Source organism: Cellulomonas fengjieae, assembly GCF_018388465.1.
Lineage (GTDB): Bacteria > Actinomycetota > Actinomycetes > Actinomycetales > Cellulomonadaceae > Cellulomonas > Cellulomonas fengjieae.
The window spans coordinates 3,601,607-3,656,101 of the sequence record NZ_CP074404.1; the positions used below are offsets into that span (position 1 = coordinate 3,601,607).

A 54,495-nucleotide genomic window follows, 5' to 3' on the forward strand; every position below is an offset into this window, starting at 1 on the left:
ATCCGCAAGCTGTTCGCCAAGGCCAACGGCGTCAAGCCCGCCCTGTTCAGCGCCAACTCCGAGGGCGCCTGCCCGGAGTGCGGCGGTCTCGGCATCATCTACACCGACCTGGGCAACTTCGAGCCGATGAAGTCGACGTGCGAGCTGTGCGGCGGGCGTCGGTACACCGAGGAGGTGCTCGGGTACACGCTGCGCGGGCAGTCGATCGCGGACGTGCTGGAGATGTCGGTGGTCGAGGCGAAGGCGTTCTTCACGGACCGGTCGGAGAAGGCCCTGGCAGGGACGCTCGCCGCGATGGACGACGTCGGCATCGGCTACCTGACGCTCGGGCAGCCGCTGTCCACCCTGTCCGGTGGCGAACGCCAGCGGCTCAAGCTGGCCATCGAGCTGGCCTCCCCCGCCGACGTCTACGTCCTCGACGAGCCGACCACCGGGCTGCACATGTCCGACGTCGACCGGCTCATCGGCCTCATCGACCGGTTCGTCGACGCCGGGTCCACCGTGATCGTCATCGAGCACAACCTCGACGTGATCTCCCGCGCCGACCACGTGCTCGACCTCGGCCCCGGGGCCGGCGCGCAGGGCGGCCGGGTGGTGTTCGCCGGCCCGCCGGCCGAGCTGGTACACGTCGGCGAGTCACTCACCGGCGAGCACCTGGCCCGCCGGCACGCGCTGCCCCGGCCGGCTGGCTGAGCCCGCCGAGCCCGCCGAGCCCGCCGAGCCCGCCGAGCCCGGCGGGCCTACCGGGTCGCGGCGAACCGTTCGACGAGCCGCCACCGCGACGCCTCACGCTCCGTCAGCGTCAGCCCGGCCCGGTCCAGCAGCAGCACGGGGCGCCGGCGGTGGTGCTCCCCCGCGCTCTGCGGCGTCACCGCGTCGAGCACGCGCTGCACCCCGCGGCCCAGCCGCGCCGACGACTCCACGTGGTCGGCCACGAGCAACTGGCCGCCCGGTCGCAGCACCCGCGCGAGCTCGCGCAGCACCGCCAGCTCGTCGTCCACGCAGCACATCGCGAACGTGCAGACCACGGTGTCGAACGACCCCGACGGCAGGTCGAGGTGGGCCGCGTCGCCCGGCACCATCCGGACGGGCAGGCCGAGCGCCGCCGCCCGCGCGCCCGCCGCGCGCAGCATCGCCGGGCTGACGTCGCTCAGCGTCACGTCCGTGGCGCGGTCGGCGTAGTACGGCAGGTTCGCCCCGGTGCCGACCCCGACCTCGAGCGTGCTGCCCGAGACGCGGTCGGCGACCCACCGCCGGGCGGGCGCCAACAGCCTCGGCTCGAGGAACGCGGTGGTGCGGTCGTAGCCGGCGGCCTGCCCGTCCCAGAACTCCGCGCGCGACACGCTCATGCACACCAGGCTGCCACCGCAGGACGACCGCGCCCATCCCCGATCAGCGCGTGGGCCAGTTCCACGCCGGGCCGTCGAGCACCCCGGCACCGGCCACGGACGTCACACCGTCGTCCTTGACCAGGTCGATCGTCGTGGCGTCCGCGGAGCGCAACGCCCTGACCAGGTCCCCCGCGTGCGTGACGACGAGCACCTGCGAGCGCTCCGCTGCCGACGCGACCAGCGCGGCGACCGCGGGCATCAGCGCCGGGTGCAGGCTGGACTCCGGCTCGTTGAGGACCAGGAGGTCCGGCGGGCGGGTGGCGTGCGCGGCGGCGGCCAGCAGCAGGAACGTGAGGGTGCCGTCGGAGAGCTCGGCCGCCGACAGCGCCCGCCGCAGGCCCGGCTGCGTCATCGCGACCCGGCAGACCCCGTCGTCCTCCTCGACCAGCACCCGCGAGCCGGGGAACGCCACGTCCACCGATGCCTGCAACGCGTCGACGTCGCCCGTGAGCTGGATCGTCAGGAGGGCCGCGGCGAGGTCGTCGCCGGTCGGCGACAGGACCGGCGTGTAGGTCGCGACGCCCGGCCGGCGCGCGGGGCTGTCGGTGTCGGTGCGCAGGTGGTCGTAGAAGCGCCAGCGCCTGGCCTGCTCGCGCAGCGCGAACAGGTCCGGGGTGGCGGCCGGGTCCGCGAGCAGCGCCATCACCGACTCGTGCGGGTGCACCGTGAGCGGCACGGTGGTCCAGGCGCCGTCGTCGTCGCGCGTGCGCACCCGTGACCCGGTGCGCTCGGTCAGCACCGTCGACGGTCGCAGCACCGGACCGGCCCAGACGACCTCGGACTTGATCTCCGGGTCCAGCTTGAACGGGCCGACCTGCGGCAGGCCCAGGTCGATGGCGTACGACAGGTCCTCCGTGGCGACCCCGAGCCGCACCGCGACCGGACCGGCCGTGCGCCGGCCCGCGTGCACCGCGGAGCGCATCCCGCCCTCGCGCGCGAGCGAGGACACGGCACCGTCCCGGGCCACCTCGGCGAGCAGGCGCAGCGCGCGGTAGACGCTCGTCTTGCCGCTGCCGTTCGCGCCGGTGACCACCGTGAGGTTGCCGAGCCCCACCGTCAGCGCGCGCAGGCTGCGATACCCCTCAACGGCCAGCGTCTGGATCATGGCGCGACCCTAACCGTGGGTGCGGACGCTCAGACCGGCTCCAGCAGGACCACGGGGATCACCCGGGACGTGCGCTCCTGGTACCGGGCGTAGTTGGGCAGGGCTGCGACGATCCGGGGCCAGAGCTCCTCGCGCTCCTCCGGCGTCGCCACCCGCGCGAGCATGTCGACGGCGCGCGCCCCGCCCACCGAGACCCGCACGTGCGGGTCGTCGCGCAGGTTGAGGAACCACGCGGGGTGCTGGTCGTTCCCGCCGGCGGACGCGACGATCACGAGGGTGTCGCCCAGCGTGAGCGGCGCCGTGAGCATCGACGTGCGCAGCCTGCCCGACCTGCGCCCGACCGTGATGAGCTCGAGCGAGGGGAGGCCGACGAGCGTGCCGCCGACCCGCCCGCGGCTGAGGGTGACCGCGGCGCGATGGAACCAGCTCAGCGTCCTCATCAGGGCGGTGCTCGTCATGCGCTGATGAGAGCACGCCTTCGATCCCCACGCTCAGCGAGGTGTCGGACCCCGGTGCGACGATGCCGGGATGACCCGATTCGTCGTCGACGCCGGCGCCGCGCTCCGGCTCGCAAGGACCGACACACGCGTGCCTGCCGCGCACGAGCTCCTGGCACCGACGCTCCTGCGCTCGCAGGCGCTGTCCGCGATGCACGAGGCGGCCCACCGGGGCGAGCTCTCTCCTGCCGTCGCGCGGGATCAGCTGGCCCGGCTGAACCGGCTCAAGATCCGCCTGCTCGGCGACGCGGTGCTGCGGCAGGTGGCGTGGCGGATCGCCGACGACCTCGGCTGGGAGTCGACCTACGCCGCCGAGTACGTCGCGCTCACCCGGCTGCAGGCCGACTACCTGGTGACGCTGGACGAGGACCTCGCGCGGGCGGTCGAGGGTGTGGTGCCGACGGCGCCGTTCGAGGCCCTCCTGGATCCGACCGCGTGACGTTCTCGGCGACTCGTGCCACCCTCCCTCCCGTGAAGGTCTCCTTGTCCCCCTGGTCGACCGCCGACTCCGCCGCCCTGGCTGCCGCCGTGCAGGAGAGCCCCGAGCTCGCTGTCCAGCTCGGCGACGTCCTGGAGACGTCCGGGGCCGCCCGCGGCTACATCGAGCACTACCTCACGGACGACGACGACGAGACGGTCGCGTTCGCCATCCGTGTCGACGGCCTCGCCGTCGGCCACGTGGCACTGAGCCACGTCGACCGGCGGCACGACTCGGCGTGGGCGTCGTACTGGGTCACGGCCAGCCTGCGCCGCCGCGGCCTGGCCACCCGGGCACTGGCCACCGTCGCCGCGCACGGGTTCGAGACCCTCGGCCTGTTCCGGCTCGAGCTCGGGCACCGGGTGAACAACCCGGCGTCCTGCCGGGTCGCCACCGGCGCCGGCTTCTCCGCCGAGGGGATCGAGCGGTCGAAGCTCCGCTACGGCAGTGACCGGTACGACGTCGAGACGCATGCCCGGCTGACCACCGACCCCGCGCCGCGGGTCGCCCTCCTGCCCGTGCTCAGATCGGCCCCGCCCGCGCGCTGACGCAGCCCGGCACGGCCGAACAAGCCGTGAGCGACGTTCTGCGCACAGATGACGTCACTCATGGCTTGCTCGACGAGGCCGACTGGATCACGGGCCAGAGCATCGCGTCGGACGGCCGCTTCTCCTCGCGCTGACCGGCGGCGCGGCCCACGAGAACAACATGGGACGCGTTCCGGGTGGTCAGAACGCGTCCCACGTTGTTCTCGCGGGGCGGCCGAAAGCGATGGTCAGCACGCCGACCGCGTGGCACGGTGTCCCCGCCCACGATCCCCGGAGGTCTGCCATGCCCGCACTCGAGGGACGCGTCGTCCTGGTCACCGGCGCCAGCCGACGGATCGCGATCGGCGCGGGAGTCGCCCGTCGCCTGGTGGCCGACGGCGCCACCGTCCTGTTGCACTCCTGGTCCCAGCACGACGCCGACCAGCCGTGGGGTGCCGACGAGGGCGGACCCGAGGCTCTCGTCGAGGAGCTGCGCGCGGCGGGCGGAACGGTCGAGCACGTCTCGATGGACCTGGCCGACCCGGCTGCGCCGCACGCGCTCGTCGACGCGGCGCACTCCGCGTTCGGGCGCCTGGACGCTGTCGTCGCCAACCACGCCCGCAGTTCTGGGCAGGCGCTCGAGCAGCTCACCGCCGAGGAGCTCGACCTGTCGTACGCGGTGAACACCCGGGCCACCCTGCTGCTCGTCCAGGCGTTCGCGGCCCGGCACGACGACGCCCCCGGCGGGCGGGTCCTGCTGTTCACCTCCGGGCAGTACCGCGGTGCGATGCCCGACGAGCTGCCCTACATCGCGTCAAAGGCCGCGCTGCACGAGCTCACTGCGAGCCTGGCGGTGCACCTGATGCCCCGCGGGATCACGGTCAACTGCATCAACCCCGGCCCGAACGACACGGGCTACGCCGACGACGCGACCCGGGCCGCCGTGATCGCCCACAGCCCCGCCGGCCGCTGGAGCACTCCGGGTGACACAGCCCGACTGGTCGCGTGGCTCCTGAGCGACGAGGCCGACTGGATCACCGGCCAGACCATCGCGTCGGACGGCGGCTTCTCCTCGCGCTGACCCCTACGCGGCCCACGAGAACAAGCTGGGACGCGTTCTGGGTGGTCAGAACGCGTCCCATGTTGTTCTCGCCGGCGAGCACCGGCCGGCGCGCCCCCTACGCTGCGCGCATGAGTGAGTTGGCCCAGATCCCCGCCGACCATCCGTGGTTGACCGTCGGCGTCATCGTCACGGTCCTCGTCCTGGGACGGCTGCTCCGGCGGCGCACGCCGCGGCCGCGCCGGACAGCACCGCGCGCGACGGTGCCGCAGCCGGGCGAGGTCTGGTTCGCGGAGGTGCCGTTCCAGGACGGCACGGGCAGCAAGGACCGACCGGTGCTGGTGCTGTCCGTCGGCGTGCGCGGGTGTGAGGTCGCGCGGTTCACCTCCCAGGACAAGGGCGCCCGCCACGACCATGTCCGGGCGCCGCAGGGCGTGCCCGGCCTGCCGAAGGCCAGCTGGCTGGACCTGCGGCCGACGACCCTGCCCCGCGCGGCATTCCGGCGGCGGACCGGCGAGCCCGGCGACGCGTTCGTCGTCTGGTACCGCCGTGCAGCGGCCGATCGGGTGTGACCCCGCCCGCACGACGCAGTACCGTCTCGACCCCGTGAGCCGGATCGTCGACACCGTCGTCCCGCGCAGGCTGGGCACCGGGTTCAGGTGGCTGCTGGCCTCGTCGTGGAGCTCGAACCTCGGCGACGGCATCGTGCTGGCCGCAGGGCCGCTGCTCGTGGCGTCGCGGACCGAGGACGCGTTCCTCGTCGCCCTGGCGGCGCTGCTGCAGTGGCTGCCGCCACTGCTGTTCGGGCTGTGGGCCGGTGCGCTGACGGACCGGCTGGACCGCAAGCGGCTGGTGATCGTCGTCGACTCCGTGCGGGCGCTCGTCCTGCTCCTGCTGGCCGTCGCGGTGGCCATGGACGTCGCGTCGATCGCCCTGGTGCTGCTGGCCATGTTCCTGCTCGGCACCGCCGAGACGTTCGCCGACAACGCGTCGAGCACGCTGGTGCCGATGCTGGTGCAGCGCGACGACCTGGCGCTGGCGAACAGCCGCATCCAGGCCGGGTTCGTCACGGTCAACCAGCTGGTGGGTCCGCCGCTGGGGGCGTTCCTGTTCGCCGCGGGGCAGGCGTGGCCGTTCGCGGCGGACGCCGTGCTGGTCGCCGCCGGTGCCGCGCTGGTCTCGCGCATCGCGCTCCCGCCGCACCGGAGCGAGGTGCGGCACACGCACATCCGGCACGAGATCGCCGAGGGTGTGCGCTGGGTCCGGCACCACGCGGCGGTGCGGACGCTGGTGCTGACCATCTTCATCTTCAACGTGACGTTCGGGGCCGCGTGGTCGGTCCTGGTCCTGTACACCCACGAGCGGCTGGGGCTCGGGCCGGTCGGCTTCGGCCTCATCACCACCGTGATGGCGGCCGGCGGGCTCCTCGGCACCGTGTCCTACGGGTGGATCACGCGCCGCGTGAGCCTGGCCAACCTCATGCGGGTCGGGCTCGTCGTGGAGACCCTCACGCACCTGGCGCTCGCGCTGACGACCACTGCCTGGGTCGCGGTGCCGGTGTTCTTCGTGTTCGGCGCGCACGCGTTCGTGTGGGGGACGACATCGGTGACCATCCGGCAGCGGGCGGTCCCGACCGCGCTGCAGGGGCGGGTCGGCAGCGTGAACCTGGTCGGGGTGTTCGGTGGGCTGGTGATCGGGGCGGGCATCGGCGGGCTGCTCGCGCAGAGCTACGGGGTCACGGCGCCGTTCTGGTTCGCGTTCGTCGGCTCGGCGATCTTCGTCGTGCTCGTCTGGCACCAGCTGCGGCACGTCGCGCACGCCGACGAGCAGGACGCCCCGGCGGCTTGACGTCTACATCGACATTCTTCAATATAGAGCCATGTCGAACCAGGCCGATCTGCTCGTGATGGGCCCCCCGGCACCCGCCCCCACCCCACGACTGTCGACCCTCGACCGGTGGCTGCCGGCCTGGATCGGTCTCGCGATGGTGGCCGGGCTGCTGCTCGGCCGGTTCGTTCCGGTGGTCGGGGACGCCCTGCAGGCCGTGCAGGTCGGCGGGATCTCGGTGCCCATCGCGCTCGGGCTGCTGGTGATGATGTACCCGGTGCTGGCCAAGGTCCGCTACGACCGCGTCGGCACCGTCACGGGCGACACGCGCCTGCTGGTCAGCTCGCTGGTGCTCAACTGGGTCGTCGGCCCGGTGCTGATGTTCGCGCTCGCCTGGCTCCTGCTGCCGGACCTGGCCGAGTACCGCACCGGCCTGATCATCGTCGGGCTCGCCCGATGCATCGCCATGGTGGTCATCTGGAACGACCTGGCCTGCGGCGACCGCGACGCCGCCGCGGTGCTCGTCGCCCTGAACTCGGTGTTCCAGGTGGTCGCCTTCTCGGTGCTCGGCTACTTCTACCTGACGGTCCTGCCCGGTTGGCTCGGCCTGGACACCCAGGGGCTGGACGTCTCGATGGGCCAGATCGCGCTCAACGTCCTCGTCTTCCTCGGGATCCCGCTGGCGGCCGGGTTCGCGTCCCGCTGGATCGGTGAGCGCCGCCGCGGACGCGACTGGTACGAGTCGGTCTTCGTGCCGCGGGTCGGGCCGTGGGCGCTGTACGGGCTGCTGTTCACGATCGTCCTGCTGTTCGCGCTGCAGGGTGACGCGATCGCGCGCAACCCGCTCGACGTCGTGCGCATCGCCGTCCCGCTGCTCGCCTACTTCGCGCTCATGTGGAGCGTCGGCATGGTGGTGGGCCGGGTGCTCGACCTCGGGTACGCCCGGTCGACGACGCTCGCCTTCACCGCCGCCGGCAACAACTTCGAGCTCGCGATCGCGGTGGCCATCGGCACGTTCGGCGCCGCGTCCGGCCAGGCCCTCGCGGGCGTCGTCGGCCCGCTGATCGAGGTGCCCGTCCTGGTCGGACTCGTGTACGTCTCGCTCTGGCTCGCCCGCCGTTGGCCCACCCCGAGGAGTCGGTCGTGACCGTCGACGCCACCTGCAGCCCCATCGGGTCGGTCACCGACCGCGCCATGAGCGCACCCGCCGCCGACCACGTGGCGCGCGCGCTCAAGGCCCTGGCCGACCCGCTGCGCCTGCGGGCGCTGTCCCTGATCGCGTCGTCGCCCACGCGCGAGGCGTGCGTCTGTGACATCAGCGAGCTGACCGACGTGTCCCAGCCGACCGTGTCCCACCACCTCAAGGTCCTCAAGGACGTCGGCCTGGTCACCGCCGAGCGGCGCGGCACCTGGGTGTACTACCGGATCAGCCCCGAGTACTCCGGGGCGGTCCGGTCGCTCCTGGAGTCGTTCGCCCCGGCGACCGTGCCGCTGGGTGCAGTCCCCACAGAGGGCATCGCCGACCTCGACCACATGCTCGACCGCCTCGCCGCCGACCTCGGCCCACGCTTCCCGGAGATCTCCACCAAACGGGTCCGGGACGTCGTGCGGGACTCGGCGACCGCGCTGGCCCGGACCGCCGGCCTCACCACGCACCTCGTCGTCCTCACCGAGCGGTTCGCCCGGCAGAGGCTGGAGGACCTCGCGCGCATCGACGGCCGGTCCGCGGTGCCCCACGTGCTGTTCGTCTGCGTCGCCAACGCGGGCAGGTCCCAGCTGGCCGCCGCCCTGCTGGAGCACTACGCGGGGGAGTCGGTCGTCGTGCGCTCCGCGGGCTCCGCGCCCGCCGCCACGGTGCATCCCCCGGTGCAGGCCTCGCTGGACGAGCTCGGCGCCGACGCGTTCCCCAAGCCGCTCACCGACGATGCCGTCCGCGCCGCTGACGTCGTGATCACGATGGGCTGCGGCGACGTCTGCCCCACCTACCCCGGGATCCGCTACGAGGACTGGGCCGTCGGCGACCCCGCGCTGGCCAGCCCGGAGGGCGTCGCCGCCATCCGCGCCGACATCGACACCCGCGTCCGCACCCTGCTCGCGTCCCTGCACTCACCTGGAGAGTCATGACCAAGCCCAGCGTCCTGTTCGTCTGCGTCCACAACGCCGGCCGGTCCCAGATGGCCGCCGGGTTCCTCACCGCCCTCTCGGGCGGCGCCGTCGAGGTCCGGTCCGCCGGGTCGATGCCGGCGGACAGGGTCAATGCCGTGGCCGTCGACGCCATGGCGGAGGTCGGCATCGACATCCGTGCCGAGCAGCCCAAGGTGCTCACCACCGACGCGGTGCAGGCCTCGGACGTGGTGGTGACCATGGGCTGCGGTGACGTGTGCCCGTTCTTCCCCGGCAAGCGCTACGAGGACTGGGTGCTCGAGGACCCCGCGGGTCAGGGCATCGAGTCGGTCCGGCCGATCCGCGACGAGATCCGTGGGCGGGTCCTCACGCTGCTCGGCGAGCTCGGCGTGGAGCCCGTCAGCATCTGACGGTCAGCTCCCGCCGAGGTTCCCCGCGAGGCGGGCGTGGCGCTGGGCGCTGTCGTCGTCGAGCCCGACGATCGTGACGTTCTTGCCCTTCGACCGGTACTTCGTCGTGATCGCGTCGAGCGTCGCCACGGTCGACGCGTCCCAGACGTGCGCGGCGCTCAGGTCGATGACGACGTCCTTCGGGTCACCGGCGTAGTCGAACTGGTAGACGAGGTCGTTCGACGAGGCGAAGAACAGCTCGCCGGTGACCGCGTACACCCGGCGGTCGTCGGCCGAGGGCAGCCGCGTGACGCTCGTGACGTGGGCGACCCGGCGGGCGAACAGGACCACCGCGACGAGGACGCCCACCAGGACCCCGTACGCGAGGTTGTGGGTGGCCACGGTGACGGCCACCGTGGCGAGCATGACCGCGGTCTCGCTCTTCGGCATGCGGCGCAGGGTGGACGGGGTGATCGAGTGCCAGTCGAACGTCGCGACCGAGACCATGACCATGACCGCGACCAGCGCGGCCATCGGGATGAGCGCGACGACGTCGCCGAGGCCCACCACCAGGATCAGCAGGAACACCCCGGCCAGGAACGTGGAGATCCGGGTGCGGGCGCCGGAGGCCTTCACGTTGATCATCGTCTGGCCGATCATCGCGCAGCCGCCCATGCCCCCGAGGAAGCCGGTGATGATGTTCGCGGCGCCCTGACCCCACGCCTCGCGCGTCTTGTTCGAGTGGGTGTCGGTGACGTCGTCGACGAGCTTGGCGGTCATCAGGGACTCGAGGATGCCGACCATCGCCATCGCCAGGGCCACCGGCCCGATGATCCGCAGCGTCTCCACGGTCAGCGGGACGTCGGGGACGAACAGCGACGGCAGGCTGTCCGGCAGCTCGCCCTCGTCCCCCACGGTGGGGACGTTCAGCGCGGTCAGCACCGTCACCGCGGTGAGCAGCACGATCGCGACCAGGGGTGCGGGCACGACCGTGGTGTACCGGGGCAGCAGCACCAGGATCGCGATGCCGGCGGCGACCATCGGGTAGACGAGCCACGGCACCCCGAGCAGGTGCGGGACCTGCGCCAGGAAGATGAGGATCGCGAGCGCGTTGACGAACCCGACCATCACCGAGCGCGGGATGTACCGCATGAGCTTGGCGACGCCGAGCAGGCCCAGCGCGATCTGCAGGACGCCCGCGAGGATCACCGTCGCGATGAAGTACTCGATGCCGTGCTCGCGCATCACCGGGGCGATGACCAGCGCGACCGCCCCGGTCGCTGCGGAGATCATCGCGGGGCGGCCGCCCAGGAACGCGATCGACACCGCCATCGTGAACGACGCGAACAGCCCGAGCCGGGGGTCGACGCCCGCGATGATCGAGAAGCTGATGGCTTCCGGGATCAGCGCGAGCGCGACCACCAGGCCGGCGAGCACCTCGGTGCGCAGCTTGCGGGGCGAGCGCAGGGCCCCCAGGACGGAGTCGGCCTCGTCGGCCTCGGGAACAGCGAGGGTCACTGCCTGAACTCTACGGGCGCTCCGTGACCGGCTTGCGCGCGCGGACCACGGCGCCGTGCATGCCGTCCGCCACCTCGTGGGTGAACGTGACCTCGGCGTCGGCGAACCCGGCCCGGGACAGGCCGTCGAGGTACTCGGCCCGGGACAGGGCGCCGGCGATGCAGCCGACGTAGGAGCCGCGCTCGGCCCGCTGCTCGGGGCTCAGGTGGTCCTCGGCGACGACGTCGGAGATGCCCACCCGGCCGCCCGGGACGAGCACCCGGTAGACCTCCGACAGGACGGCCGGCTTGTCCGTGGAGAGGTTGACCACGCAGTTGGAGATCACGACGTCGACCGACGCGTCGGGCAGCGGCAGGTCCTCGATGGTGCCCTTGCGGAACTCCACGTTCGTCGCCCCGGCCTTCGCCGCGTTCGCGCGGGCCAGGTCGAGCATCTCGTCGGTCATGTCCACGCCGTAGGCGAACCCCTCGGGCCCGACCCGGCGGGCGGACAGCAGCACGTCGATCCCGCCGCCGGAGCCCAGGTCGAGCACCCGCTCGCCCGGGGCGAGGTCCGCGACCGCCAGCGGGTTGCCGCAGCCGAGCGAGGCCGCCAGCGCCTCGGCCGGGATGCTGACCGCGTCGGCAGCGTCGTAGAGGCCGGCACCGAACTTGTCGTCGACGACGATCGCGTCGGGCGCGCACGATCCGCCGCCGCAACATCCCTCGTCGCCGCCCTGCACCGCCGCCAGCGCGTACCGCTGCCGTACCTGCTCGCGCACCTCGTCCATCTCGTCCTCCTTGGACATCGACCATCGTCGATGAACCATGGACCCAGGCATCGACACTTGTCAATGTCTCGGGCAGACTGTGCGCATGGCTCTGGACCTCCTGCCCGCCGCCTGCTGCACGCCGGCCACCCGCGCCGCGCTGACGGAGCAGGCCGCAGCCGACCTCTCCCAGTCGCTCAAGGCCCTGGCCGACCCGACCCGCCTGCGCCTGCTGTCCCTCATCGCGGCGCACGACGGCGCCGAGGCGTGCGTCTGCGACCTGACCGAGCCGGTGGGGCTCAGCCAGCCGACGGTCTCGCACCACCTGAAGGTGCTGGTCGACGCCGGGCTGGTCACGCGGGACAAGCGCGGGGTGTGGGCCTACTACTCGCTGACACCGGGGGCGCTCGACGCGGTCACGCACCAGCTCGGCACGCACCTGACCGCCGGCACGACCGCATGAGCACCACCGTCCTGCCGCTGACCGCGGAGCACTGGCCGGAGGTCGAGCGGATCTATGCCGCCGGCATCGCGACGGGCCACGCCACCTTCGAGTCGGCCACCCCCACCTGGGAGGCGTTCGACGCGGGCAGGCTGCCCGACCACCGGCTCGTCGCGGTCGACGAGGCCGGGACGGTCGTCGGCTGGGCCGCGGCCTCGCGGGTGTCCGACCGGTGCGCGTACGCCGGGGTCGTCGAGCACTCCCTCTACGTCGACCCCGCCGTGCACGGCCGCGGCGTCGGTCGCACGCTGCTGACGGCGCTGCTCGAGCACGCGCGCGCCGCGGGGGTATGGACCGTGCAGTCCGGGATCTTCCCCGAGAACACCGCGAGCCTCGCGCTCCACGCGGCGGTCGGGTTCCGGGTCGTCGGCACCCGCGAGCGCCTCGGCCGGATGACCTACGGGCCGCTGGCGGACCGGTGGCGGGACGTCGTGCTCGTCGAGAAGCGGCTCTGAGCCGGCTCCTCGTCCCCGCAGAGGGAACACGCCCGCCGGCGCGCGGGTTGGGTTGCCCATGACCACCATCGGATTCATCGGCGCAGGCCACATCGGCGGCACGCTCGCCCAGCTCGCCATCACCCACGGCTACGACGTCGTCGTCAGCAACTCCCGTGGCCCGGAGACCCTCACCGACCTCGTGCACCAGCTCGGTGACAGCGCCCGCGCGGCCACGGCGGCGGAGGCCGCGCAGGCCGGGGACGTCGTCGTGGTGAGCATCCCCACCAAGAACATCGCCGAGGTCCCGGTCGAGCCCCTGGCCGGCAAGGTCGTCATCGACACCAACAACTACTACCCCCAGCGCGACGGCCAGATCGCCGCGCTCGACGACGAGTCGACGACGGTGTCGGAGCTCCTCCAGGCCCACCTGCCCGAGTCGCACGTGGTCAAGGCGTTCAACCACATCATGTTCAGCGACCTCGCCTCGGAGGGCGTGCCCGCCGGCACCCCGGACCGCCGCCGCGCCCTGGCGGTGGCGGGCGACTCGCAGGACGCCCGCACCGCGGTGGCACAGCTGGTCGACGAGCTGGGCTTCGAGCCGGTCGACGTCGGACCGCTGTCCGAGGGCTGGCGCTACCAGCGCGACACCGAGGCGTACGTCCGGCGCTACGACGCGGACGGCCTGCGCGCCGCGTTGTCCAAGGCCGTGCGCTACCGCGACATGTGACGCTCCTGCGCGACGTGGGCGACGATCCGCTTGATCGTCTCCGCGTCGCGCAGGATGCGCCGGTGCCCGAGCCCCTCGCTCATCACCAGCTCCGCTCCGGGCCAGGCGCGCGCGATCCGGGCGCCGTCGGCGTGGTCGGCCTCCTTGTCGTCGCGGTCGCTCAGCACGAGCGTCGGTGGCAGCGGCACGTCCGCGTTGGCGGCCCGCACGGGGACGTCGAGCTCGGCGAGCCGGCGGCCGGCGAGCGCCTCCATCCGCGCGACGAACCGGTGCCGGGTCCGCTCGCCGAACCCGAGCGTGCGGGCGAAACCGACGGTGTAGGTGGACGGGTCGGCCAGGGGCGTGACCAGCACCAGGCGCTGCACCGGCGTGCCGTCCAGGACCGCGAGCGCGCTCGCCGCCGCCCCCATCGAGTGGCCGACGACCGCCCGTACGGGGCCCTGGTCGGCGACGACCCGGTCGAGCGCCGACATCATCTCCGGCAGGGTGGTACGCCGACGCCCGAGGTCCCCCGGGCCGGAGTCACCGTGGCTGGGTGCGTCGTAGGCGACCACCCGCAGGCCGGCAGCCACCAGGGGACCCACCAACGACGCGAGCTGCCCGCGGTGGCCGCCCCAGCCGTGCACCAGCACCACGGTCGGCCCGTCGCCCCACACCTGACCGACCATCTGCCCGATCCGCAACGGGGTCCCGCCGGGGATCACCGCCCGGTGCGCCGGGCGCGCGGGGCGGCACCAGAGCCGCAGCGCGCCGCGGGCGACCAGCTCGGGTGCCATGCGGTCCAGCGCACCGACGGCCGCGCGAATCGCGGGGGGAATGGGCGGGAAGTAGGTACGAACGGTCGTGCTTTTTTCGGGCGACAGCGAGGCCACGGCGGGCTCCTTCGGGTGTCAGTCGGTGCGCAGGAGCGACTGCATCAGCCGCTCGAAGGTGAACCGCGTGCGGGTGTCGGCGGCCGGGTCACGCAACAGCCGGAACGCGTGGAAGTGCGCGAGCATCAGCCCGTGCAGGTCGTGGGCGAACTGCTCGGGGGCGAGGTCGTCACGGAACGCCCCGTCCTTGGCCCCCGATCGGTACATCTGCGCCAGGGACTCGAACAGGTCCCAGTGGTCGCGGACCAGCTGGTCGCGCACGGGTCCCGGCTGGTCGTCGAACTCCGTGGCGGCGGACACGAAGAGGCACCCGGCGGCGCCGGACGACGACGTCTCCAGCCACCGCTCGAACAGCGTCCGGATCCGGGCCTCGCCACGAGGCGCAGCGAGCGCCGGCCGGATCACCTGGTCGACGAAGTGCTCGCGCGCACCGGCCAGGACGGCGAGCTGGAGCGCCTCCTTGGAGCGGAAGTGCGCGTACAGGCCCGACTTCGACATCCCGCTCGCGCTCGCCAGCGTGCCGATGGTCAGACCCGAGACGCCCAGGCGCCCGGCGATCTCGACCGCCTGGTCGAGCACCGCCTGCCGCGTCTCGTCGCCCTTGCTCACCGTCCATGAATAGCACGATCGTGCGGCAGACACCACGGTTCTCGCTCATATCCGCTCGCCGGGGCGTGCCCCCCGTCGTAGCGTCCGGCTCATGGACGCACTGCGGCACCACACGATCCGCGAGCAGAGCCACCGGATCCTCGATCCCTTCACGGACGAGCAGCTGGCGACGCTCGGTCGGGCCCTGCGGCTCCCACCCGGCGCGACCCTGTTGGACCTCGCGTGCGGCAAGGGCGAGCTGCTGTGCACGTGGGCGCGGGACCACGGCACGGTCGGGACAGGCGTGGACCTGAACCCCGCGTTCGTCGCGGCGGCACGCGAGCGGGCGGCGGAGCTGGGCGTCGACGTGACGTTCGTCGAGGGTGACGCCGGCGGCTACGTGGTGACGCCGCCCGTCGACGTCGCCGCGTGCGTCGGTGCCACGTGGATCGGCGGCGGCCTCCTCGGGACCCTCGACCTGCTGGCGAGATCGCTCACCCCCGGCGGGATCGCGCTCGTCGGTGAGCCGTTCTGGCGCTGCGACCCACCCGAGGCAGCCCGGGCGATCGGCGACTTCCGCACCCTGCCCGGGCTCGTGGCCGCCGTGCAGGACGCCGGGTGGGACGTCGTCGAGATGGTGCTGGCCGACGAGGACAGCTGGGACCGGTACGTGGCCGCGCAGTGGCTGAACCTGCGCCGGTTCCTCGACGAGCACCCCGACGACGAGCTCGCGCCCGCGTTCCGCGAGGAGCTGTCCACCGCACCCCTGGACTACGTGACGAACCAGCGGCCGTACCTCGGCTGGGGCGTGCTCGCCCTGATGCGGCGCCCCTGATGGACCCCTCGGCGGTGCGCGCCTACTACGCGGCCCGCAGCGAGCACGAGCGCGACCGGCTGCTCACCGCCGAGGGCCTCCTGGAGCGGGTGCTGACCACGCGCCTGCTCGAAGCGCACCTCGGAACGCCGGGGCGCGCGCTCGACCTGGGCGGTGGCACCGGCCCGTACTCCGTGTGGCTCGCCGAGCTCGGCTGGGACGTGTCCCTGGCCGACCTGTCCCCCGAGCTGCTGGCGATCGCCGAGTCGTCCCTGCCCGCCGGCACCGTCCAGGAGGTCGTGGAGATCGACGCGCGCGACCTGTCGCGCTGGGCCGACGACACGTTCGACGCCGTCCTGTCCCTCGGCCCGATGTACCACCTGACCGAGGCGTCCGACCGGGTCCGGGCAGCACACGAGCTGGCGCGCGTCACCCGCCCCGGCGGGCTCGTCGCGGTCGCGCTCATGCCCCGCTACGTCTCCGTCCGCCGCCTGCTCTCGCGGCCCGACGAGCGCTGGCAGCTGGCCGATCCGGCCTTCCTCGACCGGCTGCTCGACGACGGTGTCTTCGACAACGCGGTGCCCGGGCGGTTCACGCACGCGTTCGGCGTGCGGCCGGCGGAGGTGGCGCCCTTCTTCGAGTCGCACGGCTTCTCGACCGTGACCCTGGCCTCGACGCACGGCTTCCTCACCGGTGTCGAGGCCGGGTTCGAGGCGCTGCGGACCGAGCACCCCGGCGCGTACGGCCGGCTGCTGGACCGGCTCGTCGTGACCGCGGCGGACCCCGGCCTCCTCGGCACCGCCGGTCACCTGCTGTGGGTCGGGCGGCGTCAGGCTCCGGGGTGGACCGCGTCGTGACGTCCTGGACCGTGCGCCGCGCGTCCGCGAGATCGTGGGTTCGGCACCAGATCGTGCGTGCGCACCCACGAGTGTGCGCCGAACCCACGATCTCGCGCCCGGCGGCTGCCTACTGTGGGGCCGTGGAGCCCATCCGGCGCGTCGCGCCTCCCCTGCCCGGGCGTGCGGTGCTGGCGCAGGACTGGGTGCGGGTCACCTTCCTGCACTGGCGGGTGCCGGCCCACGTCGTCGCACCGCTGCTGCCCCCGAACACCCGACCCGACGAGTTCGACGGCACGTCCTGGGTGGGCCTGGTCGCGTTCCAGGTCCCCCGGACCAGCCTCGTCCCCGGGCCGGTGCTGCCGTACGTCGGCGAGTACCCCGAGATCAACGTCCGGCTGTACACGGTCGACGACGAGGGCCGGCGGGCAGTCCTGTTCCTGTCCCTGGAGGCCTCACGCGTGCTGACGGTGCTGACCGCGCGGGCGACCGTGCACGTGCCGTACCAGTGGGCGCGGATGTCGATCCGTCGCGACGGTGACGCCCTCGCCTACCGCTCGGCGCGCCTGACGGGCGACCGGTCCTCGTCGCACCTCGTCGTCCGGCCCTCGTCGGAGCCCGTCGCCGACGACCCGCTGGCCGACTTCCTCACCGCGCGGTGGGCGCTGCACACGCCGCTGTGGGGCCGCACGCGGTACGTGCGCATGGAGCACGAGCCGTGGCCGCTGCGTCGCGCGTCACTGGTGTCGCTGGACGACGAGCTCGTCGCGGCGGCCGGCCTGGCCGGTGTCGCGACGAGGCCGCCGGACTCGGTGCTCTACTCGCCGGGCGTGCACGCGCGGTTCGCCGGGACGGTCAGGCCAGCAGCTCGCGCAGGATCCTGACGGCCTTCGGGCCGACGCCGTGCAGGCGGAGCACGGCGTCGAGGTCCGCCGCCCGGACGGCGTCGAGCGTGGTGAGGCCCGCCGCGTGCAGCGCACCGGTCGCGGCTCTGCCGATCGCCTTCGGCAGCGCGCCGCCGGGCGGGGCGCCGACGTAGGGGTGCGCATCCGCGACCGCGGCCGGGGCTCGGAACCGCCACGCCTCGGCCACGAGCTGCTCCGTCAGTCGCGGGTCCGCGACCGCCAGGTCGACCTCGGTGGAGCCCTTCGTCAGCGGTCGCAGGCCCGCCTCCGACCGGTCGCGTGACGGGTCGACGTCGAGCAAAGCGACCCCGCGGCGCTCATCGACCCGGGCGAAGCCGACGTCGGCGACGCGGAACCCGACGAGGCGGGCGTGCGGCTTCTCGGTCGCCTCCGGGAGCGCCAGGGCCCACCGCCGGAGGTCGTCGACGGCGATCATGCGTCGGAGGCTCCCACATGACGAAGCACCCCGCAGAGGGATCTGCGGGGTGCTACGTGGGACGCACCGATCGGGCGGCGTCGTCACGCCCGGCCGGTGCGAGCTCGGTGTGGGTCGCTCAGAGCTGGGCGGCTGCACCGTCCTGCTCGGGCGTCGCCGGGACGTCACCGTCCGAGTCCTGGTCCGGGCGCTGCGTCGAGTCCTGGTCGGGGCGCTCGCGGTCCATCCGCTGCTCGGAGTCCTCGCCGCCGCGGCCCTGCTGGGAGTCCTCGCCGCCGGGGCCCTGCTGGGAGCCGCCACCGAAGCCGAAGCCGCCGCGTCCGTGGTCGCCCCGGTGACCGCCGTCGTCGAAGCGGGCGATGCTGTCGCGCGGCCCGTCGTCGCCGACGGCGTGGCCGATCGCGTAGCCACCCACACCCGCGACGCAGAAGGCGACGAGCGCGGCGACGCCGGCCGTGACGAACGGCCGGGACGAGGCGCGCTCGCGGACGGAGCGCTTGCCGGGGACGTCAGCCGCAGTCACCGGGTGCTGCTCGCCGGCGGGCTCTGCCTGGGGCTTGGGGGTCTCTGCCATCTGTGTCTCCTGAGGTCATGTGCACTCTCGTGCTGTCGTGACTCCAGGTAACCGGACGGTCCTGAGACGACGCCGTCAGCAGGCTGTGAGCGGGTTGTGAGTGCGACGAGGCACCCCGCGACGGTGCCGCGGGGTGCCTGGTCGGGTCAGTCCCCGGGCGTCGGCGTGGGATCTCCGGCGAGGATCAGGTAGAGGTCGCGGCGCGCACGGTCGATGACCTCGAGCGCCTTCGTCGCCTGCTCGTCCGTGCCGGTGCGGGCGACCTGGTGAGCCGCCGCGCCGAGGGCCTCCACGGCTCCGCGCAGGGCGCGTCCCGGCGAGGTCGGCCGGCTCGCGGCGTCCTCCCACGGGCTGCCCAGCTGCTCGGCGTGCTCGGTGACGTAGGTGCCACCGGCCTCGGTCAGCGTGGCCATCTTGCGGCCGGACTCGGCGGTGATGGTCACCAGGCCCTCGTCCTCGAGCAGGTTGAGCGCGGGGTAGATGGCCCCGGGGCTCGGCCGCCACGTGCCGCCCGACCGCTCGCTGATCTGCTGGATCAGCTGGTAGCCGTGCATCGGCTCCTCGGCAAGCAGCAGGAGGATCGCCGCACGGATGTCACCGCGACCGGCGCGGCGGCCGGGACCGCGACCGCGGCCACCCGGACCGAAGCCCGGACCGAAACCCGGTCCCCCGAAGCCACGCGGACCGCCAGGGCCGAAGCCGCGGTGCCCGCCGTGCCCGTGGTGCTCGCCGTGCTCGTGGGGCTCGTGCGGGAAGACGCCGCGGGGGCCGCCGCGTCGGGGGTCGAAGCCCTCCTCGTAGGGGGCTTCGGGGAAGTCGCCGCGTCGGCGACGGTTGCGGCCGCGGGCGGCCGGGTCGGTGCTGTCGGATGCAAACGGGTGTCGCATGGGGTGTCTCCTTCACGTCATGGCCGCGGGGCGGGGTCGCTCTGCGCGGGTCCGGGAGGTCGCGTGATCTCGACCAGACAACGTAACGATATATCGTCGATAGATCGTTGACAACCCCTAGCGATAGACCTAGGCGCCGACCGTCTGCGCGATCTGGATCAGGTTGCCGCACGTGTCGTCGAGGGTCGCGACGACCACCGGCCCCAGGTCCACCGGCTCCTGCACGAACCGCACGCCCAGCGCGGTCAGCCGTTCGAACTCGGCCCGGACGTCGTCGACGCCGAACGAGGTGGCCGGGATCCCGTCCTCGACGAGCGCCGCCTTGAACGGGCCGACCGCTGGGTGGCTGCTGGGCTCCAGCAGGAGCTCGACGCCGTCGGGGGCAGCCGGGGAGACGACGGTCAGCCAGCGGTCCTCGCCGCCCAGCGGGACGTCGTTCTTCACGACGAACCCCAGCACGCCCGTGTAGAAGTCGAGCGCCTTGCTCTGGTCGTCGACGAACACGCTGGTCACGGTGATCCGGATCATGAGCTCTCTCCTTCGTCGGGAACCGGCCAGCGCTCGGCGATCTGCCGCAGCGGCGCGGTGTCGAGGTGGTGGAACTTGTAGCGGCCCTCACGGCGGACAGTGACGAGCCCGGCGTCTTCGAGGACCTCGAGGTGCTGCGAGACGGCCTGCCGGGTGGAGCCCAGCCCGTGCCGCATGGTCAACCGGGTGCACAGCTCGAACAGCGACTGCCCGTCGCGCTCCTGCAGCTCGTCGAGGATCGCCCGCCGAGTGGCGTCGGCGAGGGCCTTGAAGACGTCGGCGGGCACCTCGTCTTTATAGGCAAGTCATTACTTGCCTGTCAAGGGGTGTCGATTTCTGGGCGCCTCGCGCGTCATGATCTCGACAGCACACCGAAGACACGGGAGGACGTCATGGCGGACAAGTGGATGGTTCTGCTCTGGGGCGACGAGGGGTTCTGGGAGAACGCGACCCCCGAGGTCCGCGACCGCATCATGGACGAGCACCGGGCGTACTCGCAGGCCTGCGAGGAGAAGGGCTACAAGATCGTCGGCGGGGACGAGCTGGGCTTCTCCAAGAACGCCGTCACGGTCCGGGCCGACGGCGGGACGCTGACCGTCACGGACGGACCGTACGTCGAGCTGGCCGAGCACCTGGGCGGCTACTACGTCATCGAGACCGACGACGTGCAGGGCCTGGCCCGGCTGACCGGCGAGCTGCTGCTCACCGACGGCGGCGGTGCGGAGCTGCGTCCGGTGATCGTGTACGAGGCATGAGCGTGCAGACCTACCTCGTGCTGATCTACGCCGACGAGGGCGACTGGGACGCGGCCGACGAGGCGACGAAGGCCGAGTACTACCGCCAGCACGGCGACTACGACGACCAGGCCGCCGACTACGGCGTGACGTTCCTGGCCGGCGAGGCCCTGCAGCCGGTGGCCACCGCCGTCACCCTGCGGCGCTCCGGGCAGGACGCGACGATCACCGACGGCCCCTTCGCCGAGACCGCCGAACAGCTGGGCGGCTTCTACCTGGTCACCGCGCCGAGCCGGGAGGCCGTCCTGAAGCACGCCATGCTGCTGCCCGAGTACACGATCGAGGTCCGCGAGATCCTGCCCATGTGATCTGTCGATCCGCCTGCTCGCCGCGCGTCATCGGGGCAGCAGGGCGCAGCCGGCGCCCGCCGATCCTCCAGGAGCTGACATGTCCGAGTTCACTGTCGTTCTCTACCGCGACGACGCGCGCGACGCCGCCCTGACGCAGGAGGAGCGCGAACGGGCGTGGGCCGCGCACAGCGGGTTCCAGCAGCGCTGCGCCGACGAGGGGTGGGAGATCGTCACGACCAGGGCCCTCGGGGCGGCCGCGCGAGCACGGTCGCTGCGGTCCGACGGGCGCGCCGGGATCATCGTCTCCGACGGTCCCTACGCCGAGACCGCCGAGCAGGTGGCCGGGTTCTACCTGGTCGCCCGCACGAAGCTCGACGCATTGACCGAGGCGGTCAGCGTCCTGGTGCTCAACGGCGAGTCCGTCGAGATCAGGCCCACCGTGCGGTTCGTCGACGGCGTCCCGGTGGACGGCGACGACGCCCTGACGGCGTCGTGAAGTTCGTCGTCCTCGCGTTCGGGTCGGCCACGGTGCCCGCCGGTGGCCTCACACTGGGGTCCGTGGACACAGCGACGTCGGTCCTGGACCGCGGCCTGCGGGACGGCACGTTCGACGGGCCGGCCTCGGCGCTGACCGGCGTCCTCGTGCTCGAGGCGTCCGACCTCGACGCGGTCCTGGACACCCTGCCCCCGACCGGCACCTACGAGGTGCGACCCGCTTGGTGACCACCGAGGACGCCCTCGACGACGCCTGGCGGAGCCACTGGTCCCGCCTGATCGGGCTGCTCATCGGCCAGTTCGGGCGGCCGGACCTGGCGGAGGACGCCGTCTCCGACGCCTTCGAGTCGGCCGCCCGGCACTGGCCCGACGACGGCGTGCCGACGAACACCGGCGCCTGGCTGCTCACGGCCGCACGCCGCCGCATCCTCGACCGGCTCCGCTCGGAGGCGGTCGCCCGCCGTAAGGAGCCGTTGATGGTGGTGGACGACGAGATGCGCGCCGCCGCCGCGGCTGCCGAGGACCCGGGTGCCCACGTCGCCGACGACCAGCTGCGGCTGATCTTCGCCTGCTGCCACCCCGCGATCGCCCCCGACGACCGCGTCGCCCTCACGCTGCGGTTCGTCGTCGGCCTGACGACCACCGAGATCGGTCGGCTCCTGCTCGTCCAGGAGTCGACGATGGCCGCGCGGCTGACTCGCGCGAAGAAGCGGCTGGCGTCGTCGGGCATCCCGTTCGCGACACCCGCGGCTTCCCGGTTGGACGAGCGCCTGGACGTCGTCGCGACCGTCGTCTACCTCGCGTTCACGTCCGGCTACCACCCCGGGGACGGGGCCGTGCCGCTGCGCGTGGACCTCGGCGACGAGGCGATCCGGCTCCTGCGGGTCCTCGACTCCCTGCTGCCCGGACGCGCCGTCGTCCGCTCCCTGCTCGCCCTCCTCCTGCTGCAGCACTCGCGTCGCGACAGCCGCCTCGACGCCGCCGGCGAGCTGATCCTGCTGCCCGACCAGGACCGCTCCCGGTGGCGCCGCGACGAGATCGCCGAGGGCGTGGCGCTGCTGTCCTCGCTGCCGTCGGCCCCCGGTCCGCACGGGCGGTTGGCTGCCGAGTACCGCCTGCAGGCGCTCATCGCCGCCGAGCACGCCACGGCACCCACCTCGGCGGACACCCGCTGGTCCGTCATCGCCGACCTCTACGCCCGGCTCGAGGCGCTGACCGGCTCGCCGGTGGTCCGGTTGGCCCGCGCGGTCGCGGTGGCGGAGGCATCCGGCCCGGAGGACGGCCTCCGGCTCCTCGAGGGCCTCGACGACGCGCTCCCGAGGCACCACCGGGTCCCCGCGGTCCGCGCCGAGCTGCTGGCCCGCGCCGGCCACGCGAGCGCAGCCGCCGACGCCTACCGCGCAGCCCTGGCCCTGGTCACCAACCCCACAGAACGCGCCCACCTCCAGTCCCGCCTGACCGCCCTGGCCTGACCGGCCCGGCCGCCGCCGGCTCAGTCCGGCTCACGCCACGAGATCGTGGGTTCGGCGCGACATCGTGGGTGCGAACGGACGATCTCGTGCCGAAGCCACGATCTCGCCCAGCCGCCCACCGCCCCGTCCGCGCGCGTGCCGTCCACCGGGGATGCCGGGAGTGCACCGGGGCCGGTCGGCGGCGGCGACGATCGGGCCGTGCCTCATCGACCCGGATCCACGCAGCCCGCCCCGCCGACCGCTCCCACAGTGCACCTGGCGCGGGACGTCCCGCGCCAGGTCGTGGCGGAGCGCGTGGCGGCGCAGCAGTGGCGGCGAGTTGGCCGGGGCGTCTACGTCCCGACGGGCGGCGCGACGGACAAGCGGTCCGACGCCCTCGCACGGATCGTCGGCCTCCACGCCCGGTTGACCGCGGAGACGTGCTTCAGCCACACCTCCGCGGCCGTCCTGCTCGGGCTGCCGCTGTGGGAGACCGGTGCCGTGACGCACATCTTCCAGCGCTCGTCGGCAAGTCAGGACCGCTCCCCCGAGATCGCCAGGCACACCCCGTTCCCGCCACCCGACGACATGACCGTGATCGCGGGCATCCCGGCCACGACGCTGGGACGCACCGCGTGGGACTGCGCCAGCCTCCTGCGACCGCTGGGCGGACTGGTGGTGGTCGACGCCGCGCTTCGGGCAGGTGCTGACCCCGCAGAGCTCGCGGCACGTGCGGACGCGACCGTCGGCAGGCGCGGGTCCGGTCGAGCGCGCGCCGTCCTGCAGTTCGCCGACGGCGGCTCGGAGTCCGCCTGGGAGACTGCGTGCCGGTTCACGCTCCTGCGCGCGGGGCTGCCGGTCCCGCAGACGCAGATCCCGGTGGCCACACGGCTCGGCACGTTCTGGGCAGACCTCGGCTGGGCGCAGTGGCGCGTGCTCCTCGAGTACGACGGCCGCACCAAGTACGCCGGGCGGGAGGCGGAGGCGTTCCTGCAGGAGAAGCGGCGGCACGATGCGATCGTGGAGGCGGACTGGCGGATCATCCACGTCACCCGCGACGACCTCCGGAACACGGCCGCGCTGATCGCACGGGTGGCCGGCCTGCTGCCGCAGGCAGTCACTTCAGGCCTCCGACCCCGCCGAGAGCTGTACTGACGCGGCGCGAGCAGGGGATGGGCGACGAGATCGTGGCATCGGCCCGAGATCGTGGGTGTGAAGCCCCGATCTCGTGCCGAACCCACGATCTCACGGCACGCCTGCGGGGGCGGAGGCGGAGGCCGTGGGGTGGTGGGCGGAGCGGGGGCGGGGGTGGCGCAGCCGGAGGTCAGGTCAGCAGGAGGAGGGCCAGGAGGGTCAGGTTCAGGGCGACCACCAGTGCCACCACCAGCACCAGGGTGCCGTGCAGCCAGGGGCCGTTGCGGTGCGTGCCCATCACCGCGCGGGACCGGGTCAGCGCGACCAGCGGGACGACCGCGAACGGGATGCCGAAGCTGAGCACCACCTGCGAGAGCACCAGCGTCCAGGTGGCGTCGGCGCCGACGGCCAGCAGGACGATCGCGGGGATGAGGGTGACCACCCGGCGGACCAGCAGGGGGATGCGGCGGTGGATCAGGCCCTCCATGATCGTCGCGCCCGCGTACGCACCGACCGACGTGGACGCCAGGCCCGACGCCAGCAGGCCGACGGCGAACGCGATCGCGATGCCGATGCCGAGGGCTCCGGCGATCGCGTCGTACGCGCCCGGGATCGAGTCGGTGCCGGGCACGCCGCGCAGCCCGGCCGCCGCGAGCAGCAGCAGCCCGATGTTCACGGCGCCGGCGACGGCGAGCGCGATGCCGACGTCCCAGCGGGTCGAGCGCAGGACGGCCGCGAGCGCGGACCCGGAGGTGTGGCCGTGCCGGTCCCGCGCCAGGGCGGAGTGCACGTAGATCGCGTGCGGCATGACGGTCGCGCCGAGCATCGAGGCGGCCAGCAGCACCGAGTCGGTCCCCTCGAAGCGCGGGACCAGCCCGGACAGGACCCCCGCCGCCGACGGCGGTGACACGACCAGGCCGGCCAGGAACCCGATGGTGATGACGGCCAGCAGCGCGACGATGACGTGCTCGAACCGGCGCTGCCCGTACCGGTTCTGCGTGGCGAGCAGGAGCATCGAGACGGTGCCGACGATCAGCCCGCCGAGCGGCAGCGGGACCCCGAACAGCAGGTTCAGGGCGATCGCGCCGCCCACCACCTCGGCGATGTCGGTGGCCGCCGCGACGACCTCGGCCTGCACCCAGAACGCGAGGCGCGGACCGCGGCGCATCCGCTGACCGAGCACGCCCGGCAGCGAGTCGCCCGTGACCAGCCCGAGCTTGGCGGACTGGTACTGGACGAGCACCGCCATCCCGTTCGCCGCGACGAGCACCCACAGCAGGAGGTAGCCGTACCGGGCGCCGGCGGTCAGGTTCGCAGCGACGTTCCCCGGGTCCACGTACGCGATGGCGGCGACGAACGCGGGACCCAGCAGCAGCGGTGCGCGCCGACCGGCACTCCCGAGGCGGACCGCGTCGTCGCGCGTGCTGCTCGTCATGACCCACCTCGGCAAGAAGTTCGGACGTCCGAACTCATGCTAGCGGGGTGTACGAACGACTGCGCGGCGTCACGCCGCCGCAGCCACCTCGCGCTGCCAGCCGTCGGTGGTCGAGCGGAAGCCGACCCGCTCCAGGTAGGCGTGCGCCTCGGCAGGCCCCCGCCCGTCGACCACCAGCCGGCGGAACCCGTGCGCGGCGAACACCCCGCTGTCCCGGTACACGAACTCCCCGGGCGTGAAGTCCCGGTACCGCGGCGTCACGTAGTCCAGGTCCACGCGGCCGACCCCGTCGCCGGCGGCGCGGACGACGACGGCGCCGACCAGCTCGTCGCCGCGCACGACGACGAACGCCGCGGACGGCGCGGGGTCCGCCACGGCGAACGACGGGTGGAAGCGCGCGATGTCGGAGGCGTGCGACGTGAGCAGGTGCCGCAGGACCGCGTCATCGGCGGGCACCTCGAGCACGGCGTAGACGTCGGCGTCGTGGCGCTCGCGGTGCAGCCGGACCAGCCAGTAGACGTCGATGACCGCGATGACCCCGTTCATCACGGCGAACGGCCAGATGCCGACGATCGCGTTGTACGCGGTCGCGATCACCGCGCCCACCAGGTTGAGCACCCGGAACCGCAGCACCCGCGCCTGCGTGAGCGAGACGATGACCAGCAGCGAGCCGACCCACCCGACGATCTCCAACCACACCATGGCGGGAGGGTAGCGATGAAAAGTGCTCGCCACCCGGCGCCGACAGGGCGGATGGTGGACGGCATGACGACGTGGTCGATCCGTGAGGTGCCGGTGTCCGAGACGGTGGACGGCAACTGGCTGCTGCACGGCTACACCGACGCGATCAACGACGTCATCGTCTCGACGTGGGGCAACCACGACTTCGAGCGCAGCGCGGCCGAGATCCTCGGCTCGATGCACGACCAGCAGTACGACCGCAAACCCCGCCTGGTCGCCGTGGCCGACGACGACGCCGACACCCCGGACCCGGCGCGCGTGCTCGGCTACTCCGCGATGATCCTGCCGCTGCAGGACAACACGCACACCGCGCACGTGGACCTCGGCGTCCGACCGGGGCACCGACGGCAGGGCATCGGCTCGTCCCTGTACGACACCTCGCTCGCGCTGGTGCGCGAGGCCGGCCGGACGCAGGTGACGGCCTCCACCGACCACAGCGTCGAGCCGCCCGACGGACCCGGCACGCTGGCCCCCAGCACCGGCGCGGGCCGGGTGGCCGCCGACGCCGACGGTCCGCGCTTCGCGCTGCAGCGGGGCTTCGCGCTCGAGCAGGTCGGGCGCTACTCGGTGCTCGACCTGCCGTACGACGCCGAGCTCATCGCCAAGCGTGCCGACGCCGAGGCGCAGGCCGGTCCCGACTACCGCCTCGTCAGCTGGCAGAGCCATGCGCCGCAGGAGTGGGTCGACGCGTACGCGCTGCTGCTCACGCGGATGAGCACCGACGCCCCCCTCGGCGGTCTCGACCTCGAGGAGGACGTCTGGGACGCGGAGCGGATCCGTCGCACGGAGAAGCAGTGGCAGGACCGCGGGCTCGAACTGCTGGTGCTGGCGGCGGAGCACGTCCCGACGCACACGCTCGCCGCGTTCACCTGCTTCATGGAGGTGCCCACGACGAGTGTCTTCGTGCACCAGGACGACACGCTCGTGCTCCGGGAGCACCGCGGCAAGCGCCTCGGGATGCTGGTCAAGACGGCGAACCTGCAGCGCCTCGCGGTCGAGCGCCCGTCGATCCGGCGCGTCGGCACGTGGAACGCCCAGGAGAACTCCTACATGCTCGCCATCAACGTCGCGCTCGGGTTCCACCCGGCCGGCGGTGCGGGCGAGTGGCAGCTCAAGCTCGGCTGACGCCCGCCGACCTGCGCGGCGCCGCCAGCTCCCACCAGCGCGTCCAGCGCTCCTCGACCTCGGCGAACGTCTCGGGATGCAGGCCGTAGGTGGACAGGATCGCGTCGACGGTCCCGTGCGGAGGTGTGTGCGCGGCGGGCGTCTCCATGAGGACGAGGAACATCTCCGAGATGCCGTGCAGCCGGATCCCGAGCTGCAGCGGCGTCTTGTAGACCAGCGTCCCGCCGAGCAGGGTGCCGTCGGGCCGGCGGCCGTGCACGTGGCCGCCGACCGGCACACCGCGCACACCGATCAGTCCGGCGTGGTCGAGCAGCCGGTCGTTCCGGTCGCCGGACGGCATGCCGAACGAGCTCAGGGTCCGGCGCGTCTGGTCGGGGTGCACGGACAGCGCGAACTGCAGCTGGTGCAGGAACGCGATCCAGCCCTCGTCGATCTCGTCGCGCACACCGTCGAACGACGACATGCCCTCGTGGCTGCGCCGGGTCAGCGTCACGTGGGTGACGTGGGGCACGTGCGCCGCCGACCGCACGGTCAGGCGGTCGTGGTGCGGCCAGCTCAGCGAGTAGATCGTCTCGTCACCCGCGACGTCCTTGGACTCGACCGCCGTGTCGAGGAAGATGTGCTGGATCTCGGCCTGGAGGCCGTCGTAGTCCCAGCCGAACCAGCGGTGCACCAGCTCCGGGGAGCGCAGGTGGGACCAGACCACCCCCAGCGACACCGGGATGTCGATCGACACGACCTCGCGCAGCTCCAGCGCCATCGCCATCACCTCGGTACTCGCCGGCGTTCCGGGACGGTTCGACCGTAGCCCCGCAGGTCCTCCACCGCGATCAGGCGTCGTCGAGGACCGCGATCGCGTCCGGCTCCACCCCGAGCTCGACGACGTCCCCGTCGGACCAGCGCCCGCCCACGGGGCCGAGCGCGGTGACGACGCCGATCCCGTCCACCTCGACGCGCACCTCCGAGCGGCCGCGACGCGACGAGACGCCCCGCACGACGCCCTTGACGGCGCCGGACCGCCCCACGACGAATGCCCCCTCGGCGAGCGCGAGGGTGCCCGACGGAGGGGGGTCCTCCAGCACCGCACGCAGCGGTGCGGCCGCCGGGGCGTCGACCGGCACGAACGCCTCGTACCCGAGGAACGCCGCCACCTCCCGGGAGACCGGCCTGGTCCACAGGTCGGCGGGCGCGTCGACCTGCAGGATCCGGCCGGCCGCCATGACGGCGACGCGGTCGGCCACCGCGAACGCCTCGTCCTGGTCGTGCGTGACGAAGACGGCCGTGGTGCCGGTGGCCAGGAGCGCCGCGCGCAGGTCGACGGCGAGGCGCTCGCGCAGGGCCCGGTCCAGCGCGGAGAGGGGCTCGTCGAGCAGCAGCAGCCGCGGCTGCGGGGCGAGGGCGCGCGCGAGCGCCACCCGCTGCCGCTCCCCGCCGGACAGCGTGGCGATGCCGCGCGGCTCGTAGCCGGCGAGGCCGACCAGGTCGAGCAGGGAGGCGACGCGGGCCTCCGAGCGCGGCGGCAGGCCGTAGGCGACGTTGCCGCCGACCGACCGGTGCGCGAACAGCTGGCCGTCCTGGAACATCAGCCCGAACCCGCGCCGGTGCACCGGGACGCCGGCCAGCGGCACACCGTCCCAGGACACCGTCCCGGCAGCCAGCGGTTCGAGGCCGGCGACCGCACGGAGCAGCGAGGACTTGCCGCACCCGGACGGGCCGAGCAGCGCGACGACGGACCCGGGGGCCACGTCGAGCGAGACGCCGTCGACGGCCGTCGCGGACCCGTACCGCACGACGACGTCCCGCAGCGACAGACCGTTCACCACTCACCTCCGGCGCCGGGAGCGCGCAGTCGTTCGCAGGCCGCGACGATCCCCGCGGTGAGCACCGCGAGGACCACGGACGCGGCCAGGGCCATGCCGTAGGACTCGGGACCCGGCCGTCCGATGAGCCGGAAGATCACCACCGGCAACGTGGGCCGGTCGGGCCGGGCGAGGAACGACGTCGCACCGAACTCCCCCAGCGACGCCGCGAACGCGAAGCCGACCGCGAGGCCGAGGGACCGCGCGGCGATCGACAGGTCCACGGTCCGCAGCACGCGGCCGGGCGCCGCGCCGAGCGTGGCGGCCGCCTCCCGCAGCCGCGGGTCGATCGCCCGCAGCACCGGCAGCACGACGCGGACCACGAGGGGCACGGCGACGACGGCCTGCGCGACGGGCACGAGCACCCCGCTGGTCCGCAGGTCGACCGGGAGCCCGAACGGGTGGTTCATGGACAGCAGGAACCCGAACCCCACGGTCACGGCGGAGACGCCGAGCGGCAGCATGAACAGCGCGTCGAGGCCGGCCACCGCGCGCCGGCCGATCCGTCGGCGCGGCCGTCGGGACACCACGAGGGCGACCAGGCCTCCGACGACCAGCGCGATGACCGTGGCGTCCAGCGCGATCCGCAGCGAGTTGAGCGTGGCCTGCCACACGGTGACCGTGAGGGCGCCACCGGTGCTGCCCAGGGCGGTGTAGTGGTCCAGACCCCAGCCGTCGCCGGTCCGCAGCGACCGGACCACCAGGTTGACCAGCGGCAGCGCGAGCAGCACGACCACCAGGGCGGTCACCGCCGTGGCGGCGAGGCTCAGCACGTGCCCGTCGCCCGGCGGCATCCCCGCGGGTCGGCGCAGCCGCAGCGGTCGCACCGAGGCCGACGGGAGCGTGAGGGCCAGCGCCCGCTCGCGACGGCTGCGTGCGCGCGCGGCGACGGTCAGCGCCCCGGCGACGACGACGAGCTGCACGACGGACAGCACGGCGGCGGCGCGCAGGTCGAGGAACTGCGTGGTCTGCACCCAGATCTCGGTCTCGATGGTGCCGAACTGCAGGCCGCCGAGCACCAGCACGGTGCCGAACGCGGTGGCGCAGTAGAGGAACGCGAGCGACGCGGCGGACGTGATCGCCGGGGCGAGCGACGGCAGCGTCACGGTGCGGAACGCCCGCCACGGTGACGCCCCGAGCGCCCGCGCCGCCTGCTCCGCCCGGGGGTCCAGCCGCTCCCACAGACCCCCGACCGCCCGCACCACGACCGCGTAGTTGAAGAACACGAGGGCGGCGACGATGGCGGCGAACGTGCCGTCCAGCTGCAGGAAACCGAGGGGTCCCCCGCTGACGAGCAGGGAGCGGAACGCGACGCCGACCACGACCGTCGGCAGCACGAACGGCACCGTGACCAGGGCCCGCAGGAACGTGCGCCCCCGGAAGGAGTGCCGGTAGAGGACGTACGCCCCCGGCACCCCGAGCAGCACGCTGAGCAGCGTGCCGAGGGTCGCCTGCGCGAGCGTCAGGCCGATGATCCGCCAGGTCCGGGGTCGAGAGAACACGTCGGCGAACCCGCCGAGGTCCAGGTGCCCGTCGGCCACGAACCCCGTCGAGACCATCGCGACCACGGGCCAGGCGAAGAACACCCCGAGGAAGGCGAGCGGCAGGGCGACCGCGGCCACCCAGAAGGCGACGACGCGCGACCGGCCCGACGACACCGCGGGGGTGACGTCGGGCCGGACGAGCGTGTCGGTCATGTCGGGGTCAGCCGATCACTGTGTCGGACCAGGCCGTCAGCCAGGCCTCGCGGTTGGCGGAGATCTGCGCGGGGTCCACCTCGAACGGGTCGGCGGCCAGCGGGGCGAACGCGGCCCACTCCTCGGGCAGCGCCGCGGTCGGGCTCACCGGGTACATGTACATGGACCCGGGGATGTCCTCCTGGACCTCGTCGGACAGCAGGAAGTCGAGCAGCTCCTGCGCACCGTCGGCGTTGGCCGCGCCGTCGAGCACGCCCGCGTACTCGGTCTGCCGGAAGCAGGTGTCCAGCAGGGCGCCCGTCGTCGGCTCGGTGCCACCCTCCGGCACGGTGTACGGGGGCGAGGACGCGTACGAGACCACGAGCGGGCGCGGGCCGGCGGCCCCGCCGCCCGAGAAGTCGGTGTAGTAGGCGTCGGACCAGCCGTCGGCCACCTTCAGGCCGTTGGCCTTCAGGGCGGTCCAGTAGTCCTGCCAGCCGTCCTCGCCGAACGCCCCGATGGTGGCCAGCAGGAACGACAGGCCGGGCGACGACGTCACCGCGTTGGGCACGACGAGCAGGTCCTTGTACTGCGGCAGGGCCAGGTCCTGGAGGGTCACCGGCTCGGCGAGGCCCTTCGCGGCGAACCACGCGTGGTCCACGTTGATGCACACGTCCCCGTAGTCGACCGGTACGAGCGCACCCTCGAAGGCGTCCGGGGTGCTGGTCGGCGCGACCACGCCCTCCTGGACCGCGCGGGAGGCGAACGAGTTGTCGATGCCGAACACGAGGTCCCCCAGCGGGGCGTCCTTGGTCAGCACGAGCTGGTTGACCAGCGCCCCGCCGTCGCCGGGCTGCACGACGTCGACCGTCAGCCCGCTCTGCTCCTCGAACGCGTCGAGGATGCCGTCCGAGAGCGCGAACGAGTCGTGCGTGACCAGCGTGACGGTTCCGGCGGACCCGCTGGGCGCCGGTCCCGACCCCACGGCCGAGCAGCCTGCCAGCGCGACGACGCCGGCGAGTGCGATGAGCGAGCGGATCCTCGCCATGGTGATGCTCCTCCTCGATCGAGAAAGGAGGGGGTCGTCGTCGATGCAGCAGGCGACCGCCCGACAACATCGACGAGGACTGAGAAGCCCGACTCCCTACGCCGGTATCAACCGGATCAGGTTCGAGGGTCTGCGGTGGTCCGCACTCTCAGCGTCCAGACCCGTGTGGTCCGACGCTCCCCTGTCGTTCGCCGTGATCCTACGCCGCCGGTCGGGCGGCGGGGACGCTCGCGCCGCACTACGGTCGTGTCAGACCCACACCCCACCTGGAGGTTCACCCGTGGACGACAAGCAGACCCAGTCGATGGTCGCCAAGGTCATCGGTACCGGCGCCGCGCTCGCCGCAGCATTCCTGGTGAACCAGGTGCTGAACCAGGCGTGGAAGGCCAAGACGGGCCACAAGCCGCCGCGTGCCGACGACCCGGGCGACGCCGGGCTGTCCGAGATCGTCGCCGCTGCCGCCCTGACCGGGGCGCTGGTCAGCATGGCGCGGGTCCTCGCCACCCGCGGGACGGCCAAGTTCGCGGCGAAGACGAGCTGACCCCTCACGGCGCCAGGCTCGGCGTCGTGGTGATCCCGAACTCGCGCAGCACGCGCTTCGCCGCGTACCAGCCGCCCAGCCCGTGCACACCCGGGCCCGGCGGCGTGGATGCCGAGCACAGGTAGACCCCGTCCCGACCCGAGAAGTACGGGTCGAACCGCCACGTCGGGCGGGCGAACAGCTGGCGGATGCTCGCGCGACCGGCCGAGATGTCGCCGTCGACGTAGTTCTGGTTGTGCTCGCTGAGGCGGGCCGCGGGGGTGCAGCGGGAGGTCACGACGACGTCCCGGAAACCCGGGGCGAACCGCTCGATGTGCCGGGTCACCGCCTCGGTCACGTCGACGTCGGAGCCCGACGGCACGTGCGCGTAGGTCCACAGCGGCCGTCGGCCGTGCACCACGCGTCGCTCGTCCACCACCGCCGGGTCGCTGACCAGGGTCATGGGCAGCTCGGCGTGCCGGCCGCTCGCGACCGTGGCCTCTGCGCGGGCCATCTCGGCGCGGGTGCCGCCCACGTGCACGGTCCCGGCCCGCCCCACCTCCGGCACCGTCCACGGCACCGGACCGTCGAGCACGAAGTCGACCTTGGCGGCCGCGTCGCCGTACTCGAACGCCTCGAGCGCGGCTCGCGTGCGCGCGGGCAGCCGGTCGCCCAGCACCTCGACGAGGGTCCGCGGGGTGGTGTCGAAGACGTAGCAGTGAGCCACCGGGAGGTCGGCGTGCCCGCGGACCCGGTGGTCGGTGCGGATCGTCCCGCCGTGCGCCTCCAGGTCCTCGACCAGGGCGGCGGTCAGCGCGCCGGACCCGCCGCGCGGGATGGGCCAGCCGCCCTCCGCGTGCGCGAGCGTGCCGAGGAGCAGCGCGGTCCCGGCCGCGGCGAACGACGGCATCGGGCTGATGGCGTGCGCCGCGACGCCCGTGAGCAGGGCCGGGGCGACGTCGTCGAGGAACCGGCGGTCCCACGCGCGCGTGCCCTGCTCCAGGACCGCCAGCCCGAAGTGCGCCGCCCGGCGCGGGCTGACCGCGGGCACCGACCGCTTGTCCCCCAGCGCGAGGCGCACCACCGTGGACGGGTCGCCGCCGACCAGGGAGCGCCAGGCCGGGCCGTCGACGCCCAGCGCCTCCACCGTGCGGTCCAGGTCCCGGTACGCGATGCCTGCGCGCCCGCCCGGCAGGGGTTGCGCGTACGAGACGTCCGGCACCAGGAGCTCGACGCCGCGCGCGGGCAGGTCCAGCTCCCGGAAGAACGGGGACGCCCAGGCCATCGGGTGCACCGCCGAGCAGACGTCGTGCACCACTCCGTCGGCCAGCCCGAGGTCCAGCGTCCGCGCGCCGCCGCCGACCGTCGGCTCCGCCTCGAGCACGAGGACCCGCAGGTTCGCGCGGGCCAGCGTGACTGCCGCGGCCAGGCCGTTGGGCCCCGAGCCGACCACCACGACGTCCGGGCGGGTCATGTGCACCTCCAGAGCCTCAGTCTCGGGGGTCGTCGTCCTCCGGTCGACCGGTGTCGCGGACCTGCGCGTTCTCCTGGTCCCTAGTCAGCTCGTCGACCACCAGCAGGTCGCTGCGGACCTTGCCCGTGCGGTAGCCGGCCCGGCCCACCATGTGCGCCGCCACAGGCGCGGTGAGCATCTGGAACACGGCCACGAGCGCCAGCGCCCACACCGCGCCGCCGGAGCGCAGCCGCAGGGCCAGCCCGATCAGCACGAGGACGAGCCCGAGCACCTGCGGCTTGGTCCCCGCGTGCATGCGCGCCAGCAGGTCGGGGAACCGCAGCACCCCGACGCCCGCGGCGAAGGCGAGGAACGCCCCGCCGAGCAGGCACACCGACGAGGCGACGTCGGCGACGGTCGTCCACTGGTCCACGGTCATCGGACCTCCCCCTCCGCGCCGCCGCCGTGGTGCTCGTCGTTGCTCGTGCGCCGGCCCGACCGCCGGCTCTCCTCGGCGACCGTCTCGGACTCGATCCGCTCGGCCTCCATCGCCGCGATCTCCTCGCGGGTGAGCACGCGGCCCTCGCCCTCGGGCTCGACGGCGGCGAACCGGGCGATGGTCACCGAGCCGACGAAGCCGACGAGCGAGAGGACCACGAGGATCGGGACGACGTCCGCGCGCCGGTTGACGGCGGCGTACAGCGCGACCGCCGCGATCATCGTGGTCACGACGATGTCCAGGGCGATGGTCCGGTCGAGCATCGACGGACCCTTCTCCGCCCGGACGATCGCCAACAGGGCGCCGACGGTGAGCAGCACCCCGCAGATCACGACCACGACGTTCATCCACGCACCCCCAGGCCGGCCGCGGCCAGCTCCTCGTCGGACGCGAACGCGCGCAGCACCCGCTCCTCCTGGTCGAGCACGGCCTGGCGTGCGGCCTCGATGCCGCCGCTCTGCCGGACGTCGAGCACGTGCAGGTACAGCATGCCGGTCAGCCGGTGGGCCTCGACCACGAGCGAGCCCGGAACCAGCGACGCCAGCTCGGCGGTGAGGGTCAGGTAGAGGTCGGAGTGGCTGCGCAGCTGCACGCCGATCACGGCCCCGTGCGGCTCGTACCCCGGTCGCAGCGCGATCAGGCTGACCTCGAACGAGGCCCGCAGGACGTCGATGGCGAACCGGGAGACCAGCCGCAGCACGCCCCACGGCCGGAACGTCCCGTGGAAGTCGATCGGCGCCATCCGCAGCCCGGTGGTCACGACCAGCGCGATCACGACGCCGGACAGCAGGTTCCCGATCGACAGGTCGCCCCACAGCAGGACCCAGACCACGGTCAGCCAGATGACCGTCGCCCACTGGGTGCGCCATCGACGGCGGCGCGGGTGCAGGCTCATCCGTCCTCCGCCACGTCGTCGGAGACGCCCTGGCCCCGCTCACCGTCGGGCAGCACCGCGTAGATGTACGGCGTGCGCTCGGTGAGCGAGGCTGCCGCGCGCTCCGTGTAGGAGTACAGCGGGCCGGCCGCGACGGTGAGCAGCAGCCCCACGGCGATCAGCGCCGTGGTCGGGGCGACCATCCCGAAGGGCAGGCGCACCGGCGGGCGCGGCTCCTCGGGCGTCTGCCAGAAGGCCTTGTTCCACGCCTTGACCAGCGCGTAGAGCGTGAGCAGCGAGGTGAGCACGCTGCCGACGACCAGCACGTACGCCAGCGGGGTGCCCACCTGGACCCCGGCCTGGAGCAGGCCGATCTTGCCCAGGAAGCCGGACAGCGGGGGGATGCCCGCCAGGTTCATGGCGGGCACGAAGAAGAGGATCGCGAGCACGGGGGTGAGCTTGGCCAGGCCGCCCAGCTTGGTCAGGGACGTGGACCCGCCCGCGCGCTCCACCAGACCCACCACGAGGAACAGCGCCGTCTGCACGGTGATGTGGTGGGCCACGTAGTAGATGGCGGCCGTGTAGCCCAGGTCCGTGGCCAGCGCGATGCCGAACACCATGAACCCGATGTGGCTGACGAGCGTGAACGAGAGCAGTCGCTTGATGTCGTCCTGCGCGACCGCGCCGAGGATCCCGATCACCATCGTCGCCAGCGCCACCCACATCAGCGCGTCGTCCAGCCGGCCGTCGGGGAACAGCAGCGTCTGCGTGCGGATGATCGCGTACACGCCGACCTTCGTCAGCAGGCCCGCGAACACCGCGGTGACCGGCGCGGGCGCGGTCGGGTAGGAGTCCGGCAGCCACGCGGACAGCGGGAAGATGGCTGCCTTGATCGCGAACGCGAGCAGCAGGAGCACCTGCAGGACGAGGCTGACGCCCGGGTCGATCTCGGGCAGGCGGATCGCCAGCTGCGCCAGGTTCACCGTGCCCGTGGCGGCGTAGATCATGGCGATCGCGATGAGGAACAGCACCGAGGACAGCAGCGCGACGACGATGTAGATCGTGCCCGCCCGGATGCGCTCGCCGGTGCCGCCCAGCGTGATGAGCACGTAGCTGGCGGCCAGCAGGATCTCGAAGCCGACGTAGAGGTTGAACAGGTCGCCGGACAGGAACGCGTTGGCCACCCCGGCCGTCAGCACCAGGTACGTCGGGTGGTAGATCGAGACGGGCGCGGACTCCTCGTCGTCCTCGCCGCCCTGCGCCAGCGAGTAGAGCAGGACGCAGAGCGTGACCGCGCTGGAGATCGTGAGCATGAGCGCGGACAGCCGGTCGGCCACGAGGTCGATGCCGACCGGGGCCGCCCAGCCGCCGACGTCGACCACCACGGGGCCGTCGTCGGCCAGGACCAGCAACGCCAGGCTGGCGACGAGCACGAGGCTGAGCGCGCCGACGGTGACGAGCCGCTGCAGGTTCGGCCGACGGTAGAGCGCGAGCGCCAGCCCCGCCGCGGACAGCGGGATCACGACGGGCAGGGGTGCGATCCACGAGAAGTCGGTCACGGGTGCACCTCCCGGGCGGGCGCGCCCTCGTCCGTCTCGTCGCGGGCCTCGGCGGCCTCCTCGTCGAGCGTGTCCGCGGCGATCTCCGTGTCCGAGTCGGTGACCGCGCGCTCGTCGACGGCCGCCAGCCGGGCGATGCGGCGGTCCTCGACGTCGTCCTGCACCTCGTCGTGCCCGTGCAGCTGCCACGAGCGGTAGGCCAGGGCCAGCAGGAACGCCGTGATGCCGAGCGTGATGACGATGGCCGTGAGCACCATGGCCTGCGGCAGCGGGTCGCTCATCCGGCCCTCGGGGGTCGCGCCCACGATCGGCGGGCGTCCCGCGGCTCCACCGGCCACGAGGAACAGCAGGTTCGCACCGTTGCCGATGAGGATGACGCCGATGAGCACCCGGGACAGGCTGCGCTCGAGGAGCAGGTAGGTGCCGGTGGCGAAGAGCACGCCGATGGTGACCACCAGCACGATGTTGGGACTCATGTCGATCACGGCACGACCCCTTCCCGCCCGGTCGGGCGTGAGCCCGCGGACACGCGGTCGGGCAGGCCGGGGTCGCCGGGCACCGGGTCCTCGCCCGTCTCGGCCCGCCGGTCGAGCTCGGCCCCGAGGCTGCGCAGGATGTCGAGCACCAGGCCGACCACCACCAGATAGACGCCGATGTCGAAGAACAGGCTGGTCACCAGGTGGATGTCGCCGACGACCGGCAGGTGGATGTCGATGATCCAGGACTGCAGCACCACGCCACCGGCCAGCAGGGCCAGCATGCCGACGCCGGCCGACAGGAACAGCCCGAGGCCGAGCAGCACACCCGGTTGCACCGGGGCCGCCTCACCCAGCTCGTACCGGCCGCCCGCGAGGTAGCGGACGATGAGCGCGATCCCCGTGACCAGACCGGCCGCGAACCCGCCGCCGGGGGCGTTGTGGCCGCTGAACATCAGGTAGATCGAGTAGACGATCATCGTGTGGAACAGCAGCCGCACCACGACCTCGAAGATGACCGAGCGGCGCTGCGGCGCCAGCGTGCGGCCCGCGTGCAGCCACTCGCGCCCGCGGGCGGCGCTCGACGGCACGGCCGCCTCGTCGCGGTCGGCCACCATGCCACCGGCGTCGACCTCGGCCCGGTCGCCGCCCGGTCGGCGCAGCGCCGCCATGGGATCGTCCGCGCCACCCCAGACGGCCCGGTCCCGGCGGGCGTCCTGCGCCCGGTAGATCGCGCCGCCGCGGCGGGAGAGGAAGACGAGGGACGCGACGCCGGTCGCGGCCACCAGCAGCACGGAGATCTCGCCCATCGTGTCCCACGCCCGGATGTCCACGAGGGTCACGTTGACGATGTTCTTGCCGCCGCCGAACTCGACCGCCTCCGCCGCGAAGTCCGTGGAGACGGGCGGGTGGATCCGCGCGCTGGGGGCGACGAGCGCGACGCCGGCGACCGTCAGGCCGACCGCGATCCCGACGCCCAGCCGCACCCACCGGCTGCCGGCGAGCGGCCGGTCGGAGAAGTACGGGGGCAGCCGGCGCAGCACGAGCACGAAGACGACCAGCGTGACGGTCTCGACGAGCACCTGCGTGAGGGCCAGGTCAGGCGCACCGTGCAGCAGGTACAGGCCGGCCACCGCGTAGCCGCCGATGCCCAGCAGGATGACGGCCTTGAGCCGCCGGCGGGCCCGGATGACCAGCAGGGCGGACACGATCGTGCCGGCCGCGAACACCAGCTGCGCCGGGTTGTCCCAGGCCCTGACCTGCGTCGGGAACACCGTGCTGCCCAGCGTGGTGCCGGCGACGGCCACGACGAACACCAGCAGGATCAGGCCGAGGTACAGCGGCAGCGAACCGCGCTGCGTGACGGCGGTGACGTCGGCCGCCACGTCGTCGAGCCGGCGCATGAACCGTCGGTAGACGCGGTCGGCCTCCGGACCACGGGACACCGCGGTCTGCCAGCGCTCGACGCGGTCGCGCACGACGAACAGCACGGCACCGCTGAGCAGGATCGCGAGCGTCAGGACGAAGGTCGGCGTGAACCCGGCCCAGAGCACCAGGTGCCCCGGCTCGCCCTCCGGATAGGTGTTCGCGTACGGCAGGAGCAGGTGCTCACCCAGCTTGGGCAGCAGCGCGACGGCGAGCCCGAGCACGGCCAGGATCATCGCCGGCCACACGAGCAGCAGGGACGGGCGCGTGATCGGGGCCGGCGGCGCCTCGTCGCGCGCCGCCTCGTGGATCGACGTCCCCGGGGCCGTCGATCCGCTGACCTCCTCCGGCACGACCGCGGGCTTGGTCGCGAACGCGCCCCACCACAGCCGCACACCGTAGGCGACGGTCAGCACGGAGCCGACGGCCACCGCCACGAGCAGGACCGTGCCGACGGGCCCGTCGATGTGCCCGACCGCCTCGAGCCCCGCCTCCTTCGCCACGTACCCGGCGAACGGGATGAGGCCGATCATGGACGCCGTCGCAAGCGCCCCCGCGAGCGCGGTCAGCGGCAGCTCGCGGCCCACGCCGGACAGCCGCCGCAGGTCACGCGTGCCGGTGGCGGCGTCGACCACGCCGACCACGAGGAACAGCGCGGCCTTGAACATCGCGTGCGCACCCAGCATCGCGAGCCCCGCGAGCGCCGTCGCCCGGGAGCCGAGCCCCACCAGCAGCACGATCAGGCCCAGCTGGCTCACGGTGCCGAACGCCAGGATCAGCTTGAGGTCGTGCTGGCGCAGCGCGCGGTACCCACCGAGCAGCAGCGTGCCGCAGCCGAGCACGATGATCATCCACATCCACGTGGGGTCCGTGGCGTACGCCGGGGCGAACCGCGCGACGAGGTAGACACCGGCCTTCACCATGGCGGCGGCGTGCAGGTAGGCGCTCACCGGCGTCGGGGCCGCCATCGCGGCGGGCAGCCAGAAGTGGAACGGGATGAGGGCCGACTTCGTCGCCGCGCCGGCCAGCAGGCAGACGATCGCGGCCGTCACGGCGGCGCTCCCCTGCGGCGGGTCGGCGATCACCTCCGACAGCCGGTAGGTGCCGGCGGCCTCGCCCAGCAGCACCAGGCCGACGAGCATGGCCAGGCCGCCCGCGGTCGTGATGACGATGGCCTGCATGGCGGCGCGGCGGCTCGCCTTGCGCTCCGAGTAGTGGCCGATGAGCAGGTACGACATGACTGTCGTGAGCTCCCAGAACGTGAACAGGAGCAGCATGTCGTCGGCCGTGACCAGGCCCAGCATCGCGCCGCTGAACGCGACGAACACGCCTCCGAACCGGCCCAGGCCGGACGCGCTCGTCTTGAAGTAGGCCGCGCAGTACACGAGCACGAGCGCGCCGACGCCCCCGACGATCAGCGTCATCAGCCACGACAGCGTGTCCATGCGGAACGTCAGCTCGAACCCGAGCGCCGGGATCCACTGGACCTGCTCGACCGGCCCGTTCCCGCTCTGCACCCGCGACGTCCACGTCAGCGCCCAGACCGCGGCGCTCGCCGGCGCGAGGGCCAGGATCCAGAACGCCTTGCGGCCCATCCAGCGCAGGAGTGCGGGCGCGACGATGGCTGCGGCCAGGTGAACGGCGAGCAGCAGCAGCACGTCCGGCTCCGTCCTGTAGGGCGGGTGGTCGGTCGGTCAGGTTTCTGGAGGTCAGGCGCAGGTTCGGGCACGCGTCGGGGACCGGGTGTGCGCCCCCGCGATGCACTGAAGGTTTGGTCAAGATTCTATCAACCGGTTTCCGGTGCTCCGGCCGCGACCCCCTCGCGGACCCGCCGTGCGGCGCGGTCATGCGGCTGGTGGGCGCGCGGTCCCAGGAGCGGGGGCGCCGACGCGGTTACCGTGGCGGCGTGGATGCGCTGCAGCTCGTGTGCCTGACCCTCGTCGTCGTGTCCAGCGTCGTCGGCGTCGCGGTGTTCTCGCGCGGGGCCGTCGAGATCGTGCGGACCGTGCGGATCGGCGGACCGGCCCCGGGGCGGTGGACGCCGGTCGGGCCGCGACTGGCCACGCTCGCGCGCGAGGTGCTCGGGCACGAGCGGTTCCAGAACAAGCCCCTGGTCCGGGTGGCGCACTGGGCGGTGATGCTGTCCTTCCCCGTGCTGGTCCTGACCCTGGTCACCGGCTACGGGCAGGTGGTGGACCCCTCGTTCGCCCTGCCGCTGCTCGGCCACCTCGCTCCGCTCGAGTGGGTGACCGAGGCGATCGCGTGGGCCTCGCTGCTCGGCATCCTCGTGCTTGTCGTCGTCCGCATCCGGCTGCTGCCGCGGGGGGACCGGCGGTCGCGGTTCTTCGGGTCGAACCAGGGGCAGGCGTTCTTCGTCGAGGCCACCGTGCTCGCGGTCGTCCTCGCGGTCCTGGTGCTGCGAGGGCTGGAGTACGCGCTCGGGGTGCAGGCCGGCGAGCCGTGGGCGACGGCGTGGCACTTCCCGCTGACCGCGTGGCTCGGGGCGGCGTGGAGCGGGGTCGCGACGACGACCCTGCAGACGGCCGTCGTCCTCGTCGCGACCGTCAAGATCGTCGTGTCGATGTCGTGGTTCGTGGTCGTCGGCCTGCAGCCCACCATGGGCGTCGCGTGGCACCGGTTCCTGGCGGTCGTCAACGTCTACGCCCGCCGGGAGCCCACCGGCGGCGTCGCTCTCGGCCCGGTGCAGCCGCTGCCCGTGGACCTGCTCGGTGAGCTGCCCGACGACGTCCGCCTCGGCGTCGGCGCCATCGAGGACTTCACCTGGAAGGGTCTGCTCGACTTCGCCACGTGCACCGAGTGCGGCCGGTGCCAGGAGCAGTGCCCGGCCTGGGCCACGGGCAAGCCGCTGAGCCCCAAGGCGGTGACGCTCTCGCTGCGCGACCACGCGGCCGCCACGGCTCCGTACCTGCGGGCCGGCGACACCAGCCACCGCGGGCTCGACCTCATCGGCACCGGCGTCATCGACGCGGACGCCCTGTGGGCCTGCACCATGTGTGGCGCGTGCGTGCAGCAGTGCCCGGTGGACATCGAGCACGTGGACGCCATCGTGGACATGCGGCGCTACCAGGTGCTCATGGAGTCGGCGTTCCCCAAGGAGCTGGGCGGCACGTTCAGCAAGCTCGAGCGGCAGGGCAACCCGTGGGGGCTGCCCGCGCGCAACCGGCTGAACTGGGCGAAGGGGCTCGACTTCGACGTGCCGGTGGTCGGCGTCGACGTGGAGTCGGCGGCCGAGGTCGAGTACCTGTTCTGGGTGGGCTGCGCGGGCGCGTACGAGGACCGGGCGATCCGCACGACGAAGGCCGTCGCGGAGCTGCTGCACACCGCGGGGGTGAGCTTCGCGGTCCTGGGTGACGGGGAGTCGTGCACGGGCGACCCGGCGCGACGGGCGGGCAACGAGCTGCTGTTCCAGATGCTCGCGAGCGCCAACGTGGAGATGCTGAACGAGGTGGGTGCGCAGCGGATCGTCGTCACGTGCGCCCACTGCTTCAACACGATCGCCCGCGAGTACCCCCAGCTGGGAGGCCGGTACGAGGTGGTGCACCACACCGAGCTGCTGAACACCCTGGTCGCGGACGGCCGGCTGACGCTGCTGCCGCCGACGGACGAGCGCACCGTCACCTACCACGACCCCTGCTACCTGGGCCGGCACAACGCGATCTACTCCCCGCCGAGGGAGCTGCTCGGCGCCCTTCCCGGCGTCCAGCTGGCCGAGATGCCCCGCAACCGGGAGAACTCCTTCTGCTGCGGGGCGGGGGGCGCGCGCGTGTGGATGGAGGAGACCATCGGCACCCGCATCGGCACGGCGCGCGCCGAGGAGGCCGTCGCCACCGGCGCGGACGTCGTCGCGACCGCCTGCCCGTTCTGCACCGTGATGCTCACCGACGGGGTGGCCGCGTCGCAGTCCGTCGGCGTCCCGGAGGTCACCGACATCGCCCTCCTGCTGCTCGACCGTGTGAAGGAGTCGCCGTGACCGACCCGCGCAGCACCGAGCAGCGACGGCAGGACGCGCTGTACCGGCTCGGTCACGACGTCGACGCGTGGGTCGCGACGACGGACACCGGCACGGGGGCACCCCGCCTGACCCCGCTGTCGTTCCTGTGGCACGACGGGTCCCTGGTCCTCTCCACGCCGGCGACCAGCGCGACGGGCCGGAACCTGGCCGCCAACCCCTCGGTGCAGGTCGGCGTCGGCCAGACGCGCGACGTGGTGCTCGTGCAGGGGACGGTCGAGGTCCTGGGGTCGGTGGGCGACCGCCTCGGCGACGCGTTCGCTGCGAAGGCCGGGTTCGACCCGCGGAGGATCTCCGACCCCTACCCGTACTTCCGGCTCACCCCCCGCACGATCCAGGTGTGGCGCGAGGAGAACGAGCTCGCCGGGCGGTGGGTGATGCGCGGCGGGGCCTGGGTCTAGACGTCGGGCAGCGTGCTGGGCTGCGGCAGTCCGGCCTGCGTGCTCGACTCCTCCTGGACCAGCAGGTGCCAGTCGGTGACGACCGGGACGGTCTGCGCGGCCGCCCAGGCCTCGAGCTGGTCCGTGGCGTGCGGGCTGCCGGGATCCCCCGAGGCACCGAACGGGACGCCCCACCGGCTGCGGCGACGGTCGGACAGGTCCCAGACCCAGCGCGCCGCCGAGCCGCGCGACGACAGGTCGCTCAGCCCCGGCACGCTCGCGGTGCAGCGGACGCAGTCGGAGTCCCCGGACAGCGGGACGGGGTCGACGACCGGTCCGCCGACGCCGGCCAGCACCGGGACGGGTTGGAGCCGGTGGAGGTCGCCCCACGCGTCGGGGCCACTCCCGGACGACGCCACCAGCTCCAGCGCGTCGCGGACCACCGCGGCGCCGTCGATCCCGAGCGACGTCGCGCCGAGGAGCCCCGGCAGCGCGTCGGCGACGCGGACCGCCACGGCCAGCCACGGCTCGAACAGGGCGTCGTGGCCGTGCGGGCGGTACAGCGGGGCCAGCCCCGGGTGCGCGCTGAGCCGGACGGCGACGTGCGAGCGCCACTGCGCGAAGAGCGCCGCGTCCGTGCTGTCCGCGTCCATGTGCCGGTCCCAGGCCAGCAGCCGGTCGCGCAGTGCCTCCCCGCCCGCGGACAGCCCGGACGCCCGGCGGACCCAGCCGAGCAGCTCGTCGGCACCGCCCAGGAGCGTGTCGCCGTGGATCGCGGCCATGTCGTCCGGGCCCAGGGCCGACGGCGTCTCCAGCAGAGCCGCGATGCGCCGCGCCCGGTACGGGGGCGCGTAGGCGCGTCCGAGGTCGCGCGCGACGCCGCCCGGCCGCTCGTTGGCGTCGACGGCGACGTCCGTGACCGGGGCGGGATCGGCCAGGCGGTGCCACGGCCCCCGGCGGGCGGCCGGCGACCAGGCGTCGTGCGGCAGCCGACGGTCCTGCCGGTGCCGGCCCACGACGAGGCCGGCGTCGAAGCTCAGCACCGTCCCGGTCGCGTCGGCGGCCAGCACCCGGTTGACCGGGTCCACCCAGCCGCGCAGGGCGTCGGCCACGTCGCCCGCCGTGCGCGCCCGCAGCAGCGGCAGCAGGCAGGAGATGCCGACGTCCGAGGCGACGCGGGCGGGGAACCGGACGCTCAGCCCGTCGAGGACCACCGGCCCCCGGTCCGTCTCGACGACCTCCACCACGACGTCGGTGCCGCGGCGCACCCGGATCGTCTCGGCGTGCCGCGTCACGGGTGCCCAGCCGTCCGGTCCGAGCGCCGTCAGGCCGTCGTCGGAGAACTCCTCCCGGAAGAGCTCGACGTGGTGGGCGATCGCGTTGGTGATCCCCCAGGCCGCCGATCCGGTGTGCCCGAAGTGCTGCACCCCCGGCACCCCCGGGAACGTCAGCCCGACCACGTCGAACTCGTCGCACGCGAGCCTGACCTGCTGGTACACCCCCGGCAGCTCGAGCACGCGGTGCGGGTCGCCCGCGAGCAGCGGCTTGCCGCTCACCGTGCGGGAGCCGTGCAGCGCCCACGCGTTGGAGCCGTACGCCGGCTCGGTGGCGGCGAAGAGGTCGACCGCGTCGTCGCCGAGCGTCCGGAGCACGTGCTCGTTCCACAGCAGCCGCGGGAACGTGGAGAACAGGGCGTGCTCGACGAGCAGGATGCCGAGCGGCGCCCACGCGCGCCACGGCTCGTGCGGCGTCAGGGACCCGAACTGCTCGTCCAGGACCCGGCGCTCCGCCGAGCGCCGACCGGTGCGGCCGGTCTCCTCGGCCAGCCCGGCGTTGACGCCCGTGACGTAGGCGTCGACGAACGCCCGGTCGTGGGCCGCGAGCGCCGCGTACGCCCGCTGTGCGGTGTCCGCCAGGCGCGCCCGCCGCGCGAACCGGTCCCACTCCACGCCGGCGGCGCCGATCCGCTCGGCCAGTCGGCCCTCGGACCGCCACCGGCTCACCTCGATCTGCCAGCCACGGTCGCGCGCGGTGACGAGCCCCTGCTCGCGGGCGAGCTCCAGGCGATCGGGGGACCGGATGTGCGGGACGCCGAGCGCGTCGCGGAAGACGGTCACCGCACGCCCCACGGGGCGCAGAGCGCACTCGCGAGCGGCGAGTCGCCGTCGACGACGGACATGCGTGGCATCGCGCGCACTCGGGGCCTTCTCGAGGGGTGAGGACGGCCGAACTCCGGCAAACGTAGCGGAACGTGGACACGCGTCAAGGGGCTTCGGGGGTCCGGCAGTGGCTGGGGGACGCTAGGACTTCCCGGCCTTCCAGTACCCGCAGAACGTGACGTTTCCCTTGGGCACCCCGCGCTCGCCGACCAGGTACCGGCGGGTGCCGGTCGCGATCGCGGACTCGCCCACCGCGAACGCGTACGGCGTGCCGGCGGGCCAGTCCAGCGACCTGAGCATGCCCAGCGCGGTGCCGCCCGCGCCGCGTGGCACCCAGTGCACGGCCATCCCGGCGGGGGCGTCGACGTCCTGGGCGTCGGCGGCGTCGATGAGCTCGACGACCGCGTGGCCGACGGCGTCGCGCGGCATGTCCCGCAGGATGCCGAGGACGGCTGGCAGCCCGGACTCGTCGGCCACCAGCAGCGACCAGTCGGCGGGCACCGGTGCCCAGCCGCAGCCCTGGTCGATGAACGCCACCTCGGTCCCGGGCTCCACGGTCTCGGCCCACGGGCCGGCCACGCCGGACGAGCCGTGGCAGACGAAGTCGATGTCGAGCTCGGGCACCTCCGGGCGGAAGAACCGCACGGTGTAGCTGCGGATCACCGGCCGCGTGGACTTCGGCAGCACCAGGTACCGCAGGTAGGACCGGGTGTCGAAGCGCTCCGGCAGGTTGTCGAACCGGGCGTGGTCGTCGACCGGCACCGCGAGCCGGAACCACTGGTCGAACCCGCGGTACCGGAACCGGCGCAGGTCGTCCCCGGTCAGCGTCACCCGGACCATGTGCGGCGTGACGCGCTCGGTCCGGGCGACGTGCGCGTGCACCAGGCCGCTCGGAGCGTGCGTCACGGTGATGCTGCTCATGCGGTCTCCAAGGTGGTCGGCAGGGTGGTCGGCACGGTGGTCGGCAGGGTGAGGAACGCGAGCTGCGCGCGCTTGTGCGGCAGGTCGACGACGGGTCCGGCGACGAAGCCGGTGCGGGCGATGCGCGCGAGCGCGCGGTCGTTGCGGACGTCGGGCTCGGCGACGATCCGGCGGGCGCCCGGCTGGTCGCGCAGGAAGGCGAGGAGTGCACCGAGCAGCCGGGTCGAGAAGCCGGCGGTCGGCCGCCCGCGGGCACCCACAAGGAGGTGCACGCCGAGGTCGCCCGGCCGGACCTCGTAGCACTCGCCCACCGGGTCGTGCGCGGGGTCGTACGCCTGCAGGAGGGCGACCGGCTCGTCGTCGCGGAGCACCAGGTAGGCGTGGTGGGTGGGCAGGGAGTCGACGAAGGCGTAGGTCTCCCGCAGCTCCTCCCGGGTCAGCTCCCCCAGCCCCCAGAACTGCGTGCCCCGCGCGGTGACCCAGGCGTGCAGCGTGTCCAGGTCCGCGTCGGGGTCGAGCACCCGCACGGTGACCCGCCCGAGGCCCTCGACCTGCCGCTCGTCGACGACCTCGCCGCGCCTCATGCGATCGGGTTCGCGAGCGTGCCCGCGTAGATCAGCGACGACGACTGGTCGGCCAGGTCGACCATCTGCAGCGTGTTCCGCAGCTGCAGGCGGTTGAGGCAGGAGTGGGCGAACCGCGCGGCGCGCAGGTCCACCCCGCCGGACAGCCCGGGATGGTCCGCGGCGTGCTGGTCGACGCACTCGCGCACCAGGGACCAGAACGCGTCCTGCGGCAGCACGCCGTCCGTGTCGAGGATCGCCGCGAGGTGCCGGAGGACCCCGTCGAACACGTCGGTGAAGATCGCCAGCGCGCGCTCCTCGTCGTCCACGACCTGCCGGACCCGCGCCACCGCCTCCGGCAGCGGGCGGTGCCCGAGCACGGTCACCTCCTCGCCGATGTCCTTCAGGAACACGCGGGCCGGCGCGTGCCCGTCGAGCACGAGGATCACGTTCTCGCCGTGCGGCATGAACGCCACCTGGTGCGCCAGCAGGCAGTGCACGAGCGGGCGCAGGTAGGCGCGCAGGTACCGCCGCACCCAGTCCCTCGCGGGCAGTCCCGACGCCCGCACGCAGGCCGTGACGAACGCGTCGCCGTCCGCGTCGCGGTGCAGCAGCGCGGCCATCGTCGCCGGCCGCTCGGTCGGTCCGACCAGCGGCACGGGGCTCTCCCGCCACAGGGCCGCGAGCATCTTGCGGTGCGCGTTGGGCGCGGGCGTCCGGTGGTAGACGTCGCCGGTGTAACCCAGCGACACCCGCTCGCGCAGCACCTGGAACCCGCACTCCGTCAGCGTGGGATCGTGGCTGACCAGGTCGAACACCCAGTCGTTGATCGCGGGCGTCGCGCGCATGTACGCCGGCGACAGACCGCGCAGGAACCCCATGTTCTGGATGGCCAGCGCCACCTTGACGTAGTGCCGGTCCGGCCGCGAGGTGTTGAACAGCGTGCGGATCGACTGCTGCGCCACGTACTCGTCGTCGCCCGCTCCCAGCGGCACCAGGTCTCGGCGAGCCACGTCCGGCGCGAACGTCACGGCCACCCGGTGCTCCCACTGCCACGGGTGCACGGGCAGGAACCGGTAGCCGGTGGGGTCCTCGCCGAGGTCGCGCAGCGTGGCCTCGAACCGGTCGAGCGTGTCCGCGCCGAGCTCGTCGAGGTAGAACCCGTCCTCGTCCAGCCCGGTGCCGAGCGCCAGGTGGCTCGACGCCTTGCGCACCCCGAGCCACAGGAGCCGGATCGGCGCCCCGGCCTCGGGCGCGTACGCGGCGTGCTCATCGACCCCGAAGCCGATGCGGCCGTTGTTCGCGACGAAGGACGGGTGCCCCTCGGTCATCGCGCGCTCGACGGTCGGCAGGTCGGCGTGCAGCAGCTCGGCGGCCGACGGTCCGCCGTGGTGGACCTTGAACGCGGCGGCGGCCAGGGTGGACGACAGCTCCTCGAGGTACACCGCAAGCAGTGCGTCGGGGATCTGCAGCAGCGGCTGCAGCTCGAGGACCAGCGCGAGCGCGTCGAGGTCGGCCGGTGCGCCGTCGACGGTCCGGGTCAGCGACGCCTCCTCGATGGTCCAGTGCTCGAGCGCCAGCCGCCGGGCGCGGAACCGGTAGACCACGTCCCCGAGCACCACGCGGTAGCGCTCATCGTCCGCGACCGGCGCCAGCAGCCGCTCGTGCGCGAACTCCGCGAGCGCCTTGGTGACCAGGTGGCGGTGCGCGACGGCCATGGCCGCGGGGTTCAGGTGGGGCGCGAGCGTCGGTCGGGCGAGCACCTCGGTCATCGTCGGCTCCCCGCCGTCATGGTGCTCTCCGCGAACGCCTCGCGGGTGCACACCGCGAGCGAGGCCCGCTTGCCGGGCAGGTCGAGCTCGCGCAGCACGCGGAACCCGACCTCGGCGTTCTTGGCGGCGACCCTGTGGTTGCGCACGTCCGGCTCGACGACCACCCGCGAGGCCCCCAGCTCGCCGAAGCAGAACGCCACGGTCGCGGCCATGACCCCCGAGGTGAACCCGTGCACGGGTGCCCCGGTGGGCGGGGCGACCAGCAGGTGCATGCCGAGGTCGCCGGGCCGCACCTCGGGGACGCCGTCGAGCAGGACGGTGGTCGGGTCGTACGTCTCGACCAGGAACGTGGGCTCCTCGTCGACGAACCCGAGCCACGAGTCCTGCCGCGGGTCGGCGGCCACCGCGGCGAGGTACGCACGCACGTCGTCGAGCGACAGCCCGCCCATCTGCCAGAACGCGGACGCGGGATGCGCGAGCCAGCCGTGCACGAGGGGTGCGTACCGGTGCCGGTCCAGCGGCAGGATCGCGATGCTCATCGGACCGCCACCCCCGCCGGCACCCCGAACTCCTGGAACGCGATCCGCCGCTCGACCGGGTAGATCTCCCGGCCGGTGATCGTCGCCAGGATCGAGGAGTTGCGCCAGGCCCCGAAGCCCAGGTCGGGGGCCGTCAGGCCGTGCGTGTGCTCCTCGGCGTTCTGCACGAACACCCGGCCGCGGCCGCCGTCGACCGAGTAGTCGCGGGCGACCGCGAACCGCCCGGTGTCGTCCCAGTCGAGCAGGTGCCGGATGCCAAGCACGAAGTCGGGCACCTGCGCGACGTACCCGGTGGCCAGCACCAGCGCATCCGTCCGCCGCTCGTAGACCTCGTCGAGCTGGGCGTGCCGCAGGGTCAGCGTGAACGCGTCGCCGTCCCACGTCGCGCCGAGCAGCTCGGTGTCGGTGAGCAGCGTCGTCGGCACCGGTCCGTCGAGGCTCAGCCGGTAGAGCGCGTCGTAGATGTCGTCGACCAGGTCCCCGCTGATGCCCTTGTACAGCGACCGCTGCTCGCGCCCGAGCCGTCCGCGCACCTCGGCCGGCAGGGCGTGGAAGTGGTCGGTGTACTCCGGCGACGTCAGCTCCAGCGTGAGCTTGGTGTACTCCATCGGGAAGAAGCGCGGCGACCGCGTGACCCAGTCCAGCCGGCCCGTGGTGCCCAGCAGGTCGCGGTAGATCTCCGCGGCGGACTGCCCGCTGCCGACGATCGTGACCGAGCCGGCGTCCCGCAGCGCGTCCCGGTGCGTCAGGTAGTCGGCGCTGTGCACCACCGGGCCCTCCCCGTGGCGCACCGACTCGGGCAGGACCGGTCGCGTCCCGACGCCGAGCACCACGTGCCGCCCCCGGTACGTCTCCCCGCCGTCCGTCGTGACGACGTAGTGGTCGCCGTCCGCGTGCAGCCCGACGACCCGACGGCCCCAGCGCAGGGACGGCAGCTGCGCCGCCACCCACCGGCAGTAGGCGTCGTACTCCGCGCGCAGCGGGTAGAAGCTCTCGCGGATGTAGAACGGGTACAGCCGGCCCGTCGCCTTGAGGTGGTTGAGGAACGAGTACGGCGACGTCGGGTCCGCCATCGACACCAGGTCCGCGAGGAACGGCACCTGGATCCGAGCGCCCTCGATCATCATCCCGGGGTGCCAGCGGAACTCGTCCGCGGCGTCGAGGAACACCGCGTCGAGGCCGTCGACGGGCGCGCTCAATGCGGCGAGCCCCAGGTTGAACGGGCCGATCCCGATGCCGACGACGTCGTGGACCCTCATCGGGCACCCACCTGCTCGGCGGCGACCAGGTCGTCGCCCTCGGCCAGCGCGGCGCCCGCCCCGCGGACCAGCTCGAGCACCGCGCGCACGTCGTCGAGCGTGGTGTCCGGGTTGAGCAGCGTGAGCTTGAGGCACGGCCGCCCGTCCACCACGGTCTTCGCGACGATCGCCCGTCCCGACTCGAACAGCACGCGCCGCACCAGCGGCACCAGCCGGTCGGCCTGCTCGTCCGTCACGTCGAGCGGCTGGTAGCGGAACAGCACCGTGCTCAGGTCGGTGCGACCGACCAGCTCGAGGTCGGGGTCGCGCTCGAGCTCGTCGTGCACCCGGGCAGCCAGGTCCAGGACCGTGTCGAACATCGCGCCGATGCCGTCCGCACCGAGCGCACGTAGCGTCGTCCAGAGCTTGAGCGCGTCGAACCGCCGGGTCGTCTGCAGCGACTTGTCGACCTGGTTGGGCTCGTCGGCGTCCGCGGGGTTGAGGTAGTCCGCGTGCCAGGTCACGTGCCGCAGATCCGCCGGCTCGCGCACCAGCACCGCGCTGGAGGAGACGGGCTGGAAGAAGCTCTTGTGGAAGTCGACGGTGACCGACCGGGCGCGCTCGATGCCGGCGAGCAGGTGCCGCCGCGTGGGGGACACCAGCAGGCCGCACCCGTACGCGGCGTCGACGTGCAGCCACACGCCGGCCCGGTCGCACTCGTCCGCGATCGCCGCCAGCGGGTCCAGCCGGCCGCGGTCGGTCGTCCCGGCGGTGGCGACGACGCACATCGGCACCCGGCCGATCGCCGCCAGGGTGTCCAGCGCCCCCGCGAGCGCGGCCGGGTCCATCCGCCCCTGCGCGTCGGTGCGTACAAGCAGCACGGCCTCGTCGCCCAGTCCGAGCAGCCGGGCGGACTTCTGCACGCTGAAGTGGCTGGACGCGGTCGCGACGATGACCAGGGCATCGGTCCGGGCGCCCGCCGCGGCAGCCGCCTCCCGCGCCAGCAGCAGCGCCTGCAGGTTCGACTGCGTGCCGCCCGAGGTGAACACCCCGTCGCCGGCCGCGAACCCGATCCGCCCGCACGTCCAGTCGACCAGCTTGCGCTCCATGAGCGTGCCGACCGTCGACTGGTCGTAGGTGTCCAGCGACGGGTTGACCGCCGCGATGATCGCCTCCGCGACGACCGCCGGCACCGCGACCGGGCAGTTGAGGTGGGCCGAGTAGGCGGGGTGATGGAACCAGACCGCGTGCTCGCCGACGAGGTCGTCGGCCTCCCGCAGCGCGGTCGCCGTGCCCAGCCCCTCGGCGTCCAGGTCGACGGCGTCGACCAGTGCCTGCAGCTGGGTCCGGCTCGCCCCGGAGAACGGCTGGGGGACGCTGCGCAGCCGGCCCGCCAGCCGGTCGACGGTCTCGCGCATCGCCTCGACGTAGTGGTCGGCGGACGTGGAGGACAACAGCTCGTGCACGCGAGAGCCCCCTTCGGCGAAGCTTAGGACGTCCTAAGTAAGCGTCGCCTAACGTAGCCGGATCCGGACATCCGTCAACCCGCCGTCCACGGGGTGCTGGACGGCGGTGCGGGACGACCGCTCAGCGCTCGTAGGCCCACGTGCGGTCGGTGAGCATGCGGGCGATTGCCAGCCCGATCGCCAGGGACGCAACCACGAGGGCGGCCTGCACGCCGTACGACAGCGCGTCGACCGTCTCGCCGTTGGAGATGTGGAACACCGCCCGGTAGGCCAGGACGCCGGGCACCATGATCGTCACGGCGGGCACGTAGACCGTGATCCGCGGGACGTCGAGCCGCGGAGCGATGACCGCGGCGAGCAGTCCCACGGCGAGGGCGGCGATCGCGGCAGCCGCCTGCGGTGGCACCGCGCTCTCGACCAGCTCGATGCGCAGCACGTTGGCCACCATCCCGACACCCGCCGCGGCCAGCGCGATCCGCCACGGGCTGTTGAACATCAGCGCGAAGCCGAGCACGCCCAGGAAGCTGGCGACGAAGCGCAGCGTCAGCAGCAGGCCGGGATCGAGCTCGGGGGCGGTCGGCGGGTCGGGGCTCAGTCCCACGACGAGCGACAGCGCCCACACCGCGAGCGCGGCGGAGGTGAGGATCATCAGCGCGTACGTCAGTCGCGCGATCCCCGCGGAGAAGTCCAGCTTGGCCAGGTCGAGGAAGCCGGTGACCAGCGGGAACCCCGGGATGAGGAACAGCACGGCCGAGACGTAGCCCGCGTCGTGGCCACCTCCCGCTGCCCCTGTGGCCTGCAGCAGGCCGACGAAGCCGAGGTAGCCCAGGCACGCGACCGTCGCGCAGAGCATCGTGACGCCGAACGGGTTGAACCCGCGGTGCAGCATCGTGCGCCGCAGCGCCTGCCCGAGGAACGCCCCGACGAAGACCCCGACGACCTCGACCACGCCGCCGCTGTTCAGGAACGAGAAGGCCGCGCACGCCATCGCGGCCCACAGCGCGTTGGCGAGCACCGGGTACAGCGGCGGCTTGCCCGCGATGCGGTCCAGCTCGGCCGTGACCTCCTCGACGGTGGCCTCGCCCCGCGCCTCCAGCCGGCCCGCCAGGTGCTCCAGGCCGGTGAGCCGGTCGACGTTGACGCCGATCGTCCGCTCCTCGACCACCTCGGTCCGAAAGCTCGGTCCGCGGTGCGAGGTCGTCGTGATCTCGGTGAGCGTCACGTGCGCCTCGTGCCGGTCGATGCCCAGCGCCCGGGCGACCCGGGCCATCGACGCCTTGACCCGGTACGACCCCGTCCCGGCCGACAGGCTCAACCGCCCGACCCGCAGCACGACACCGGAGCGCCGGATCAGGTCGAGCTCGTCGAGGTCCGGCGCGGGTGGCATGCCTCCATGATGGTGCGCCGATGCCCCGGGCCGTGGGCCGATCGTCCTCGCGGCGCCCGTTGGGAACGTCACGTCGTCGGTCACGGCGAGCCGCCACCGGCGTCGGGCGCGCTGACCGTCCGGCCGTCACGGCGCCGGCGGAACGTGTAGCGCATCGGCGAGAACGGCAGCGGATCCGGCCGATCGACATCCCCGCGCCGCCGGACGCGACCGGGCGGCTTCGCGTGCCGCTCGATCGTCAGATCCAGGCGATGCACCAAGGTCTGACCTGCACACACATATCCACAGGCGGCGGCGCGAGCCGCCCACAGGGAGGTGCCTGTGGACGACGAGCTCAGTCCGCGACCGCCCGCAGCAGCCGCAGCAGCTCGGCCTGGTCCTCCTCAGAGAGCCGGCCCAGCCGCTCGGCCACCCCCTCGTGCCGCTGCGCGGAGATCGCCGCCAGCAGCCGCCGCCCGTCGTCGGTCAGCTCGAGCAGCGTCGCCCGCCGGTCGGTCGGGTCGGGCAGCCGCCGCACGAGCCCGTGCTCCTCGGCCAGGTCCACCTTGGACGTCACCGACCGCGGCGCCACGTCGAGCGCCGCGGCGAGCTCGCCCAGGCGACGCGGGCCGTCGCACCGTTCGAGCGTGCGCAGCAGCCGCAGCTGTCCGGGCGTCGTCCCCGACAGCTCCAACCGGGCCGCCGCGTCGCGCCGAACCCCGTGCAGCACGCCGTGGAGCAGCTCGAGCAGCTCCCCGGACCGGTCCTCGTTGTTCACGGCCGTGACGCTATCGCATCTTGTGATGTACGCACATAGTGAGTTAACCTCAGCACCGGCTCACGACGCCACGCGCCCCCAAGCTGCGCCACAGCGACAGCACGGGCCGCACCAGAAGAGGAGGTGGGCCCGTGTCCATGACACCCGGAAGCCCCAACATGCGCAGCTTCGCCAAGGACCGCACGGTCGCCGACCACAAGCTGACCAAGGACACGCTGAAGCGCATCCTGTCGTTCGCGCGCCCGTACCGGGGCAAGCTCGCGGTCTTCCTCGGGCTGATCGCCCTCGAGGCCGCCGCCGGCGCCGTCACGCCCCTGCTCTTCAAGACCCTCATCGACGACGGCATCGCCGCGGGGAGCACCCGCGTCGTCCTGACCATCGCGGCCGTCGTGGCGGTCCTCGCGATCGTCGGCGCGGGCCTGTCCGTGGCCGACCGGTGGGTCTCGTCGCAGGTGGGCGAGGGGCTCATCCGCGACCTGCGCACCGAGGTCTTCGACCACGTGCAGCGCATGCCGCTCGCCTTCTTCAGCCGCGCCAAGACCGGTGCGCTCGTGCAGCGGCTCAACGGCGACGTCCTCGGCGCTCAGCAGGCGTTCACGTCCACCCTGCAGAACGTGGTGAGCAACTCGCTGACCATCGTGTTCGTGCTCGCGGCCATG

Annotated in this window: 61 protein-coding genes and 1 riboswitch (2 of these 62 only partly in view); of the genes, 26 read left to right on the top strand and 35 right to left on the bottom strand. The window is 73.3% G+C overall.

The genetic code is table 11. From position 1 onward, the window contains the following. On the top strand, positions 1-693 hold the final stretch of the coding sequence (locus tag KG102_RS16715) for an ATP-binding cassette domain-containing protein (RefSeq protein ID WP_208290315.1). It extends 1,614 nt beyond the left edge of the window; 693 of the gene's 2,307 nt are visible here — the last part of the coding sequence; its start codon lies off the left edge, out of view; it ends in the stop codon at positions 691-693. A 47-nt stretch (positions 694-740) separates the two neighbouring features. Here the strand turns inward: KG102_RS16715 and KG102_RS16720 are convergent, their stop codons facing one another. From KG102_RS16720 to KG102_RS16730, 3 genes are read right to left on the bottom strand one after another with little or no spacing between them, the layout of a single operon-like run. Next, positions 741-1,349 carry a class I SAM-dependent methyltransferase gene (locus tag KG102_RS16720; protein ID WP_208213043.1) on the bottom strand — a complete coding sequence of 203 codons (609 nt, stop codon included), beginning with the start codon at positions 1,347-1,349 and terminating at the stop codon, positions 741-743. Between the two features lie 43 nt (positions 1,350-1,392). Continuing rightward, positions 1,393-2,496: an AAA family ATPase gene (locus KG102_RS16725; protein WP_208213044.1), complete on the bottom strand. Its 1,104-nt coding sequence runs from the start codon at positions 2,494-2,496 to the stop codon at positions 1,393-1,395. 29 nt (positions 2,497-2,525) lie between these two features. After that, a complete protein-coding gene (locus KG102_RS16730) occupies positions 2,526-2,954 on the bottom strand; it encodes a nitroreductase/quinone reductase family protein (RefSeq protein WP_208213045.1) in 429 nt (142 codons plus the stop codon). 70 nt (positions 2,955-3,024) lie between these two features. Here KG102_RS16730 and KG102_RS16735 point away from each other — a divergent pair, with 70 nt between their 5' ends. The 8 genes from KG102_RS16735 to KG102_RS16770 all read left to right on the top strand — a co-directional run bounded on the left by KG102_RS16735 (position 3,025) and on the right by KG102_RS16770 (position 9,419). Next, positions 3,025-3,432 carry a type II toxin-antitoxin system VapC family toxin gene (locus tag KG102_RS16735; protein ID WP_208290314.1) on the top strand — a complete coding sequence of 136 codons (408 nt, stop codon included), beginning with the start codon at positions 3,025-3,027 and terminating at the stop codon, positions 3,430-3,432. Positions 3,433-3,464: 32 nt separating this feature from the next. Then, positions 3,465-4,019 carry a GNAT family N-acetyltransferase gene (locus KG102_RS16740; protein WP_208290313.1) on the top strand — a complete coding sequence of 185 codons (555 nt, stop codon included), beginning with the start codon at positions 3,465-3,467 and terminating at the stop codon, positions 4,017-4,019. A gap of 283 nt (positions 4,020-4,302) precedes the next feature. Further along, positions 4,303-5,079, top strand: a complete 777-nt coding sequence (locus tag KG102_RS16745; RefSeq protein ID WP_208290312.1) for an SDR family oxidoreductase — start codon at positions 4,303-4,305, stop codon at positions 5,077-5,079. A gap of 110 nt (positions 5,080-5,189) precedes the next feature. Continuing rightward, positions 5,190-5,630, top strand: a complete 441-nt coding sequence (locus tag KG102_RS16750) for a hypothetical protein (RefSeq protein ID WP_208290311.1) — start codon at positions 5,190-5,192, stop codon at positions 5,628-5,630. Between the two features lie 34 nt (positions 5,631-5,664). Further along, positions 5,665-6,906 (top strand): MFS transporter, encoded by a 1,242-nt coding sequence (locus tag KG102_RS16755; protein ID WP_208290310.1) that lies wholly within the window; start codon positions 5,665-5,667, stop codon positions 6,904-6,906. A gap of 31 nt (positions 6,907-6,937) precedes the next feature. Beyond that, positions 6,938-8,032, top strand: coding sequence for an ACR3 family arsenite efflux transporter (gene arsB, locus KG102_RS16760; RefSeq protein ID WP_307802857.1), 1,095 nt, complete (start codon positions 6,938-6,940; stop codon positions 8,030-8,032). A gap of 47 nt (positions 8,033-8,079) precedes the next feature. Next, complete coding sequence (locus KG102_RS16765; RefSeq protein ID WP_208290399.1) at positions 8,080-9,009, top strand: metalloregulator ArsR/SmtB family transcription factor; 930 nt, start codon at positions 8,080-8,082, stop codon at positions 9,007-9,009. Then, on the top strand, positions 9,006-9,419 hold the full coding sequence (locus KG102_RS16770; RefSeq protein ID WP_208290309.1) for an arsenate reductase ArsC: 414 nt from the start codon (positions 9,006-9,008) through the stop codon (positions 9,417-9,419). The genes KG102_RS16765 and KG102_RS16770 overlap by 4 nt, the downstream gene beginning before the upstream one ends. Positions 9,420-9,422: 3 nt before the next feature. Here KG102_RS16770 and KG102_RS16775 read toward each other — a convergent pair whose 3' ends face one another. Then, the gene (locus tag KG102_RS16775; RefSeq protein ID WP_208290308.1) at positions 9,423-10,916 is read right to left on the bottom strand and encodes a SulP family inorganic anion transporter; all 1,494 of its coding nucleotides are present in this window, start codon (positions 10,914-10,916) and stop codon (positions 9,423-9,425) included. A gap of 10 nt (positions 10,917-10,926) precedes the next feature. Then, the gene (arsM, locus tag KG102_RS16780) at positions 10,927-11,685 is read right to left on the bottom strand and encodes an arsenite methyltransferase (RefSeq protein WP_208213244.1); all 759 of its coding nucleotides are present in this window, start codon (positions 11,683-11,685) and stop codon (positions 10,927-10,929) included. Between the two features lie 85 nt (positions 11,686-11,770). Between arsM and KG102_RS16785 the strand changes: the two genes are divergently transcribed. Genes KG102_RS16785 through KG102_RS16795 form a run of 3 tightly spaced genes read left to right on the top strand, consistent with a single transcriptional unit; the run spans position 11,771 to position 13,330 of the window. Then, positions 11,771-12,127, top strand: a complete 357-nt coding sequence (locus tag KG102_RS16785) for an ArsR/SmtB family transcription factor (protein ID WP_208213053.1) — start codon at positions 11,771-11,773, stop codon at positions 12,125-12,127. Next, on the top strand, positions 12,124-12,621 hold the full coding sequence (locus KG102_RS16790) for a GNAT family N-acetyltransferase (protein WP_208290307.1): 498 nt from the start codon (positions 12,124-12,126) through the stop codon (positions 12,619-12,621). Before KG102_RS16785 ends, KG102_RS16790 begins: the two co-directional genes overlap by 4 nt. Before the next feature lie 58 nt (positions 12,622-12,679). After that, complete coding sequence (locus KG102_RS16795) at positions 12,680-13,330, top strand: NADPH-dependent F420 reductase (RefSeq protein ID WP_208290306.1); 651 nt, start codon at positions 12,680-12,682, stop codon at positions 13,328-13,330. Here the strand turns inward: KG102_RS16795 and KG102_RS16800 are convergent. Together KG102_RS16800 and KG102_RS16805 are read right to left on the bottom strand one after the other, a co-directional pair. Next, positions 13,315-14,106, bottom strand: coding sequence for an alpha/beta fold hydrolase (locus tag KG102_RS16800; protein WP_208290305.1), 792 nt, complete (start codon positions 14,104-14,106; stop codon positions 13,315-13,317). The genes KG102_RS16795 and KG102_RS16800 overlap by 16 nt on opposite strands. 114 nt (positions 14,107-14,220) lie before the next feature. After that, a complete protein-coding gene (locus KG102_RS16805; RefSeq protein ID WP_208290304.1) occupies positions 14,221-14,811 on the bottom strand; it encodes a TetR/AcrR family transcriptional regulator in 591 nt (196 codons plus the stop codon). Between the two features lie 91 nt (positions 14,812-14,902). Here KG102_RS16805 and KG102_RS16810 point away from each other — a divergent pair, with 91 nt between their 5' ends. The 3 genes from KG102_RS16810 to KG102_RS16820 all read left to right on the top strand — a co-directional run bounded on the left by KG102_RS16810 (position 14,903) and on the right by KG102_RS16820 (position 17,324). Next, positions 14,903-15,625 (top strand): SAM-dependent methyltransferase, encoded by a 723-nt coding sequence (locus KG102_RS16810; RefSeq protein WP_208290303.1) that lies wholly within the window; start codon positions 14,903-14,905, stop codon positions 15,623-15,625. Continuing rightward, the gene (locus KG102_RS16815; RefSeq protein ID WP_208290302.1) at positions 15,625-16,461 is read left to right on the top strand and encodes a class I SAM-dependent methyltransferase; all 837 of its coding nucleotides are present in this window, start codon (positions 15,625-15,627) and stop codon (positions 16,459-16,461) included. The genes KG102_RS16810 and KG102_RS16815 overlap by 1 nt, the downstream gene beginning before the upstream one ends. Before the next feature lie 122 nt (positions 16,462-16,583). After that, positions 16,584-17,324 (top strand): YqjF family protein, encoded by a 741-nt coding sequence (locus KG102_RS16820; protein WP_249667375.1) that lies wholly within the window; start codon positions 16,584-16,586, stop codon positions 17,322-17,324. Here KG102_RS16820 and KG102_RS16825 read toward each other — a convergent pair. From KG102_RS16825 to KG102_RS16845, 5 genes are all read right to left on the bottom strand, one after another. Next, positions 17,296-17,781, bottom strand: a complete 486-nt coding sequence (locus tag KG102_RS16825) for a helix-hairpin-helix domain-containing protein (protein WP_208290301.1) — start codon at positions 17,779-17,781, stop codon at positions 17,296-17,298. The two genes, KG102_RS16820 and KG102_RS16825, sit on opposite strands and share 29 nt — an antisense overlap. Positions 17,782-17,899: 118 nt before the next feature. After that, positions 17,900-18,355 carry a hypothetical protein gene (locus KG102_RS16830; RefSeq protein WP_208290300.1) on the bottom strand — a complete coding sequence of 152 codons (456 nt, stop codon included), beginning with the start codon at positions 18,353-18,355 and terminating at the stop codon, positions 17,900-17,902. Positions 18,356-18,501: 146 nt separating this feature from the next. Then, a complete protein-coding gene (locus KG102_RS16835) occupies positions 18,502-19,242 on the bottom strand; it encodes a PadR family transcriptional regulator (protein WP_208290299.1) in 741 nt (246 codons plus the stop codon). Positions 19,243-19,371: 129 nt separating this feature from the next. Next, positions 19,372-19,767 (bottom strand): VOC family protein, encoded by a 396-nt coding sequence (locus KG102_RS16840; RefSeq protein ID WP_208213246.1) that lies wholly within the window; start codon positions 19,765-19,767, stop codon positions 19,372-19,374. Then, entirely contained in the window at positions 19,767-20,057 is a 291-nt protein-coding gene (locus tag KG102_RS16845; RefSeq protein ID WP_208213063.1) for an ArsR/SmtB family transcription factor, read from the bottom strand. The genes KG102_RS16840 and KG102_RS16845 overlap by 1 nt, the downstream gene beginning before the upstream one ends. Before the next feature lie 105 nt (positions 20,058-20,162). Between KG102_RS16845 and KG102_RS16850 the strand changes: the two genes are divergently transcribed. From KG102_RS16850 to KG102_RS16875, 6 genes are all read left to right on the top strand, one after another. Continuing rightward, positions 20,163-20,525 (top strand): YciI family protein, encoded by a 363-nt coding sequence (locus tag KG102_RS16850; RefSeq protein WP_208213064.1) that lies wholly within the window; start codon positions 20,163-20,165, stop codon positions 20,523-20,525. Next, positions 20,522-20,872 (top strand): YciI family protein, encoded by a 351-nt coding sequence (locus KG102_RS16855; RefSeq protein ID WP_208290298.1) that lies wholly within the window; start codon positions 20,522-20,524, stop codon positions 20,870-20,872. Before KG102_RS16850 ends, KG102_RS16855 begins: the two co-directional genes overlap by 4 nt. Before the next feature lie 79 nt (positions 20,873-20,951). Next, positions 20,952-21,350: a YciI family protein gene (locus tag KG102_RS16860; protein WP_208213066.1), complete on the top strand. Its 399-nt coding sequence runs from the start codon at positions 20,952-20,954 to the stop codon at positions 21,348-21,350. A gap of 62 nt (positions 21,351-21,412) precedes the next feature. After that, positions 21,413-21,577, top strand: a complete 165-nt coding sequence (locus tag KG102_RS16865) for a hypothetical protein (RefSeq protein WP_208213067.1) — start codon at positions 21,413-21,415, stop codon at positions 21,575-21,577. Continuing rightward, the gene (locus KG102_RS16870; RefSeq protein ID WP_407645196.1) at positions 21,571-22,821 is read left to right on the top strand and encodes an RNA polymerase sigma factor; all 1,251 of its coding nucleotides are present in this window, start codon (positions 21,571-21,573) and stop codon (positions 22,819-22,821) included. The genes KG102_RS16865 and KG102_RS16870 overlap by 7 nt, the downstream gene beginning before the upstream one ends. A gap of 198 nt (positions 22,822-23,019) precedes the next feature. Continuing rightward, positions 23,020-23,955 carry a hypothetical protein gene (locus KG102_RS16875; protein WP_208290296.1) on the top strand — a complete coding sequence of 312 codons (936 nt, stop codon included), beginning with the start codon at positions 23,020-23,022 and terminating at the stop codon, positions 23,953-23,955. A 169-nt stretch (positions 23,956-24,124) separates the two neighbouring features. On the opposite strand, the gene KG102_RS16880 is transcribed toward KG102_RS16875, so the two are convergent. After that, positions 24,125-25,369 carry an Nramp family divalent metal transporter gene (locus tag KG102_RS16880; protein WP_208290295.1) on the bottom strand — a complete coding sequence of 415 codons (1,245 nt, stop codon included), beginning with the start codon at positions 25,367-25,369 and terminating at the stop codon, positions 24,125-24,127. 69 nt (positions 25,370-25,438) lie between these two features. Next, the gene (locus tag KG102_RS16885; protein ID WP_208213071.1) at positions 25,439-26,071 is read right to left on the bottom strand and encodes a YgjV family protein; all 633 of its coding nucleotides are present in this window, start codon (positions 26,069-26,071) and stop codon (positions 25,439-25,441) included. A gap of 63 nt (positions 26,072-26,134) precedes the next feature. On the opposite strand from KG102_RS16885, the gene KG102_RS16890 reads away from it, so the two are divergent. After that, positions 26,135-27,235 (top strand): GNAT family N-acetyltransferase, encoded by a 1,101-nt coding sequence (locus KG102_RS16890; protein WP_208290294.1) that lies wholly within the window; start codon positions 26,135-26,137, stop codon positions 27,233-27,235. On the opposite strand, the gene KG102_RS16895 is transcribed toward KG102_RS16890, so the two are convergent. The 4 genes from KG102_RS16895 to KG102_RS16910 all read right to left on the bottom strand — a co-directional run bounded on the left by KG102_RS16895 (position 27,222) and on the right by KG102_RS16910 (position 31,818). Beyond that, positions 27,222-27,995, bottom strand: a complete 774-nt coding sequence (locus tag KG102_RS16895; protein WP_208290293.1) for a hypothetical protein — start codon at positions 27,993-27,995, stop codon at positions 27,222-27,224. The two genes, KG102_RS16890 and KG102_RS16895, sit on opposite strands and share 14 nt — an antisense overlap. A gap of 70 nt (positions 27,996-28,065) precedes the next feature. Beyond that, positions 28,066-29,055, bottom strand: a complete 990-nt coding sequence (locus tag KG102_RS16900; RefSeq protein WP_208290292.1) for an ABC transporter ATP-binding protein — start codon at positions 29,053-29,055, stop codon at positions 28,066-28,068. Beyond that, entirely contained in the window at positions 29,052-30,791 is a 1,740-nt protein-coding gene (locus tag KG102_RS16905) for an ABC transporter permease (RefSeq protein WP_208290291.1), read from the bottom strand. Before KG102_RS16905 ends, KG102_RS16900 begins: the two co-directional genes overlap by 4 nt. Positions 30,792-30,798: 7 nt before the next feature. Further along, positions 30,799-31,818 carry a thiamine ABC transporter substrate-binding protein gene (locus KG102_RS16910; RefSeq protein ID WP_208290290.1) on the bottom strand — a complete coding sequence of 340 codons (1,020 nt, stop codon included), beginning with the start codon at positions 31,816-31,818 and terminating at the stop codon, positions 30,799-30,801. A gap of 76 nt (positions 31,819-31,894) precedes the next feature. Beyond that, a riboswitch (TPP riboswitch) is annotated at positions 31,895-32,011 on the bottom strand. An 87-nt stretch (positions 32,012-32,098) separates the two neighbouring features. Here KG102_RS16910 and KG102_RS16915 point away from each other — a divergent pair. Beyond that, positions 32,099-32,359: a DUF4235 domain-containing protein gene (locus tag KG102_RS16915; RefSeq protein WP_208213077.1), complete on the top strand. Its 261-nt coding sequence runs from the start codon at positions 32,099-32,101 to the stop codon at positions 32,357-32,359. Between the two features lie 4 nt (positions 32,360-32,363). Here the strand turns inward: KG102_RS16915 and KG102_RS16920 are convergent, their stop codons facing one another. Genes KG102_RS16920 through KG102_RS16950 form a run of 7 tightly spaced genes read right to left on the bottom strand, consistent with a single transcriptional unit; the run spans position 32,364 to position 40,282 of the window. Further along, complete coding sequence (locus KG102_RS16920) at positions 32,364-33,812, bottom strand: phytoene desaturase family protein (RefSeq protein ID WP_208213078.1); 1,449 nt, start codon at positions 33,810-33,812, stop codon at positions 32,364-32,366. 16 nt (positions 33,813-33,828) lie between these two features. After that, a complete protein-coding gene (mnhG, locus tag KG102_RS16925; protein ID WP_208213079.1) occupies positions 33,829-34,230 on the bottom strand; it encodes a monovalent cation/H(+) antiporter subunit G in 402 nt (133 codons plus the stop codon). Next, positions 34,227-34,637, bottom strand: a complete 411-nt coding sequence (locus tag KG102_RS16930; protein ID WP_208213080.1) for a monovalent cation/H+ antiporter complex subunit F — start codon at positions 34,635-34,637, stop codon at positions 34,227-34,229. Before KG102_RS16930 ends, mnhG begins: the two co-directional genes overlap by 4 nt. Continuing rightward, positions 34,634-35,185: a Na+/H+ antiporter subunit E gene (locus tag KG102_RS16935; RefSeq protein WP_208213081.1), complete on the bottom strand. Its 552-nt coding sequence runs from the start codon at positions 35,183-35,185 to the stop codon at positions 34,634-34,636. The genes KG102_RS16930 and KG102_RS16935 overlap by 4 nt, the downstream gene beginning before the upstream one ends. Beyond that, entirely contained in the window at positions 35,182-36,723 is a 1,542-nt protein-coding gene (locus KG102_RS16940; protein WP_208213082.1) for a Na+/H+ antiporter subunit D, read from the bottom strand. The genes KG102_RS16935 and KG102_RS16940 overlap by 4 nt, the downstream gene beginning before the upstream one ends. Then, the gene (locus KG102_RS16945) at positions 36,720-37,199 is read right to left on the bottom strand and encodes a Na(+)/H(+) antiporter subunit C (RefSeq protein WP_208213083.1); all 480 of its coding nucleotides are present in this window, start codon (positions 37,197-37,199) and stop codon (positions 36,720-36,722) included. Before KG102_RS16945 ends, KG102_RS16940 begins: the two co-directional genes overlap by 4 nt. Before the next feature lie 5 nt (positions 37,200-37,204). Then, positions 37,205-40,282: a Na+/H+ antiporter subunit A gene (locus KG102_RS16950; RefSeq protein ID WP_208213084.1), complete on the bottom strand. Its 3,078-nt coding sequence runs from the start codon at positions 40,280-40,282 to the stop codon at positions 37,205-37,207. A gap of 248 nt (positions 40,283-40,530) precedes the next feature. Here KG102_RS16950 and KG102_RS16955 point away from each other — a divergent pair, with 248 nt between their 5' ends. Then, on the top strand, positions 40,531-42,615 hold the full coding sequence (locus KG102_RS16955; protein WP_208290289.1) for a (Fe-S)-binding protein: 2,085 nt from the start codon (positions 40,531-40,533) through the stop codon (positions 42,613-42,615). Beyond that, positions 42,612-43,055: a pyridoxamine 5'-phosphate oxidase family protein gene (locus KG102_RS16960; protein ID WP_208290288.1), complete on the top strand. Its 444-nt coding sequence runs from the start codon at positions 42,612-42,614 to the stop codon at positions 43,053-43,055. The genes KG102_RS16955 and KG102_RS16960 overlap by 4 nt, the downstream gene beginning before the upstream one ends. Here the strand turns inward: KG102_RS16960 and KG102_RS16965 are convergent. From KG102_RS16965 to KG102_RS17010, 10 genes are all read right to left on the bottom strand, one after another. Continuing rightward, complete coding sequence (locus KG102_RS16965; RefSeq protein WP_249667377.1) at positions 43,052-45,151, bottom strand: penicillin acylase family protein; 2,100 nt, start codon at positions 45,149-45,151, stop codon at positions 43,052-43,054. The genes KG102_RS16960 and KG102_RS16965 overlap by 4 nt on opposite strands. A 183-nt stretch (positions 45,152-45,334) precedes the next feature. Further along, positions 45,335-46,114, bottom strand: coding sequence for a siderophore-interacting protein (locus tag KG102_RS16970; RefSeq protein ID WP_208213087.1), 780 nt, complete (start codon positions 46,112-46,114; stop codon positions 45,335-45,337). Continuing rightward, entirely contained in the window at positions 46,111-46,698 is a 588-nt protein-coding gene (locus tag KG102_RS16975) for a GNAT family N-acetyltransferase (protein ID WP_208290287.1), read from the bottom strand. The genes KG102_RS16970 and KG102_RS16975 overlap by 4 nt, the downstream gene beginning before the upstream one ends. Then, complete coding sequence (locus tag KG102_RS16980) at positions 46,695-48,449, bottom strand: IucA/IucC family protein (protein WP_243885021.1); 1,755 nt, start codon at positions 48,447-48,449, stop codon at positions 46,695-46,697. The genes KG102_RS16975 and KG102_RS16980 overlap by 4 nt, the downstream gene beginning before the upstream one ends. Further along, positions 48,446-48,988, bottom strand: coding sequence for a GNAT family N-acetyltransferase (locus KG102_RS16985; protein ID WP_208213089.1), 543 nt, complete (start codon positions 48,986-48,988; stop codon positions 48,446-48,448). Before KG102_RS16985 ends, KG102_RS16980 begins: the two co-directional genes overlap by 4 nt. Then, complete coding sequence (locus KG102_RS16990; RefSeq protein WP_208290286.1) at positions 48,985-50,247, bottom strand: lysine N(6)-hydroxylase/L-ornithine N(5)-oxygenase family protein; 1,263 nt, start codon at positions 50,245-50,247, stop codon at positions 48,985-48,987. The genes KG102_RS16985 and KG102_RS16990 overlap by 4 nt, the downstream gene beginning before the upstream one ends. Then, positions 50,244-51,644, bottom strand: coding sequence for a pyridoxal phosphate-dependent decarboxylase family protein (locus tag KG102_RS16995; protein WP_208290395.1), 1,401 nt, complete (start codon positions 51,642-51,644; stop codon positions 50,244-50,246). Before KG102_RS16995 ends, KG102_RS16990 begins: the two co-directional genes overlap by 4 nt. A 169-nt stretch (positions 51,645-51,813) precedes the next feature. Further along, positions 51,814-53,079 (bottom strand): threonine/serine exporter family protein, encoded by a 1,266-nt coding sequence (locus KG102_RS17000; protein ID WP_208290285.1) that lies wholly within the window; start codon positions 53,077-53,079, stop codon positions 51,814-51,816. A gap of 80 nt (positions 53,080-53,159) precedes the next feature. After that, the gene (locus tag KG102_RS17005; RefSeq protein WP_208290284.1) at positions 53,160-53,339 is read right to left on the bottom strand and encodes a hypothetical protein; all 180 of its coding nucleotides are present in this window, start codon (positions 53,337-53,339) and stop codon (positions 53,160-53,162) included. Between the two features lie 74 nt (positions 53,340-53,413). Continuing rightward, positions 53,414-53,836 carry a MarR family winged helix-turn-helix transcriptional regulator gene (locus KG102_RS17010; RefSeq protein WP_249667378.1) on the bottom strand — a complete coding sequence of 141 codons (423 nt, stop codon included), beginning with the start codon at positions 53,834-53,836 and terminating at the stop codon, positions 53,414-53,416. Positions 53,837-53,973: 137 nt separating this feature from the next. Between KG102_RS17010 and KG102_RS17015 the strand changes: the two genes are divergently transcribed. Further along, positions 53,974-54,495, top strand: the start of a protein-coding gene (locus KG102_RS17015; protein ID WP_208290394.1) for an ABC transporter ATP-binding protein. It continues 1,362 nt past the right edge of the window; 522 of the gene's 1,884 nt are visible here — the first part of the coding sequence; its start codon is at positions 53,974-53,976; its stop codon lies beyond the right edge, outside the window.

Excerpts from the sequence above, each read along its gene's own strand:
- KG102_RS16720 (WP_208213043.1), bottom strand. The coding sequence starts at position 1,349 with ATGAGCGTGTCGCGCGCGGAGTTCTGGGACGGGCAGGCCGCCGGCTAC.
- KG102_RS16725 (WP_208213044.1), bottom strand. The coding sequence starts at position 2,496 with ATGATCCAGACGCTGGCCGTTGAGGGGTATCGCAGCCTGCGCGCGCTG.
- KG102_RS16730 (WP_208213045.1), bottom strand. The coding sequence starts at position 2,954 with ATGACGAGCACCGCCCTGATGAGGACGCTGAGCTGGTTCCATCGCGCC.
- KG102_RS16735 (WP_208290314.1), top strand. The coding sequence starts at position 3,025 with ATGACCCGATTCGTCGTCGACGCCGGCGCCGCGCTCCGGCTCGCAAGG.
- KG102_RS16745 (WP_208290312.1), top strand. The coding sequence starts at position 4,303 with ATGCCCGCACTCGAGGGACGCGTCGTCCTGGTCACCGGCGCCAGCCGA.
- KG102_RS16750 (WP_208290311.1), top strand. The coding sequence starts at position 5,190 with ATGAGTGAGTTGGCCCAGATCCCCGCCGACCATCCGTGGTTGACCGTC.
- arsB (WP_307802857.1), top strand. The coding sequence starts at position 6,938 with ATGTCGAACCAGGCCGATCTGCTCGTGATGGGCCCCCCGGCACCCGCC.
- KG102_RS16765 (WP_208290399.1), top strand. The coding sequence starts at position 8,080 with ATGAGCGCACCCGCCGCCGACCACGTGGCGCGCGCGCTCAAGGCCCTG.
- KG102_RS16770 (WP_208290309.1), top strand. The coding sequence starts at position 9,006 with ATGACCAAGCCCAGCGTCCTGTTCGTCTGCGTCCACAACGCCGGCCGG.
- arsM (WP_208213244.1), bottom strand. The coding sequence starts at position 11,685 with ATGGACGAGGTGCGCGAGCAGGTACGGCAGCGGTACGCGCTGGCGGCG.
- KG102_RS16785 (WP_208213053.1), top strand. The coding sequence starts at position 11,771 with ATGGCTCTGGACCTCCTGCCCGCCGCCTGCTGCACGCCGGCCACCCGC.
- KG102_RS16790 (WP_208290307.1), top strand. The coding sequence starts at position 12,124 with ATGAGCACCACCGTCCTGCCGCTGACCGCGGAGCACTGGCCGGAGGTC.
- KG102_RS16795 (WP_208290306.1), top strand. The coding sequence starts at position 12,680 with ATGACCACCATCGGATTCATCGGCGCAGGCCACATCGGCGGCACGCTC.
- KG102_RS16800 (WP_208290305.1), bottom strand. The coding sequence starts at position 14,106 with ATGGCACCCGAGCTGGTCGCCCGCGGCGCGCTGCGGCTCTGGTGCCGC.
- KG102_RS16810 (WP_208290303.1), top strand. The coding sequence starts at position 14,903 with ATGGACGCACTGCGGCACCACACGATCCGCGAGCAGAGCCACCGGATC.
- KG102_RS16815 (WP_208290302.1), top strand. The coding sequence starts at position 15,625 with ATGGACCCCTCGGCGGTGCGCGCCTACTACGCGGCCCGCAGCGAGCAC.
- KG102_RS16825 (WP_208290301.1), bottom strand. The coding sequence starts at position 17,781 with ATGATCGCCGTCGACGACCTCCGGCGGTGGGCCCTGGCGCTCCCGGAG.
- KG102_RS16830 (WP_208290300.1), bottom strand. The coding sequence starts at position 18,355 with ATGGCAGAGACCCCCAAGCCCCAGGCAGAGCCCGCCGGCGAGCAGCAC.
- KG102_RS16835 (WP_208290299.1), bottom strand. The coding sequence starts at position 19,242 with ATGCGACACCCGTTTGCATCCGACAGCACCGACCCGGCCGCCCGCGGC.
- KG102_RS16850 (WP_208213064.1), top strand. The coding sequence starts at position 20,163 with ATGGCGGACAAGTGGATGGTTCTGCTCTGGGGCGACGAGGGGTTCTGG.
- KG102_RS16855 (WP_208290298.1), top strand. The coding sequence starts at position 20,522 with ATGAGCGTGCAGACCTACCTCGTGCTGATCTACGCCGACGAGGGCGAC.
- KG102_RS16860 (WP_208213066.1), top strand. The coding sequence starts at position 20,952 with ATGTCCGAGTTCACTGTCGTTCTCTACCGCGACGACGCGCGCGACGCC.
- KG102_RS16880 (WP_208290295.1), bottom strand. The coding sequence starts at position 25,369 with ATGACGAGCAGCACGCGCGACGACGCGGTCCGCCTCGGGAGTGCCGGT.
- KG102_RS16885 (WP_208213071.1), bottom strand. The coding sequence starts at position 26,071 with ATGGTGTGGTTGGAGATCGTCGGGTGGGTCGGCTCGCTGCTGGTCATC.
- KG102_RS16890 (WP_208290294.1), top strand. The coding sequence starts at position 26,135 with ATGACGACGTGGTCGATCCGTGAGGTGCCGGTGTCCGAGACGGTGGAC.
- KG102_RS16895 (WP_208290293.1), bottom strand. The coding sequence starts at position 27,995 with ATGGCGCTGGAGCTGCGCGAGGTCGTGTCGATCGACATCCCGGTGTCG.
- KG102_RS16905 (WP_208290291.1), bottom strand. The coding sequence starts at position 30,791 with ATGACCGACACGCTCGTCCGGCCCGACGTCACCCCCGCGGTGTCGTCG.
- KG102_RS16910 (WP_208290290.1), bottom strand. The coding sequence starts at position 31,818 with ATGGCGAGGATCCGCTCGCTCATCGCACTCGCCGGCGTCGTCGCGCTG.
- KG102_RS16920 (WP_208213078.1), bottom strand. The coding sequence starts at position 33,812 with ATGACCCGCCCGGACGTCGTGGTGGTCGGCTCGGGGCCCAACGGCCTG.
- mnhG (WP_208213079.1), bottom strand. The coding sequence starts at position 34,230 with ATGACCGTGGACCAGTGGACGACCGTCGCCGACGTCGCCTCGTCGGTG.
- KG102_RS16930 (WP_208213080.1), bottom strand. The coding sequence starts at position 34,637 with ATGAACGTCGTGGTCGTGATCTGCGGGGTGCTGCTCACCGTCGGCGCC.
- KG102_RS16935 (WP_208213081.1), bottom strand. The coding sequence starts at position 35,185 with ATGAGCCTGCACCCGCGCCGCCGTCGATGGCGCACCCAGTGGGCGACG.
- KG102_RS16945 (WP_208213083.1), bottom strand. The coding sequence starts at position 37,199 with ATGAGTCCCAACATCGTGCTGGTGGTCACCATCGGCGTGCTCTTCGCC.
- KG102_RS16970 (WP_208213087.1), bottom strand. The coding sequence starts at position 46,114 with ATGAGCAGCATCACCGTGACGCACGCTCCGAGCGGCCTGGTGCACGCG.
- KG102_RS16975 (WP_208290287.1), bottom strand. The coding sequence starts at position 46,698 with ATGAGGCGCGGCGAGGTCGTCGACGAGCGGCAGGTCGAGGGCCTCGGG.
- KG102_RS16980 (WP_243885021.1), bottom strand. The coding sequence starts at position 48,449 with ATGACCGAGGTGCTCGCCCGACCGACGCTCGCGCCCCACCTGAACCCC.
- KG102_RS16985 (WP_208213089.1), bottom strand. The coding sequence starts at position 48,988 with ATGAGCATCGCGATCCTGCCGCTGGACCGGCACCGGTACGCACCCCTC.
- KG102_RS16990 (WP_208290286.1), bottom strand. The coding sequence starts at position 50,247 with ATGAGGGTCCACGACGTCGTCGGCATCGGGATCGGCCCGTTCAACCTG.
- KG102_RS16995 (WP_208290395.1), bottom strand. The coding sequence starts at position 51,644 with ATGCGCGAGACCGTCGACCGGCTGGCGGGCCGGCTGCGCAGCGTCCCC.
- KG102_RS17000 (WP_208290285.1), bottom strand. The coding sequence starts at position 53,079 with ATGCCACCCGCGCCGGACCTCGACGAGCTCGACCTGATCCGGCGCTCC.